A 55,710-nucleotide genomic window follows, 5' to 3' on the forward strand; every position below is an offset into this window, starting at 1 on the left:
CCGGAAGTGGAAGCACCGCGAGGTGTGGAGCTGACCGGTACTAACAGGCCGAGGGCTTGACCACACACCTTCCTGCCAACACAAGACAGGTGTTCACACAAAGCGTCCACTGTGCAGCTCTGAACGCCCGACCCGTGCAGGGTTGTTGTTCACAGTGTTACGGCGGCCATGGCGAGAGGGAAACGCCCGGATCCATTCCGAACCCGGAAGCTAAGCCTCTCAGCGCCGATGGTACTGCCCTGGAGACGGGGTGGGAGAGTAGGACGCCGCCGGACAACTCTTCACAGCAAGGGCCCCCACCACCCGGTGGGGGCCCTTGCTGCATTTCCGGGACATCCCTGAGGCGCCGTGGCATCGCGGGCCCGCACCTGGGGCGTTGTGGCATCGCGGGCCTGCAGGTGTGCCGCACGGCCCCGCTTCCGTCAGGACGGAACCGGGGCCGTGGATGGGACTGCCGTCGTCGGCTGTCAGGGGACGATGCGGCGGAGGCCGGCGAAGGAGAGGGCCGCCGTCGCGGCCGCCAGCGCCACCGGGATGGCGACGGCGAGGGTGAGCACGGACTGGTCGACGAGCCAGGTGCCGACGTCGCCCCACCAGCCCCGCCAGGAGACCAGCACCGCGAGGCCGCCGAAGACCACCATCGCGCCGATCACCAGGCCCCAGATCCCGAACTGGCCCCAGCGCTTCATGACCACGCCGATGGCGACTCCCAGGAAGGCCGCGGCGAGCATGGGGGCGCCCGAGACGAGGACCTGCAGGGCCGTGTTGTCGACGTCCATCTGCCCCGGGGCCCAGAAGTTCAGCCGGACGCCCCACCCGCCCGTGGCGTCCTCGAGCGCGGCGAGGAGCGCCACGGCGACCCCGTACACGAGCGAGGCGACGAGCGCCGCCAGCGCCGTGCCGAGGTAGAAGGCGCGCCGGCTCAGGCTCATCCCCATCGCGAAGGGCATCACCTGGGTCACCGACTGGATGAATACCACCAGGACGGTGATGTAGAGGGACGCCAGGCCACCGGTGATCCCGCCGCCCGGTTGCTCACCGGCGTCGGTCAGGGACCAGACCGCCAGGTTGATGGCGAAGCTCAGCGAGACGACGCCCCAGGGGATGCCGACCGTCAGCAGCGGGTTCATCGAGTGCAGGCGGGCGGCCGCCAGGACGCGGTTCATCGGGTGGCTCCCTCGTAGGGCGTGGACGATCGGGCGGTGCGGGCCGCGGCGGCCGCGGACGGGGTGCCGGCGGCCCGGGTGCTCAGCGCGACGACCAGTTGCTGCAGCGGGGTGGGCTCCGCCGTCAGCCCGGCGACGGACAGGTCGGCCGGGTCGACCGGGCGGTTCAGCCTCACCACGGCGCGCGTGGAGCCGCCCAGGGCGTCCCGGGTGAGCACCTCGTGCTCCCGGGCCAGCGACTCGACCCGCTCGGTGGGCCCGGTGACGGTGAGGGCGGACGCGCGCAGGGTCTCGACGTCGTCGTCGAGCAGGACGCGGCCGCCGTCGAGGAGGACGACGTGCTCGAGCAGCCCGCTGATCTCCTCGATGAGATGGGTGGACAGGACGATCGTCCGGGGCTCCTCGGCGTAGTCGGCGATCAGCCGGTCGTAGAAGAGCTGCCGGGCGACGGCGTCGAGGCCGAGGTAGGGCTCGTCGAAGAAGGTGACCGGCGCCCGGGACGCCAGGCCGATCGTGATCCCGACGGCCGACACCATGCCGCGGGACAGCTTGACCACGGGCCGGCGGGCGGGGAGGTCGAAGTCGGCCACGAGCGAGCGGGCCAGGTCCTCGTCCCAGGTGGGGAAGAGGGTGGCCGCCGCCGACAGCGCGTCGCGCACCCGGAAGTGGTCGGGGTAGCGCTGGCTCTCCTTGACGAAGCAGACCTGCTGCAGGACGGCGTCGTCCTCGAAGGGGTCGGCGCCCAGCACCCGCACCTGGCCGCTGGTGGGCACGCGGTGCCCGGCGAGCAGCTGCATCAGCGTCGTCTTGCCGGCGCCGTTGCGGCCGAGCAGGCCGGTGATGCCGTCGGTGGCGAAGGAGGTGGTCACCGCGTCGAGGGCGATGTGCTCCCGGTACCGCATGGTGACGTCGGTCAGGGTGGCCGCGGCGGTCATCGCTCGTCCTCCCAGCGGTCGATCATGCGGGCCAGCTCGGTGGTGGAGATGCCGAGCTTGTGCGCCTCGGTCATCAGGGGGCGGACGTACTGGTCGGCGAACTCGCTGCGGCGGCGCTTGAGCAGCTGCTCCCGGGCGCCCGTGGCGACGAACATCCCGACTCCTCGTCTCTTGTAGAGGACCCCGTCGGCGACGAGCTGGTTGAGGCCCTTGGCGGCTGTCGCGGGGTTGATGCGGTGGAAGGCGCTGAGCTCGTTGGACGAGGGCGCCTGGCTCTCCTCGGGGAGGGAGCCGTCGACGATCGCGTTCTCGATCTGCGCCGCGACCTGCCGGAAGATCGGCCCGGCGTCCTCGTTCACCCGGACCCCGGCTGTCCCGCCGGCCGGCCCAGGTGCCGGGGTTCATTACTCATGTAGTGAACCGTAGGGGTGGTGGAGCTCCGCCGTCAACACCGGCTACGGTCGCGCCGTGGACGACGCCGCCCTGACGCCCTTCACCGTCGACGTCCCCGCCGAGGAGGTGGACGACCTCCGCCGCCGGCTGCGCGGCACCCGCTGGCCCGACGCGGCGACCGCCGGCGACTGGTCGCAGGGCGTGCCGCTGGACTGGCTGCGCGAGGTCTGCCGGTACTGGGCCGAGGAGTACGACTGGGCCGCCTGCCAGGCCCGGCTGAACGCCGTCCCCCAGGGGACGACGGTGGTCGACGGGCTGGCGGTCCACCTCCTGCACGTGCCCTCGCCGCACCCGGGCGCGCTGCCGCTGGTGCTCACCCACGGCTGGCCGGGGTCGGTGCTGGAGTTCCTCGACCTGATCGGCCCGCTCACCGACCCCGAGGACCCGCGCGACGCCTTCTCCGTCGTCGTCCCCTCGCTGCCCGGCTACGGCTGGAGCGGGCACCCGCAGGCGCCCGGCTGGGGGCCGGCGCGGACCGCGGACGCGTGGGCGGAGGTGATGCGCCGGCTCGGGTACGACCGCTTCGGCGCGCAGGGCGGGGACATCGGGTCGTTCGTGTCGGCGAACCTGGGCGCGCGCCACCCCGACCGGGTGGCCGGCGTGCACCTCAACATGGTGGTGACCGACCCGCCGCCCGGGCAGACGGAGTTCGACGAGCGCGAGCAGCGCGCCCTGGACCGGATGCGCACCTTCCGCACCGACGGGTCGTCCTACAGCCACCAGCACCGCACCCGCCCCCAGACGCTGGGCTACGGGCTCACCGACTCCCCCGCCGGGCAGGCCGCGTGGATCCTCGAGAAGTTCGCCGCCTGGACCGACAACGACGGCGACCCGACCTCGGCGATCGCGCTCGACCGGCTGCTCGACGACGTCTCGGTGTACTGGTTCACCCGCACGGCGACGTCGTCGGCGCGGATGTACTGGGAGATGGCGCGGGCGCCGGAGGAGCGGGCCCCGCGGGTGGACGTGCCGGCCGGCGTCTCGCTGTTCCCGCACGAGATCTCCGTGCCGCCGCGCGCCTGGGTGGAGCGGCAGCTGACCGACCTGCGGCTGTGGCACGAGCACGACAGCGGCGGACACTTCGCGGCCATGGAGCGGCCGGAGCAGCTGCTGGCCGACGTCCGGGAGTTCTTCCGCCCGCTCAGGTAACCGCCGCGACACATCGGGCCGTTAGCGTCCGGGCTCCGCCGACCCCCGGAGGACCCCGCGTGCACCTCTCCCCGCACGAGCAGGAGCGCCTGCTGCTCTCCTACGCCGCCGAGCTGGCACGACGACGGCGGGCGCGGGGGCTGCGGCTCAACCTGCCCGAGGCCACGGCGATCGTCAGCGACCACGTGCTCGAGGGCGCCCGCGACGGCGTCCTGGTCGCGGAGCTCATGCAGTCCGGCCGCACCGTCCTCACCCGCGACGACGTGATGGACGGCGTCCCCGAGCTGCTGGAGGAGGTGCAGGTGGAGGCCACCTTCCCGGACGGGACCAAGCTGGTGACGGTCCACCAGCCGATCCCGTGAGCGGTGGGCCCGTGGTCCCGGGGGAGGTCATCCCCGCCGAGGGGACGATCGAGACGCTGCCGGGCGCCCCGCGGATCGAGCTCGAGGTGACCAACACCGGCGACCGGCCGGTGCAGGTGGGCTCGCACTTCCACTTCGCGCAGACCAACCGCGCCCTGGCCTTCGACCGGGCCGCGGCGGCCGGTCACCGGCTGGACGTCGCCGCCGGCACCGCCGTCCGCTTCGAGCCCGGCATCACCCGCACGGTGACGCTCGTGCCGCTGGCCGGCGCCCGCGTCGTCCCCGGCCTGACCGCAGAGGGAGGGCTCGGCTGATGGTGCAGCTGTCCCGCGAGCGCTACGCCCAGCTCTACGGCCCCACGACGGGCGACCGGATCCGGCTGGCCGACACCGACCTGCTCATCGAGGTCGAGGAGGACCGCTGCGGTGGCCCCGGCCGCGCCGGCGAGGAGGCGGTGTTCGGCGGCGGCAAGGTGATCCGCGAGTCGATGGGCCAGGGCCGTGCCACCCGGGCGGAGGGCGCGCCCGACCTGGTCATCACCGGCGCCGTCGTCCTCGACCACTGGGGCGTCGTCAAGGCCGACGTCGGCATCCGCGACGGCCGGATCGTCGCCCTGGGCAAGGCCGGGAACCCCGACACCATGGACGGCGTCCACCCCGACCTGGTCATCGGTCCCGGCACCGAGGTGATGGCCGGCAACGGCCGGATCCTCACCGCCGGCGGCATCGACTGCCACGTCCACTTCATCTGCCCGCAGATCGTGCCGACTGCACTCGGCTCGGGCGTCACCACGCTCATCGGCGGCGGCACCGGCCCGGCCGAGGGGTCGAAGGCCACCACGATCACCCCGGGCGCCTGGTACCTCGCGCGGATGCTCGAGGCGATGGACCCGTGGCCGGTCAACGTGGCGCTGCTGGGCAAGGGCAACACCGTCTCGCTCGAGTCGATGGAGGAGCAGCTCCGCGCCGGCGCCAGCGGCTTCAAGCTGCACGAGGACTGGGGCTCGACGCCCGCGGCGATCGACGCCTGCCTCACCGTGGCCGGGCGCAACGGCGTCCCGGTGGCCCTGCACTCGGACACGCTGAACGAGGCCGGGTTCGTCGAGGACACGCTCGCCGCGATCGCCGGCCGGTCGATCCACGCGTACCACACCGAGGGCGCCGGGGGCGGGCACGCGCCGGACATCATCACCGTGGCCGGGCACCCGAACGTGCTGCCGTCCTCGACCAACCCGACCCGGCCGCACACCGTGAACACCCTCGACGAGCACCTCGACATGCTCATGGTCTGCCACCACCTGGACTCCTCCGTGCCGGAGGACCTGGCCTTCGCCGAGAGCCGGATCCGGCCGACGACGATCGCCGCCGAGGACCTCCTGCACGACATCGGCGCCATCTCGATGATCGGCTCCGACGCGCAGGCGATGGGCCGGGTGGGCGAGGTCGTCATGCGCACCTGGCAGACGGCGCACGTGATGAAGCGCAAGCGCGGGTCGCTGGCCGGCGACGGCGCCGCGGACAACCTGCGGGCCCGCCGGTACGTCGCGAAGTACACGATCTGCCCCGCGGTGGCGCACGGCATCGACGGCGAGGTGGGCTCGGTGGAGCCCGGCAAGCTCGCCGACCTGGTGCTGTGGGACCCCCGCTTCTTCGGCGTCCGCCCGCACGCGGTGCTCAAGGGCGGCATGGTCGCGTGGGCGCAGATGGGCGACGCCAACGCCTCCATCCCGACGCCGCAGCCGCAGCTCCCGCGGCCGATGTTCGGCGCGTACGGGAAGGTGCCGGCGCTGACCTCGGTGCACTTCGTCGCGCCCGCCGCGCTGGAGGCCGGGCTCGGCGACCGGCTGGCCATCGACCGGCGGCTGACCGCGGTCACCGACACCACCCGGCTGACCAAGGCCGACATGCCGGAGAACACCGCGCTGCCGGAGATCCGCGTCGACCCGGACACCTTCACGGTGACCGTGGACGGCGAGGTGTGGGAGCCCGAGCCGGTGCGCGAACTGCCGATGGCGCAGCGGTACTTCCTGTTCTGATGACGGCGGCGTTGCTCACGCTGGCCGACTCGCGGCTCCCCGCGGGCGGGCACACGCACTCCGGCGGGGTGGAGCAGGCCATCGCGGCCGGCCTGGTGCACGACCCGTCGTCGCTGGCCGGCTTCCTGCTGCGGCGGCTCCAGACTGCCGGCCGGGTCGCCGCGGGCCTGGCGTCGGCCGCCTGCCGCGGGGGAGACCTGGCCGCTCTCGACGCGGAGGCCGACGCGCGGACGCCGTCACCGGCGCTGCGGGCCGCCTCCCGGCAGCAGGGCCGCGGGCTGGTGCGGGTGGGCCGCCGCGCCTGGCCCTCGCCGCTGTGGGACGCGCTGCCCGCCGCGCCGCACCACCCCGTCGCGCTCGGCGTCGCCGCGGCCGCGGGCGGGCTCACGCCCCGGGACGCGGCAGCGGCCGCCGCCTACCTGTCGGTCAGCGGCCCGGCGACCGCGGCCCAGCGGCTGCTCGCCATGGACCCGCTCACCGTCGCCGCCGTCACCGCGCGGCTCGCGCCGGAGATCGACGCCGTCGCCGAGAGGAGCCTTCGTAGCGCAATTGGCTCCCTCCCGGCCGACACCGACCCGCTCCTCGACCTGCTGGCCGAGGTGCACGCCACGAGAGGGGACCGCTTCTTTGCCTCCTGACCACAACCTGGACGACTACGTGGACCCCTACGAGCACGGGCACCGGCACGGCGGGCCCCTGCGCGTCGGGCTCGGCGGGCCGGTCGGCTCCGGGAAGACCGCGCTCGCCGCCGCGCTGTGCCGCACGCTCGGCGCCGAGTACGACCTCGCCGTCGTCACCAACGACATCTACACGACCGAGGACGCCGACTTCCTGCGCCGCAACGCCGTCCTCCCCGACGACCGGATCGAGGCGGTGCAGACCGGCTGCTGCCCGCACACCGCCATCCGCGACGACATCACCGCCAACCTCGACGCCGTCGAGCTGCTCGAGGCCCGCCACCCCGGGCTGGAGCTCGTGCTCGTGGAGTCCGGCGGGGACAACCTGACGGCGAGCTTCAGCTACGGGCTGGTCGACGTGCAGGTGTTCGTCGTCGACGTCGCCGGCGGGGACAAGGTGCCGCGCAAGGGCGGGCCCGGGGTCACCGCGAGCGACCTGCTCGTGGTGAACAAGACCGACCTCGCGCCGCTGGTGGGCGCCGACCTCGACGTCATGCGGCGGGACTCCGCGGTGGTGCGCGGCGACAAGCCCACCCTGCTCGTCTCCCTGCGCGAGGACCCGGCCGCCACCGAGGTGGCCGAGTGGGTGCGGCAGCAGGTGCGGGCGCGCCAGCTGCAGCAGGCGTGAGGACCCGGGTCGAGGTCGTCGCGCGGCGGGGGCCCGGCGGGCGCACCGTGCTGCCGGTGGTCCGCAGCAGCGGGCAGCTGGCGGTGCGCCGGACCGGTCCGTCCGCCGTCCACCTGGTGGCGACGGCGTTCGGCCCGCTCGGCGGCGACGACGCCGAGATCCGGCTGGTGGTCGAGGAGGGCGCCGTGCTGGCGGTGCGCTCGGTGGCCGCCGCCGTCGCGCTGCCCGCCCGCGACGGCGACCGGCCCTCGGCGCAGCACGTCGTCGCCGAGGTGGCCGGGGAGCTCGACCTGCGGATGGAGCCGACCGTGGTCGCCCGCGGCGCGCACCACCGGGCCGGGCTGACGGCGACGCTCACCCCGGGCGCCGTGCTCACCGCCACCGAGCAGGTGCTGCTCGGCCGCACCGGCGAGGAGCCCGGCCGGTGGACCGGCACGACGCGGGTGGTCGTCGACGGGCGGCCGCTGGTGCACACGACCGTCGGCCTGGGACCGGGGGCGCCGGCCTGGCTGCCACCGGTCGCGCCGCGCGCCTACGCCTCCACCGTGCACGTGGGGCAGGCTGCCGGGGTGCTGACCGCCGAGGACGCCGTCCGCCTGCCGCTGGAGAACGGGTGGGTGGCCACCGCGTGGGGCGCCGAGCTGCACACCGTGGTGCGCGCGGTGGAGGCGGTGGCGTGACCCGCGTCGACGGTCTCGTCGTCCGGGCCCGGCGGGTGGTGCTCCCGGGCGGTGAGCGCGCCGCCGCGGTGCACACCGAGGACGGCGTCGTCACCGCGGTCACCGGCTTCCACGACGCCCCGGCCGGCGCGGTCACGCTGGCCGACGACGAGGTGCTGCTGCCCGGCCTGGTCGACAGCCACGTGCACGTCAACGAGCCGGGCCGCACCGAGTGGGAGGGCTTCGCCAGCGCCACCCGGGCCGCGGCCGCCGGCGGCATCACCACGATCGTGGACATGCCGCTGAACTCCGTGCCGGCGACCACCACGCTCGACGCGCTGCGGGTCAAGCGGGAGGTGGCGGCCGGGCAGGTCGCCGTCGACGTGGCGTTCTGGGGCGGCGCGGTGCCCGGCAACCTCGCGCAGCTGCGGCCGATGCACGAGGCCGGCGTCGTCGGGTTCAAGTGCTTCCTGCTCGACTCCGGCGTGCCGGAGTTCCCGCCGCTGGACGACGCCGGCCTGCGCGCCGCGCTGGCCGAGCTGGCGACGTTCGACGGGCTGCTGATCGCGCACGCCGAGGACGAGGCCGTCATCGACGCGGCGCCGGAGCCGGCCGGCGCCAGCTACGCGGCGTTCCTCGCCTCCCGCCCGCCCGCGGCCGAGGAGACGGCGATCGGCCGGCTGGTCGCGGCCACGCGGGACACCGGCGCGCGCAGCCACGTCGTCCACCTGGCCGACGGCGACGCGCTGCCGCTGCTGCGCGCGGCCCGGGCCTCCGGGGTGCGGGTCACCGTGGAGACCTGCCCGCACTACCTCACCTTCGCCGCCGAGGACGTGCCCGACGGCGACACCGCGTACAAGTGCTGCCCGCCGATCCGCGAGGCGGCGCACCGGGAGGCGCTGTGGGGGGCGCTCGCGGCCGGCGACGTGGACCTGGTGGTGAGCGACCACTCGCCGTGCACGCCCGAGCTCAAGCGGCTCGACGTCGGCGACTTCGGGCTGGCGTGGGGCGGCATCGCGGGCCTGCAGGTGACGCTGCCGGCCGTGTGGACCGGCGCCCGGGCCCGCGGCGTCCCGCTTCCGCAGGTGGTCGAGTGGATGGCGGCGGCCCCGGCGCGGCTGGCCGGGCTGCCGGGCAAGGGCGCGATCGCCGTCGGGCGGGACGCCGACCTGGTGGCCTTCGCGCCCGAGGAGCCGTTCACGGTGGGCCGGCTCGAGCACCGCAACCCCGTGACGCCCTACGCCGGGCGGGAGCTCACCGGCGTCGTCCGGCGGACCTGGCTGCGGGGGCGGGAGGCCGACGGCAGCCCCCTCGGCCGGCTGCTGGGCCGAGGGGGCTGGTGACGGGCTGGAACGGCCCGCCTGCAGGGTCCCGCCGCGAGCCGCGAGCGGTGGGGGGCAGGCGGGTCCTTCTACTGCTGCTCGCCCTCCTCGCGGGCGGCCTCGTCCATGATCTTCGGGTCGTCGGTGGACCCGCCGGCGGGGTCGGCGTTGCCCAGCGCGGTCTCGGCGGGCATCTGCCGGATGTGCTCGCGGGCGCGCTCGCGCAGGTCGTCGGTCGGTTCGGACACGGGTCCTCCTCGGGGTCTGCTGGAACGCCGGACCCCTACCCCGCCCGTGACACAGTGACCCCCGCCGACCCCGGAGGAGAGCCGTGAGCGACCCGTTCGACCTGCCCGACCTCGCCGTGCGCACGCAGGGCGGTGCGGTGGTGGCCGCCAACGACGAGTTCTTCGCCGGCAAGGAGAACCTCGTCCTGCCCGGCCCGGCGCGCGCCCGCGACGACTTCGGCGCCCGCGGCAAGGAGTACGACGGCTGGGAGACCCGGCGGCGCCGCGAGCCCGGGCACGACTGGGCGGTCGTGCGGCTCGGCATGCCGGGGGTGGTGCGCGCCGCCGTCGTCGACACGGCGTTCTTCCTCGGCAACTACCCGCCGCGGGCGTCGCTGGAGGGCGCGGCGGTGGAGGGGCACCCGCCGGCGTCCGCGCTGGCCGGCGCCGACTGGGTGCCGCTGCTGCCGCTGTCGGACCTGGCCGGCGGCACCGCGAACCGGTTCGTCGTCGAGCCGGGGCCGCGGGTGACGCACGTGCGGCTGTCGATCCACCCCGACGGCGGCGTCGCCCGGCTGCGGGTGCACGGCGAGGTCGTGCCCGACCCGCGGCTGCTCGACGCCGGCCCGTGCGACCTCGCGGCGCTGGAGAACGGCGGCCGGGTGACCGGGGTGAGCAACGCCTTCTACGGCAGCCCGCACCAGCTCATCGGCCGCGGCGAGGCCCGCTCCATGGGCGAGGGATGGGAGAACGCCCGCCGCCGCGACGACGGCAACGACTGGGTCGACGTCGCGCTGGCCTGCGAGGGCACCGTGACCCTCGCCGAGCTGGACACCTCCTGGTTCCTGGGCAACGCGCCCGGCGCGGCGTCGCTGACCGGCCGGACGGCGGACGGCGCCGAGGTGGAGCTGCTGCCCCGCACGCCGCTGCAGCCCGACACCCGGCACCGCTTCGTGCTCCCCGGCGACGCCGCCGTCACCGGTGTGCGGATGGACGTCTTCCCCGACGGCGGGATGGCCCGGCTGCGGCTGTGGGGCCGCCCGACCGACGCCGGCCGCGCCGCGCTGCAGCAGCGGTGGGAGTCCACGGCGCGCGGGTAGGGGCCGGACGTGGCTTCCTCAGGTCCAGTGATCGCGATCACCGGGTCCACCGACGGCATCGGCCGGGCGGCCGCACGGCAGCTGCTGGGCGACGGGCACACCGTCGTCCTGCACGCCCGCAGCGAGGCCCGGGGCGCGCCGGTCGCCGAGGAGCTGGGCCGGCTCGGCGACGTCCGGCTGGTCACCGGCGACCTGGCCGACCTCGACGAGGTGCGCGCCCTGGCCGACCGGCTCGGCGAGGTGGACGTGCTCGTGCACAACGCCGGCGTGTGGCCCGTCGACGGCGCGGCACCCAGCGCGCAGGGCCACGAGATCGCCTTCGCCGTCAACGCGCTGGCCCCGCACCTGCTCACCGCGCTCGTGCACGAGCGGGTGCGGGAGCGGCTGGTCTTCCTCGGCAGCGGCATGGTCGGCTCGGGCCGCGTCGACCCCGACGACCTCGGCACCCCGCGGGACCCCCGGCACGCCTACGCCGACTCCAAGGCCCTCGACGTCGTCCTGTCGCTCGGCTGGGCCCGCCGCCTGCCGCACCTGCGGGTGGGCGCCGTCGACCCCGGGTGGGTGCGGACCAAGCTGGCGTCCCCGGGCGCGCCGGGCGACGTCGAGGACGGCGGCGCGCGGGTGGCACTGGCCGCGGCCGGCGACTGGCCGGGCGGCTACACCGCCGGGCGCCGGCCGGCGCGGACGCCGGGCGCGCTGGAGGACCCCGGCCTGCAGGACCGGGTGCTGGCCGCGATGGACCGCCTGGCCGGGGTCGTGGGCTGATCCCTCCGCTGCTCAGGCCCCCTGCAGGGGCCCGCCGCGAGCGTGCGAGCGGTGAGGGGCAGGGGGTCCTTCGACGGTGAGGTGCTCCGGGCGGACCGGGACGCGGGTCAGCGGCAGGCCGGTGGCCTGGCGGATCGCCGCCAGCACCGCCGGGCCGGAGGAGATGTTGGGCGCCTCGCCGACGCCGCGCAGCCCGTAGGGGGCGTGCGGGTCGCCGTACTCGAGGATCTCGATCCGCATCGGCGGCATGTCGAGCACCGTGGGGATCAGGTAGTCGGTGAACGACGGGTTCTGCACCCGGCCGTCGCGCACCAGGATCTCCTCCATCACCGCCAGCCCGAGGCCCTGCGCGGTGCCGCCCTGGATCTGCCCGATCACCGCCTGCGGGTTGATCGCCTTGCCCACGTCCTGGGTGCAGGCCATCTCCACGACCTTGACCAGGCCGAGCTCGGTGTCGACGTCGACCACGGCGCGGTGCGCGGAGAACGCGTACTGCACGTGGGCGAAGCCCTGGCCGGTCTCGGGGTCAATCGGCCGGGTGGGCCGGTGCCGCCACTCCAGCGTCTCCTCGACGGCGTCCTCGCCGAGCACCTCGGCGAGCGTCAGCGCGACGCCCTCGCCGTCGGAGACGACCTTGCCGCCGTCGAGCCGCAGGTCGGACACCGCCCGGCCGACAAGGTCCCGGGCGCGGGCGAGCACCTGCTCCCGCACCGCCTCGCAGGCGGCCTTCACCGCGCCGCCGGTCACGTAGGTCTGCCGCGACGCGGAGGTGGACCCGGCCGAGCCGACGGCGGTGTCCTTCGGGGCGACGACGACGCGCTCGACGCCGAGCTCGGTGCGCGCGATCTGCTGCTCGACGGTGACCAGGCCCTGCCCGACCTCGGCCGCCGCGGTGTGCACGGTGGCCACCGCCTCGCCGCCGACGACCTCCAGCCGCACCCGCGCGGTGGAGTGGTCGTCGAAGCCCTCGGAGAAGGCGACGTTCTTGTACGCGACGGCGTACCCGACCCCGCGCCGCACGCCCTCGCCGTGGGTGGTGTTGGAGACGCCGCCGGGCACGTCGCGCAGGTCGACGTCGGCGCCGGTGGCGGGCGCGGGCGGCAGCGGCATCGCCGCCAGCCGGCGCAGCAGCTCGACCACCGGCGCCGCGCTGTCGACCACCTGCCCGTTGGGCGTGACCGAGCCCTCCGCCATGGCGTTGCGGCAGCGCAGCTCGACGGGGTCCATGCCGAGCTCGGCGGCGAGCGCGTCCATCTGCGACTCGTAGGCGAACGCGGTCTGCACCGAGCCGAACCCGCGCATGGCCCCGCACGGCGGGTTGTTGGTGTAGGCGCCGTAGCAGTCGACGTGCACGTTCGGGACGACGTAGGGGCCCAGACCCATCGTGCCGGCGTTGCCGACGACCGCGGGCGTACTGGAGGCGTAGGCGCCGCCGTCGAGGTAGATCGTGGCCCTGACGTAGACGAGGTCGCCGTCGCGGGTGGCGCCGTGCTCGTAGCGCATGGTGGCCGGGTGCCGGTGCACGTGGCCGAAGAAGGACTCCTCGCGGTTGTAGGACATCTTCACCGGCCGGCCGGTGTGCAGCGCCAGCAGGCAGGCGTGCACGTGCATGGAGAGGTCCTCGCGGCCGCCGAACGCCCCGCCGACGCCGGCGAGGGTCAGCCGCACCTTCTCCTCCGGCATGCCCAGCGCCGCGCAGATCTGCCGCTGGTCGACGTGCAGCCACTGGGTGGCGACGTAGAGGTCGACGCCGCCGTCCTCGGCCGGGACCGCGAGCCCGGACTCCGGCCCGAGGAACGCCTGGTCCTGCATGCCGACCTCGTACTCGCCGACCACCACGACGTCGGCCGTTGGGTCGGGGTCGCCCTTGCGGATCTTGAGGTGGCGCACCAGGTTGCCCCGCGGGTGCAGGTGGGCGCTCTCCCGGGACAGCTCGGTGACCTCGGCGGGGGTGTCGTGCACCTGGTTCCAGGTGGGATGCCCGAGCGCGGTGCGCGCGTCGGTGACCGGCTCCCACACCTCGTAGTCGACGACGACGCGCGCGGCGGCCCGCCGGGCGGTGTCGGGGTGGTCGGCGGCCACCAGCGCCACCGGCTCGCCCTGGTAGCGGACGACGTCGAGCGCGAGCACCGGCTGGTCGGCGAGCTCGAGACCGTAGACCTTCTCGCCGGGGACATCGTCGCTGGTGAGGACGGCGTGCACGCCGGGGACGGCGAGCGCGGGGCCGACGTCGATCGAGCGGATGCGGGCGTAGGGGTGCGGGCTGCGCAGCGTGACGCCCCACAGCATGTCGTCCATCCACAGGTCGCTGCCGTAGGCGAACTCGCCGCGGACCTTGAGGACGCCGTCGGGGCGCTGCGCGTCGGCGCCGACCCCGCCGCCGGCGCCGGTCAGGTGCGCGGGGGCGCCGCTCGGGGCGCGGGTGGGGGTGCTCATCGTGCCTCACCTGCCATGCGGTCGGCGGCCAGCCGGACGGCGTCGAGGATCTTCTCGTAGCCGGTGCAGCGACAGAGGTTGCCGGCCAGCGCCTCGCGGATCTCGGCGTCGGCGGGCTTCCGGCCCTCGGCGCGGGTGCGGGCGACCAGGTCGTCGGTGGCCACGAGCAGGCCCGGCGTGCAGAAGCCGCACTGGACGGCGCCGGCCTCGAGGAACGCCTCCTGGACCGGGTGCAGCTCGCCGGCGGGCGCGAGGCCCTCGACGGTGCCGACCTCGCGGCCCTGCGCCTGGCCGGCGGCGACCAGGCAGGCGCAGACCGGGACGTCGTCGAGGTAGACGGTGCACGAGCCGCACTCGCCCTGCTCGCAGGCGTTCTTCGACCCGGGCAGGCCCATCCGCTCGCGCAGGACGTAGAGCAGGCTCTCGCCCTCCCAGACGTCGTCGACCTCGCGGGGCGTGCCGTTGACCGAGCAGCTCAGGCGCACGTCGGGTCTCCCTTCCGGTAGTCGGCCCAGGCCCAGGTGAGGGTGCGGCGGGCCATGACGGACAGGGCGTGCACGCGGTAGGCGGCGGTGCCCCGGACGTCGTCGATGGGGGCGGCGGCCGCGGCGACCAGCTCGCCGAAGCGCCCGGCGGTGGCAGCCGGCAGCTCGCCGCGGGACTCCCACAGCCCGTCGAGCTCGCCGGCGAGGAACTCCTCGGCCTCCGGCGCGCGGCGCGGGGTGGGCGCGGCCGAGCCGATGCCGGTGCCGACGGCGCGGCGGTCGGGGTGCAGCGCCAGGCCGAAGGCGGCCACGGCGATGACCATCGCGTTGCGGGTGCCGATCTTGCTGTACTGCTGCGGCCCGGACGGCGGGCGGATGCGGACGGCGGCGATCAGCTCGTCGTCGGCCAGGGCGGAGCGCTTGACGCCCCGGTAGAACTCGCTCACTGGGATCCGGCGTGTGCCGCGGACCGACGCGACCTCGACCTCGGCGTCCGCGGCCAGCAGCGCGGGGTGCGCGTCGCCGGCGGGCGAGGCGGTGGCCAGGTTGCCGCCGACGGTGCCGCGGTTGCGGATCTGCGGCGAGCCGATCGTGCGGGCGGCCATCGCGAGGCCGGGCAGCCGGCCGCCGAGCTCGGTGATCACCCGGGCGTACGGGACGCCGGCGCCCAGCCGCACCGCGCCGTCGTCGAGGCCCCACTCCTGCAGCTCGGGGACGCGGGTGAGGTCGATCAGGGTCGTCGGGCGCAGGCGGCCGAAGTTGACCGCCACCATGACGTCGGTGCCCCCGGCGATCGGGACGGCGTCGCGGGCGGCGGCCTTCGCCTCCAGCGCCTCCTCCCACGTCGCGGGCTGCAGGAAGTCCATCGTCGCTCCCGGTGGCTCAGGCGCCCCCGGGTTCCCGGGGGACGGCCACGGTAGCCCCGGCTCGTTCCGATCGGGTTGCGCGACGTCACGTGGCGACTCGCCGTGTTCACACGGGCTGGGCAGGATGCCGCGGGTGGAGACGACCGCCGACCTGCTGGTGCGCCCCGCCGACCTGCTGGTGCACGACGCCGACCTGCTGGCCACCGTCGACGACGGCCGGCGCGAGATCCCCGGCGGCTGGGTGGCCGTCACCGGCGGGGTGGTGAGCGGGGTCGGCGGGCCCGGCGACCCGCGGCCGGACGCCGTCCGCACCGTGGACGCGCGCGGCTGCCTGGTGACGCCCGGGCTGGTCAACACCCACCACCACCTGTACCAGAACCTCACCCGCTCGTTCGCCCCCGCGCTGACCGGCGGGCTCTTCGAGTGGCTGGTCACCCTCTACCCGCTGTGGGCGCGGCTGGACGAGGAGGCGGCCTACGTGTCGGCCTACGTCGGGCTCACCGAGCTCGCGCTGGCCGGCTGCACCACCTCCACCGACCACCTCTACGTGCACCCGCGCGGCGCCGGCGACCTGATCGGCGCCGAGGTGCGCGCCGCGCAGGACCTCGGCATGCGGTCGCACTTCACGCGGGGCTCGATGTCGCTGTCGGTGAAGGACGGCGGGCTGCCCCCGGACTCCGTCGTCCAGGACGACGACGAGGTCCTGGCGGAGTCCCAGCGCCTGGTGGAGGCCCACCACGACCGCTCCCCGTCCGCGCTGACCCGCCTCGCGCTCGCGCCGTGCTCGCCGTTCAGCGTGTCGACGGAGCTGATGACGCGGACGGCGGAGCTGGCCGAACGCCTCGACGTCCGGCTGCACACCCACCTCGCCGAGACGCAGGACGAGGACGCGTTCTGCCTGGAGCGCTTCGGCCGCCGCCCGGTGGACTACCTGTCCGACGTCGGCTGGATGACCGACCGGACGTGGCTCGCGCACGTGGTGTGGCCCTCGGCCGACGAGGTGACCCGGCTCGGCGCCGCGCGGGTCGGGGCGGCGCACTGCCCGTCGTCGAACATGGTCCTGGGCAGCGGGCTGTCGCCGGTGGCCGAGCTGCGGGCCGCCGGCGCGCCGGTGGGGCTGGGCGTGGACGGGTCGGCGTCGGCGGACGCCGCGTCGCTGTGGCTGGAGGCCCGCACGGCGATGCTGCAGGGCAAGCTCCGGCACGGCGCCGGGTCGTTCACCGCCCGCGACGCCCTGGAGATCGCCACCCGCGGCGGCGCGGCCTGCCTCGGGCGCACCGGCGAGATCGGGCAGCTGTCGGTGGGCGCGTGCGGCGACCTCGCCGTCTGGCCGCTCACCGGGCCGGCGTTCGCGGGCGCGCTGTCGGACCCGGTGGAGGCGTGGCTGCGCTGCGGCCCGGTGGCCGCGCGGCACACCGTCGTCGGCGGGCGGTTCGTGGTGGACGACGGCGTCCCGGTGCACCCCGGCCTCGGCGAGCAGCTCGCCGTCCACCGCCGGGTGAGCGAGCGCATGCAGGCCGCCGTCTGAGGGCCGATAGCGCTACAAAGGCGCTCAGAGGGCGGCGGCGAGGGCCTCGAGGTCGTCGACGGTGGCGTCCACGTGCGGCGACACCCGCAGCACCGGCCCGGTCATCTCGCCCGGCGCGCGCTCCGGCCCGGCCGCGGTGGTGACGATGCCGTGCTCGGCGAGCAGCCGCGCCCGGGTGGCCGCGACGTCGGCGCCGTCCGGCGGGCGCAGCGTCGTGGTGGAGGTGAGCTCGCCGGCCGGCTCCACCACCGACCAGCCCGCCGCGCCGTCGAGCACCGTCCGCGCCGCCCGCCCCAGCGCCGCCAGCCGCTCGCGCACCCGGTCGGGGCCGGCGGCCAGGTGCTCGCCGACCGCGAGCACCAGTCCGACCCGCCCGGCCACGTGCGCCTCGCCGCTCTCCAGCGCGCGCAGCGGCGGGACGCCCTCCGGCGCCGGCCACACCGGGGTGAGCTGCGCGGCCACCGCCGGGCGCACGCACAGCACCCCGACGCCGCGCGGCCCGGCCAGCCACTTGCGGGAGGTCGAGTAGACGACGTCGGCACCGAGGTCGACGTCGACGTGCCCGAGCGACTGCGCCGCGTCGAGCACCAGCGGCACCCCGTGCGCCCGGCACAGCGCCGCCACCTCGCGCGCCGGCTGGACGACGCCGCGGTGGCTGCCCACGTGCGTGAGGTGCACGAAGCGCGGCGGATCGGTGACCAGCAGCCGCTCGAGCGCGGCGACGTCGACCCGCCCGTCGCCGTCGGACGCCACCGGGACCACCTCGAGCCCGGCCGTCCGCAGCAGCGCCAGGTTCGGCCCGTACTCGCCGGTCGGCGCCGCCACCCGCGTGCCGGCCGGCAGCCGCCAGGCGGCCAGCAGCGTCGTGAGCGCCGCCTGCGCCGACTCGACGAAGACGACGTCGGCCGCCGCCATGCCGGCCAGCCCGCCGATCACGCTGCGGCCCTGCTGCAGCAGGTGCTCCGCGGCCGCCTGCGCCACGTAGCCGCCGAGCTCGGCCTCGTGCCGGGCGTGCTGCGCGACCGCGCCGAGCACCCGCTCGCTCTGCCGGCTGCACGCCGCCGTGTCGAGGTGCCGGCCGGCCATCGGGGGACGGGCGGCGCGCCAGGCGTCGGCGAGGTCGTCGTGCGGCAGCAGCAGGTCGAGCGCGGTCACCCCGCGACGTTAGCGGTCAGGACTCCAGCAGCCCCCGGGCCACCGACTCGCCGGAGTGCGCGGGGTCGCCGTCGAGGGGCTCCACGGAGACGTCGACGACGGGGTACTGACCGATGTCGACGCCCGGCGGCAGCTCGAACTCCTCCGTGCCGGCGCGGACCACCCCGAGCGGGATGAGCCCGGACACCGACTCGGTGAGCAGCCACGCCTCGTAGTAGCCCTCGGCCGGCGCGTCGGCGGCGAGCTCCACCCGCAGCACCCGCGTGCCGTCCTCGCGCTCGACGACCGAGGCGGTGCCGGTGGCGTCGCTGCCGGCCAGCGGGTCGAGCTGCGCGGCCGCGACGGCGACGCCCTCGTCCTCCCGGTCGGACAGCGCCACCGCGCCGGCCCCGACGCCGAGGCCCACGACCAGCGCCGCGGCGGCGGGCAGCAGCATCCGCGAGCGGCGCGGGCGCAGCGGCACCACCGGGGCGAGCGGCGGCTCGGGGGCGGCCGGCCCGGCAGCGGCCGGCCCCGCGGCGGCCGGCCCGGGGACGCGCGCCGGCGCCGGCGGGAGGGGGGCGAGCGGGACCGGTGGCGCGTCGGGCACCGGGCCGGCGGGCGGGGCCGACGCCGCGACGACCTGCGGGCGCGGGGCGCTCGTGACGCCGGTGGCCGCGGCGATAGCCGCCCACAGCGCGGGCGGGGGAGCGACCGGCGCCGTCGGCTCGGCCAGCTCGGGGACGGCGAGCACGTCGACGGCGCGGCGCAGCCGGCCCACCTCGTCGGCGCAGGAGGCGCAGCCGGCGAGGTGCTCGGCGGCGTCGGGGCCCAGCGGCTCGCGCAGCGCCGCCAGGCCCAGGTCCTCAGGCGTGCAGTGCGGCACCGTCCACCTCCAACCGGTTCCGCAGGCGCTCCAGGGTGCGCCGGATGTGGCTCTTGACCGTCCCCAGCGGCAGGCCGGTGCGCTCGGCGATCTGCGCGTGGGTGAGGTCGGCGAAGAACGCAAGCTCGATGATGCCGCGCTGGGGCTGCCCCAGGCGGTCCAGCTCGCCGAGCAGCAGCACGCGGTCGGCGACGGCGGCGTCGACCGGCTGGGGGCCGCCGGCCGGCTGGGCCTGCGCCTCGGCGAGCGCGGCCTCGGCGGCGCGGCGCTGCCGGTCCCGCCTCGCCCAGGTGTCGGCGATCTTGTGGCGGCAGACGCCGGTGAGCCACGCGGGCAGCGGGCCCTGGTCGGGGCGGTAGCCCGCTCGGCCGGTCCAGGCGGAGACGAAGGTCTGCTGGGTGACGTCCTCGGCGTCGGGGCCGGGGCCGAACGCGCGCACCGCCATCCCGTGCACGCGGGCCGCCCAGCGCTCGTAGGCCCAGGCCAGCGCCTGCTCGTCGCCCGCGGCGAAGCGGCGCCCGACCTCGTCGTCGTCGGGCTCCGCCGCGCCCGCGGGCGCCGGCTCGGCCTCGGTGGTCACGTCGCCGACCCTAGGCGACCACCGGCCCGTCCGGGGCTCGAGCAGGCCGGTCACGGCGCCGGCTCCGCCACGACGACGAGGTTGTCGCGGTACCCGCCGACGTCGGGGAGGAACGGTCCGCCGCAGGTGACGAGGGTCAGCCGGGGCGGACCGTCGCGGCGGAACAGGTCGTCGACCGGCAGCGCGCCCTTGTCGAGCAGCTCCCGGCCGAGGACCCGCCAGCGCGTGACGGTCCCGGCGGCGTCGGTGACCAGCACCTCGTCGCCGGGCTCGGCCGCGCGCAGGGCCGCGAGTGCGCCGAGGCCCTGCTCGACGTCGTCGACGTGCCCGGCGACCACCGCCGAGCCCGGCGCGCCCGGTGCCGGCCCGAAGCGGTACCAGCCGGCGCGGTCGACGTCGTCGGGGATGGCCATCTGCCCGTTGGGAGCGGCGCCCACCGGGTCGACCGGGACGTCGAGGCCGCGGGCGGGCACCTCCAGCCGCACCGGCGGCACCACCCGGGCGGCGGGGACCGGCGCGGCGTCACGGGTGGTCACCTGCGGCACGGCCGACGACGGCGGGGGAGCGGGCGCCGGCGTCGGGGGAGGGGTCGCGGCGAGGGCCTGCTGGACGGGTGCGCCCGCCGCCGCCGGGGGCCGGGTCAGCCCCCACGCGGTGGGCACGCCCACGGCGAGGGCCAGGCCCAGGGCCACGCCGGCGGCAGCGGGTCGCACGGCCGTCAGGCCCGCGTCGTGGCGAGCCGGCGGGCGGCCAGTCCGGCGCCGACCAGGCCCAGGGCGGACAGGCCGAGCAGCGGCGTCGGCAGGCCCTCGTCGTCGGCGAGGCCGGCGCTGCCGCCGGGGACGCCGGACGGCGAGGAGTGACCACCGCTGATCGTCTGGACGGCGAGCTCGTAGCCGGCCTCCTCGGAGCCCCACGCGTAGACGATCGTGGTGGCGCCCTCGGCGACCTCGAGGTCGGCCGGGCCGATGGCGACCGTCGAGGTGCCGGCCAGGACGACGTCGGCGCTCACGGTGCCCGCCGGGACCTCGAGCGACGCCTCGTTCGGGTTGCCCAGGTTCGGCACGACCACCTGGCCGCCGGCGCGGACGTCGACGGCGGGGGCGGCGGCGGTGTGCCGGACGGTGACCCGGCCCTGGCCCGCCGGCACCTCGGAGGTGTCGTTGACGAACGGGGTGAGCGCCGGCTGGCCCTCGGCGGTCAGGTGGGCGACCACGGTGGCGTCGGCGCCGGCCGGCACCGCGACGTCGTTCGCCGACAGCAGCGGCGAGCCGGAGCCGTCGGGGGCGTCGGCGGGGAAGAGCGCCAGGTCGTAGGAGCCGGCCGGGAGCGACAGCGGGTCGGTCAGCGTGCCGGGCTGGAAGTCGTCGATGAGCCGCTCGCCGTTGGCGTAGACGTCCACCGGGGTGTCCGGGACGGCGTGCAGCACGGAGACGGTGGCGGTGTCGGCGGCCGAGGCGGGTGCGACGCCGAGCGCCAGCAGTGCGCCGGTACCGGCGACGGTGGCGATGCCGAGGGTGCGGGTGCGGGTCACGGGGTCCTCCGGGGTCCGGGGTTGCTGACACCCCCTCTTCCGGCGTCCTCCCAGGTCCGGATGCAGCCCGCGTCACCCGAGCGGGGAACGGGAGCCGATGGCGCTACGAGGGCCCTCCCGGGACCGACAGCGACACCCCGAAGTCGCCGGCCGGGTCGGTCCACCAGTGCGTCATCGCGAGCCCGGCCGCGGCCAGCTCGGCCTCGACGCCCTCGCGGCGGAACTTCGCCGACACCTCGGTGCGCAGGTCCTCGCCCGCGGCGAACGGCACCTCCAGCCCCAGCGCCGGCACCGCCACCACCTGGTCGGACCGCGCGCGCAGCCGCATCTCGATCCACTCGGCGTCGGGGTCCCACAGCGCCACGTGCTCGAACGCGTCGGGGTCCACCTCGGCGCCCAGCTCCCGCCGGAGCACCGCCAGCACGTTGCGGTTGAACTCGGCGGTCACCCCGGCGGCGTCGTCGTAGGCGCGCACCAGCCGCGCCGGGTCCTTCACCAGGTCGGTGCCGAGGAGGAAGGAGTCGCCCGGCCGCAGCGTGGCGGCGAGGTCGCGCAGGAAGTCCGCGCGGGGGCCGGGCTCGAGGTTGCCGATCGTGGAGCCGAGGAAGGCCACCAGCCGCCGGCCGGTACGGGGCAGGCGGGCCAGGTCGCGGGTGAGGTCGCCGACCAGCGGCTCGACGACGACGCCCGGGTACTCGTCGCGGATCGCCGCGCCGGCCGCCGCCAGCACGGACGGGTCGACGTCGACCGGCACGAACCGGCGCAGCGTCCCGGCTCGCGCGAGCGCCGTGAGCAGCAGCCGCGTCTTCTCCGAGGTGCCGCTGCCGAGCTCCACCAGCACGTCGGCGCCCGACGCCGCCGCGACGTCACCGGCGTGCGCCTCGAGCACCGCCCGCTCGGCGCGGGTGGGGTAGTACTCGGGCAGCCGGGTGATCTCGTCGAACAGCTCGCTGCCGCGGGCGTCGTAGAACCAGCGCGGCGGCAGCGACCTCGGCGTCGAGGTGAGCCCGGCCCGCACGTCGGCGGCGAGCGCGGCGGCGTCGTCGGGGCCCAGGCGGTCCTGCGTGTCGGTCACGGAGCTCCTCTGCTGGGGCGGTCGAGGGAGGTCACGGTGAGGCCGTCGGGGGTCACCGCGACCAGCGAGCGGTCGGGGAGGTCGGTCCACGCGGGGTCGTCGTCCCACGGCTCGCTGGCCAGCGCCGTCCCCTCGTCGGTGACCAGCGCCGACAGCGTGTCGCCCCAGGTGGTGGCCAGCAGCCGGGTGCCGTCGGCGGCGAGCAGGTTCAGCCGGGCGGCGGGGTCGGCGGCGCCCACCTCCCGGACGACGTCCCCGAGCGCCTCGGGCCCGCGGGCGAACACCAGCGCGGCGAGGAGCGCGCTGTCGACGGTGGACTCGGCGTCGCGCACGGCGGGGAGCACCGCCCGGTCGACCCGGCCGTTGTGCGACAGCAGCCACCGGCCGTCGGTGAACGGCGCCGCCGCGCTCTCCTCCAGCGGCATGCCCACGGTCGCCGAGCGGACGGCGGCCACCACGCACGTCGACCGCAGCACCGGCGCCACGGAGGCGAACGACGGGTCGCCCCACAGCGGGCGGGCCGAGCGCCACCGCGCCGGGCCCTCCCGGCCCTCCGCCCAGAAGCCCACGCCCCAGCCGTCGGCGTTGACCGTGCCGTACCGCTGCCGCCGCGGCGCCCACGACTGCACGAGTAGGGACGACGGCGGCTCGAGCACCAGCGACGCGAGCGACCGCGGGCGGCCGAGCCAGGCGAGGTGGCGGCACATCCCTACGCGTCCCAGGCCAGCCGGAAGCCGCTGAACACCTGCCGGCGCACCGGGTGGTCCCAGTTGCGGAAGCTCGGCCGCAGGATCGACGGCTGCACCGACCACGCGCCGCCGCGCAGCACCTTGTAGTCGCCGCCGAAGAAGGGCGCGGAGTAGTCGGCGTAGAGCATCGGGCGGAAGCCGGGCCAGGCGGTGAAGTCCGACGACGTCCACTCCCAGACGTCGCCGACCATCTGCTCGGCGCCGTACGGGGACGCCGACGCCGGGTAGGCGCCGGCGGGCGCGGGCCGCAGCGCGGTGCCGCCGAGGTTCGCCAGCGCCGGCGTCGGGTCGGCGTCACCCCACGGCCAGCGCCGCCGCCGTCCGGTGGCCGGGTCCCAGACGGCGGCCTTCTCCCACTCGGCCTCGGTGGGCAGCCGGGCGCCGGCCCAGGCGGCGTACGCCTCGGCCTCGAAGAACGTCACGTGCTGCACCGGCTCGTCGGGCGGCACCTCCTCCAGCACGCCGAAGCGGGTGCGCACCGTGCCGTCGGGGCTCCAGTTCCGCGGGCCGGTGAGCCCGGCCTCCTGCCGGTGCGCCCAGCCGCGCGCCGACCACCAGCGCGGGGTGTCGTAGCCGCCGTCGGCGACGAACGCGGCGTACTCGGCGTTGGTCACCGGCACCCGCCCGATGCGGAAGGCGGGGACGTCGACGACGTGCGCCGGCCGCTCGTTGTCCAGCGAGAACGGCTCGTCCCCGGCGTCGACGCCGAGCACGAACGGCCCGCCGGGGACGGCCACCGACGTCCCGGCCACGCCCGGCCGGCCCGGCGGCAGCGGGGTGCCGTCGCCGAGCAGCGGCGGGCCGGTGCGCAGGCCCAGGGTCTGCAGCATCGTCTCGGCGTGCTGGGCCTCGTGGCTCACCACCATGGCGACGTCGAACGGGTCGTCGTCCGCACCGGAGCGCTCGAGCCGGTCGAGCACCCGGCCACGCACCTCCCCGACGTAGGCGCGGGCCTCCACCGGCGGCAGCAGCGGCAGCCGGTCGCGCACCGCCCGGGGGTGGGTGAACGCGTCGTAGAGCGCCTCCACGGCGGGCGGCAGCAGGCCCGGCCGGGAGGCGTCGCCGCCGCGCAGCAGCCACAGGTCCTCCTGCTGGCCGACGTGCGCGAGGTCCCACACCAGCGGGCTCATCAGCGGGCTGTGCTGGCGCAGCAGCTCCGGGTCGTCGTGGTCGGTGAGCAGCAGGGTGCGCCGGCGGGCGGCCTCCAGCTCGCGGGCCAGGGCCTCGGGGGTGGCGGCGGTCGGGGCGGTCACGGCAGGTCCTCCGGGCCGACGGTGGGGAGGGAGGCGGTCAGCAGGGCGGCGGCGGGATCCGGAGGCAGCAGGTCGCCGGGGGAGCGGCCGGACCCCGCGAGCGCGGCGAGCGCCTCCACCTCGGGACGCAGCGCCGCGGGGACGGCCGCCAGCGCCGCGGCCAGGCAGGCCACCGCGGCGGTGCGCAGGGCGGGGTCGGCCAGCCCGTCGCGGGCGGCGCGGGTCCAGGCGCCGGCCACCGGCGCGGTCGCGTCGGCGGCGGCGTCGGCGGCCCGCGGGTCGTCGAGCAGGGCCGTGGTGACCGCGGCCAGCGCCGGCCACCACGGCTCGGGGGCGGCGTCGAGGTAGCGGACCTCCAGGTAGCCGCGCGGCCGGACCGGCGGGAACAGCGTGGACAGGTGGTAGTCGAGGTCGGCCGTCGTCGGCCGGCGCCCGCCCAGTGGCGCGGCGCCGGTGACCCAGTCGGCGAACCGCACCCGCGCGCGGACCGGCTCGGCCGCGCCCGTCGCCGGGTCGCGCACGAGCATCACCGGGGCGGCGAGCGCGTAGTCGGCCCACTCGCCGGCCGGGTCGGGACCGCCGAGCAGCGGACCGCAGCGGCGCTGGTCCAGCGCGCCCCACACCCGTTGCCGCGCCGAGCGCCAGCCGGTGGACCGCCCGCCGGCCAGCGGCGAGCACGCCGACAGCGCCACCAGCACCGGACCCACCCGGTGCGCCAGCGACACCCGCGCGCCCCAGCCCTCCCGCGGGCCGGCGTCCAGGTTGACCTGCAGCGACGCGGTCGCCGTCATCATCGCCGCGCCCGCCTCGCCGCAGCCCACCGCGGCGAAGTGCCGCTCCATCGCCCGGTACCGCGGGGCGGGGCTCACGCGCGCGGGCGGGCGCAGCGGGTCGGTGCCCAGCGGCGCGAGCGCCAGCCGGTCCGCGGCCAGCGCCGTGGCGAGCACCGCCCGGTCGGCGCGCAGTGCGGCCACGGCCGCGGCGGCGCCGGGCAGCGGCGGGCCGGACAGCTCCACCTGCCCGCCGGGCTCCAGGGTCACCCGCGACCCGCCCGGCAGCGGCGGCAACCCGGCGACGGCGGCGGTGACGCGCTCCCACGGCACCCGCTGCGCCGGCGCGTCGAGGTCGACCAGGTGCGCCTCGAGCTCCAGGCCGACGGTGCCCACGGGCCCCGGCCGCAGCGCGGCGGCGGTGACGGCCGTGACGGCGGCGTCCAGGTCGAGCTCGGTGCACTCCTCCACGACGGGCGCCACGGCGCCCACCCCCCTCCAGGTCCGGACCGGTCGCCGGGGCGACCGCGGGTCGGTGCGGGGGCGGCCTCCAGTGCGCGGCCGTCCTCGGCTCCCATCCAGTCACGCGACGGCCGCGGTGACAACCCCCTCCGGCGGCCGTCGTCGTGCCGTCTCCCCGCGTTCGTCGCACGATCGCCGGATGGATGTCCCGCGCGACCGCGACGTCGAGGGCCGGGCCCGCAACGCCCGCCCCCGGGACGCGCTCGGCCGGCCGCTCCCCCACGGCGCCGAGGGCGTCGAGCGGGCGCCGGAGGGCGTGCCCCGCACCCCGGACGAGGCGGTCGCGGAGGCCCAGGCGCTGCTCGACGCCGGCCGGCCCTTCCACGCCCACGAGGTGCTGGAGGACGCCTGGAAGGCCGCGCCGGAGGAGGAGCGGCAGCTCTGGCGCGGGCTGGCGCAGCTCGCCGTCGGGCTGACCCACGCCGCCCGGGGCAACGCGCGCGGGGCGGCGACGCTGGTGGAGCGCGGCGCGGGCAACGTCGCCCCGTACGCCGCCGCGCCGCCGCACGGCCTCGACGTCGCCGGGCTCCTCGCCTGGGCGCGCGGGCCGCTCGACCCGGACCGGCCGTTCCGCCTGCGCGCACCTGGCCCGCGCTCCTGAGCCCGGGCAGACTGCGGGCGGCGGGAGGAGGCCCCATGCGCAGCTACGAGGCGGCCACGCGGATCGACGCGGCGCCGGACGAGGTGTGGCGGCACCTGGTCGACGTCGGCAGCTGGCGGGACTGGGACTCCGGTGTCGACCGGGTCGAGGGCCGCGTCGCGCTCGGCGAGCGGCTGACCCTCTACGCCACGATGATCCGCAGCCGCCCGTTCGCGGTCACCGTCACCGAGCTGCGGCCGGGCGAGGCGATGCGCTGGCGCGGCGGGCTGCCGTTCGGGCTGGCGGTCATCGAGCGCACCTACACCCTCGACCGGCAGGACGGCGGTGGCACGGTGCTCACCGTCCGCGAGGACCAGACCGGCCCGCTGGCCTGGGTGACCGAGCGGGCGACGCCGGACCTCAACCCCTCGTTCCGCCAGTTCTGCGCGGGGCTCAAGGCGCGCGCCGAGCGGTCGGCCCAGCGCTCCGGCTGAGGCTCAGCAGAACTCGGCGAGCAGCGCCCGGGCGCGGGCGGCGAACGGCGCGAAGCCGAACAGGTCGCACAGCTCCAGCGCCCGCTCCAGCTCGGCCGCCGCGCCGGGCTCGCCGAGCAGACCGAGCACGCCGCCGCGGTAGAGCGCCGTCGGGCCGAGCACCGTCGTCCCGGCCCACAGCACCACCACCGTGTCGCCGTAGGTGCGCAGCGCCGACAGCACCGTGGCGGCGAGGTCGCGGGCGCGCAGCTCCAGGGCGACGTCGGCGAGCAGCACCGTGCGCACCGGCTCGCGGGCGCCGTGCGCGGGGAAGCCGAGCCACCGCTCGACGGCGGCGCGGGACGCCTCGTGCCGGCCGGCCTGCGCGTGCGCCTGGGCCAGGACCGCCAGCCAGCCCGGGTCCACCGTGGCGGCCAGGTCGACCACCTCCGGCACCAGGCCGGGCATCCGCCGCTCGTGCCAGGCGGCGATGCCCTCGATGGTCTGCCGGGACATGCGGGTGACGTCGGCGGCGGCCGGGGAGGTGGTGGGCGCGTCGGCGACGGCGGCGTCGGCCAGCCGGCGCGCGCCGTCGGCGTCGCCGCGGGCCAGCGCGAGGCCGGCCGACCACCAGGCGTCGAGCTGCAGCAGGTCGCCGTCGCCGCGGCGGGTGGCCAGCTCGGTGAACCGCCGGCTCACCACCGCCGCCTCCCCGGCCTCCGCGGTCTCGGTGAGCGCGCAGCGCAGCAGGTGCAGGGCGGTGGCCTCGGCCGCGGGGTCGCCGGCGGACTCGCGCAGCATCGTCCGGGCCAGCGCGACCCGGCTCGCGGCGTGCGCCGGCGTCCAGTCGGCGACGAACCGGGCCACCCGCGCGCGCGGGCGCGCGGCGGGGGAGTCGCCCGCCGCGGCGAGTGCCCGGTCGGCGAGCTCCCGCCCGCCGGGCTCGCCCGACGAGGACCGCTGCACCGCCAGCGCGGCCAGCACCGCCGAGGCCAGCGCGGGCGGCAGCTCGCCGGCCCGGGCGGCGGCCTCCTCCAGAAGCGCGACGTCGGTGGCGGCCGGCGCGCCCACCGACGCCCAGTAGCCACCCACCCCGCCCCCGGCCGAGGCGACGGCGGCGCGGGCCAGCCGGGCGGGGTCGTCGGCGGCGCGGGCCAGGCCGGCGGCGGTGCGCAGCTCGGCGCCGCTGTCCTCCAGCAGGCCCAGCCGGCGCAGCGCCTCGCCGCGCAGCAGGTGCAGGTCGGCGGCGAGCGCCGGGACGCCGGCCGGCACGTGCGCCAGCCCCCGCGCGGCGAGCGCGACCGCCTCGTCGACGCCGGCCCGGTCCAGCGCCTCGCCGGCCGCGCGCAGGCAGGCCCGGGCCGCGGGCTCGTCCGGCCCTCCGGCGGCGGCCTCGCTGCGGTGCACGGCGATGGCCCCCGCGGAGGTGGCCGCGGCGGGCCCGCTCTCCAGCGCGGCGGCGAGCCGGCCGTGGACGGCGGCGCGCTCGACCGGGCCGAGGTCGGCCAGCAGCACCTCGCGCACCAGGTCGTGCGCCACCCGGACGCGGCCGGGGATGGTCTCCAGCAGCAGGCCGGTGCGCAGGGCCGCCGTCACCCCGGCGGGGTCGCCGGAGCCCAGCGCCGCGCCGAGCAGCGCCAGCGACACCTCGCGGCCGGCGACGGCGGCGGTGGCCAGCACGCGCTGCGCGTCGGCGGGGAGTGCGGCCACCCGCAGCCGGACGACGTCGCGCACGCCCGCGGGGACGGCCGGGCCCGAGGTGGCCGGCAGCGCGGCGAGCTCGGTGACGAAGAACGGGTTGCCGCCGGTGCGCGCGGTGAGCGCGGCGGCGTCCTCGGCGGGGACGCCGCGCAGCTCCCCGACCAGGTCGGCCACCTCGTCGGCGGCCAGGCCGCCCAGGCGCAGCCGGCGGGCACCGGGCAGGCGGGCCGCGGCGCCGAGCACCCGCGACAGCCCCTCGTCGCCGGTGGCCTCCTCGCGGCAGGTGACGGCGAGCAGCACCCGGCTGCCGTGCAGCTGGGAGAGCACGACCTCGAGCACGTGCAGGGAGTCACGGTCGGCCCACTGCAGGTCGTCGAGGACGACGAGCAGCGGCGCGGCGGCCGCGAGCGCGTGCAGCCGGCGGGCGGTGTCGAGGCCGAGCGCGAAGCGGGCGCCGGTGTCGGTGCCGAGCGCCGCCTCCGGCAGGCCGCCGAGCACCTGCTGCCACGGCCAGTACGGCGGTGCCCCGCCGATCTCCGCGCAGCGGCCCCAGCGCACCGCCGCCCCGGCGCGGGCGGCGAAGGCCTCGACCAGCCGGGTCTTGCCGATGCCGGGCTCGCCGGTCACCACGACGGCGGTGCCGCGCCCGGCCGAGGCCGCCGACCACGCGGCGGCCAGGGCGGCCAGCTCGGCGGGCCGGCCGACGAAGCCGTCCGTGGCGGGCACCGGCGGGGCGGGCGCGGGCGGGGGAGGAGGTGCCGCCGCCCCGGGCGCGGGCGCCGACCCCGCGCCGAGCGCGGGGTCGTGGCGCAGCACCGCGGCCTCGAGGTCGCGCAGCTCGGTGGAGGGGTCGAGGCCGAGTTCGTCGGCGATCCGCTCGCGGACGCGGCGCAGCACGTCGAGGGCGTCGGCCTGCCGCCCCGCGCGGTACAGCGCCCGGGCCAGCAGGCCGGCGGTGCGCTCCCGCTGCGGGGACACCGCCACCGCCTCGGTGAGGCCGGGCACCAGCTCCGCGCCGCCGCCGAGGGCCAGCCGCGCCTCGGCCAGCCGCTCGACGGCGACCCGCCGCAGCTCCTCGAGCCGGGCGACCACCGGGACGACGTCGTCGACGTCCGCCACGTCGGCGTACGGGCGGTCCTGCCAGCGGGCGAGCGCCTCGGGCAGCAGCCGGGCGGCCTCCCGGTCGTCGCCGGCGGTGCCGGCGGCCACCAGGTCGGCGAAGGCGTGCGCGTCGACGGCGGCGCGCGGGAGGACCAGCGCGTACCCGTCGCCGCGGGTGACCAGGACGGCGGCGTCGCGGGCGCCGCGGCCGGGGTCGACCAGCCGGCGCAGGCGGCTGACGTGGCCCTGCAGGGTCGTCGTCCCGGTGGCCGGCGGGGCGCCGCGCCACAGCCGGTCGGCCAGCGCCGGCGCCGGGACGGCCCGGCCCTCGGCGGCCGCGAGCAGCGCCAGGACCTCGGCGGGCCGGCGCCCGCCGAGGTCCAGCTCGCTCCCGTCCCGGGTCAGCCGGGTCGGCCCGAGGACGTCCAGCCGCAGCTCCACGGCGCAGGAGGGTAGGTGCTCGGGCCCGGTCCCCGCGGTCAGCCGGCGACCGTGCCGCCGCCGGGCGCCCGCCGCAGCGGGGCGACCCGCCACCAGGCGAGCGCGGCCAGCAGCAGGGTGACCGCGCCCATGACGCCGGTCTCCGTGGAGAACCACTCGGTGGGCCCGCTGTCGGCCGTGAGCGGCGCGAGCACGTGGTAGAGCAGCGCGTTGAGCACCGCGTGCGCCAGCACGCCCGGCCAGATGCCCCAGCGCAGCTGCATGCCCGCCAGGACGGCGCCGAGCGAGGTGGTGCCCAGCGTGAGGCAGGCCAGCGCGAAGACCACCGGGACGCCCGCCGGCGCGCCGCCGACGAAGAGCACCAGCGGCCAGTGGAACAGCGACCACGCCAGCCCGCCGACCAGCACGACGGTGCGCGGACCGGCCACCTGCGCCAGCCGCTGCACCAGCAGGCCGCGCCAGCCGACGTCCTCGGCGAGGGCGAGCGCCACGTAGGGCAGCACCAGCACGGTCAGGCCGAGCGGCAGCATCGGCCCGACGGCGTCGGAGGCGAAGCCGGCCAGGCCGGTGACCCACAGCAGGACGCCGGCCGCCAGCGTGGGCAGCAGCGCCCACAGCCACGCGGTGCCGAGGCTGCGCAGCGACGTCCGGCGGAAGCCCCAGTCCGGCCGGCGCAGCGTCCCGACGGTGACCAGCCGGGCCACGACGGCGGCCAGCAGCGGGATCAGCGCCTGGCCGAACAGCAGCGCCTGGACCAGCGGCGGTGCCTCGTCGACACGGGTGACGTCGGCGCCGGCTGCCGCGGCGACCGACGTGGTGACGGTGAGCAGGGCGGCGACGACGCTGAGGAAGACGCCGATCTCCCGCCACGGGGACGGGCGGGCGGCGGATGCCGGTGCGGCGGCCGCCGCGGGGGTGGACAGCGAGGAGGTCATGGCGGTCACGCTCGGCGCCCGCCCTGGTCGACCGCTGGTCACCGGCTGGCGTGGCGCCGACCAGCGGCCCACCAGTGCGCGGGAGCACCGTGCGGCCATGGAGCCGATCGACGCCGTCCTCCCCGGCGCGCAGGTGCTGACCCTCCCGGCGGGCACCCCGGCGCACCGCTACCTCGCCCGCCGCGCCGACCTGGTGCTCGTCGTCCTCGACGGGGCGCCCGCGCTCGCCGTCGGGGCGGCCCCACCGCAGGCCCGCCCGGCCGGCTCGGTCGTCGTCTGCCCGCGGGGGGTGACCTGGTCGGTCGCCGGCGGCCCGGCGCCCGCCCGGCTGGCCGCCGTCGGCTTCCCGTCCGGGCCGGAGCGGACGCTGGCCGCGCTCGTGGGCCCGCCGCCCCTGGACGGCGCCGCCCTCGTGGCCGCCGCGGCCGACGGCGGCCTGGAGGTGGTGCTGGAGCCGCTCGGCCGGACGCCGTGACCACTGTGACCGGAACCACGTCCGGCCCGGACCGCGGTGCCACGATGGACCCGTGAGCACCGACACGGACACCGCTCCCTCCACCGCCACCGGCGACAGCGCTCCCGGTGAGCCGGCCGCCGCGCCCCGAGGGCCGGTCACCTCGGCGTCCTACTCGATCACCGTCCGGCTGACCGCCGACGGCGACCCCGCGTCCATCGGCCGGATCGCCACCGCGGTGGGCACGGCCGGCGGCGCGGTGACCGCGATCGACGTCGTCGACTCGCGCTCCGACGGGCTCACCGTCGACGTCACCTGCTCGGCCGCGGACGCCGCGCACTCCGAGGAGATGGTCGAGGCGCTGCGCGCCGTCCCCGGCGTGGCCGTGCGCAAGGTCAGCGACCGCACCTTCCTGCTGCACCTCGGCGGCAAGCTCGAGGTGGCCTCCCGGGTGCCGCTCAAGACCCGCGACGACCTGTCGATGGCCTACACGCCCGGCGTCGCACGGGTGTGCCTGGCGCTGGCCGAGCACCCCGAGGACGTGCGCCGGCTGACCATCAAGGGCAACACCGTCGCCGTCGTCACCGACGGCTCGGCCGTCCTCGGCCTCGGCGACCTCGGGCCCGGTGCGGCCCTGCCGGTGATGGAGGGCAAGGCGGCGCTGTTCAAGCGGTTCGCCGACATCGACGCCTGGCCGATCTGCCTGGACACCCAGGACGTCGACGAGATCGTGCGCACCGTGGAGCTCATCGCGCCCGGCTTCGGCGGGATCAACCTCGAGGACATCGCCGCGCCGCGCTGCTTCGAGATCGAGGCCCGGCTGCGCGAGCGGCTCGACGTCCCCGTCTTCCACGACGACCAGCACGGGACGGCGATCGTCGCGCTGGCGGCGCTGCGCAACGCCCTGCGCGTGGTGGACAAGCAGCTGCCCGACGTGCGGATCGTCGTCGCCGGGGCGGGCGCGGCCGGGACGGCGATCGTGCACCTGCTGCTGGAGGCCGGCGCCGGGCAGGTGCTCGTGTGGGACCGCGAGGGGATCCTCTCGCCCGACGACGACCGGCTGTCCCCGGCCAAGCTCGCGCTGGCGCAGCGGACCAACCCCGCGCGCACCCGCGGCGACCTGCCCGCCGCGCTCGTCGGCGCCGACGTCTTCATCGGGGTGAGCGCCGGCAACGTGCTGCCGGTCGAGGCGCTGGCCGGGATGGCCGAGCGCGCGGTGGTCTTCCCGATGGCCAACCCGACGCCGGAGGTCGACCCGGTGCGGGCGCGCCAGTACGCCGCCGTCGTCGCCTCGGGCCGGTCGGACCTGCCCAACCAGATCAACAACGTGCTGGCCTTCCCCGGGGTGTTCCGCGGCCTGCTCGACGCCCGCGCCACCGAGATCAGCACCGGCATGCTGCTGGCCGCGGCCCAGGCGCTGTCGGAGCTGGTGCGCGACGACCAGCTCAACGCCAACTACGTCATCCCGAGCGTCTTCGACCCGGCGGTCACGCCCGCGGTCGCCGCCGCCGTGGCCGACCAGGCGCGCGCCGAGCCGGGCGCGACCGCCCCCGTCACCGACCGGATGAGCACCCTGGGCGGCTGAGCCCGGGGGGCGGCGGAGTCGCCGGTCCCGACGAGTGGGGGCCGGAGGCTCCCGAGGGGACCCCGTCCCCCCCACCCCCGCCGGGTGCCGCCCGGTACGCCGCGACCGCGCAGGTGCCGAGCAGGAGCAGCCAGCCCCACAGCGGCAGCAGTCGCAGCAGCGTGTCGGGCAGCTCGGCGAGGTCCTCGAGGTGCCAGGCGTCCGGGGTGGCGAAGAGGTACACCCCCGCCCAGGCCGGCCAGGTCCGCACCAGGCTGCCCGGCAGCGCCACGGTGACCAGGAGCGGCAGCAGGTAGATGCCGTAGTTGGCCCACGTGAAGGACGACGCCAGCATCGTGCCGAGCATGAGCAGCGGTACGACCTCCAGCGCGGCCGTCGGACGCAGCCGCCGGCGCCACGCCACCCAGCAGGCGAGCACGAAGACGGCCAGCCGGAGGCCCACCGCGAGCCAGGGCGGCAGGTCCAGTTCGAGGGCGGCACCGTGGATCGACCGGTTGTAGGGGGCCAGTTCCTCGCGGTTGCCCCCCGCCAGCAGCGGCAGGACACCGGTGAAGAAGACCCCACGGTCGGGAACGGTCAGCAGTCCGAGACCGGTGAGCACCACGCCGCTGACACCGGCGGCGACGAGGGCGCGCGGCCGCCGGAGGACGACGAGGGCTAGCAGGACCGGTGCCAGGGTCGGCTTGACCGCGCACACCGCGCCGAGCAGCACCCCGGCCGGCAGGTCACGTCCCCGGAGCAGCAGGGCGATGACCGCCGCCTCGGCGAGCAGGAGGACGGTGTCGACGTTGCCCTGGCCCAGGAGCCCGACCAGCGGCCGGCTGTGGGCGAGGACCACGAGTGCCCCGGGGAGGACGGGGGAGCCGGCCCGCACGCCCACCAGGCGCAGCAGCAGGACCGTCGCGGCCACCGCGCAGGCCGCGCCCCCCACCACCACGACGACGACCGCGGAGCGGAAGGGCAGCAGGCCCAGCGGCGCCAGCAGCCAGCCGGCGAGCGGTGGGTAGATGAACTCCAGGTCCGTGTCGTAGAGCGGCCCGCCCGCGGCCAGGCTCGCTCCGCCGCGCCAGAGGATGGCGAGGTCGTGGGCGGGTCCCGTCGCCGAGCGGACGACGACGTGGAGCAGCGAGCCGACCGCCAGGGGCCACAGCACCGCCCGGAGCGGTCCTGTCCATGCCGCCGGCTCGCGCGGGCCGGGGGAGGGCGTCCGCGACCGCGGGGGAGGTGCCGGACGGGTGTGGGTGGGCAGCACGTGATCAGCTCTCCGCTGGGGGGCCGGACCCGGGCGGGCGCGGCTCCTCGGACTACCCGTCCGCCACCGGAGTCACCCGGTCGTGGACGGCGGCCGGTGCGGGGGACGTGGATCATGGCCGGGTGCCCGAGTTGCCCGAGGTGGAGGCGCTGGCGGCGTTCCTCCGCGAGAACGCCGTCGGCCGGGTGGTCGCGCGCACCGACCTGACCGGCCTGCAGGCGCTCAAGACCTTCGACCCGCCGCTGTCGGCCCTGGCCGGCCTCGAGGTCACCGGCGCCTCCCGGCACGGCAAGTTCCTCGACCTCGAGGTCTCCGGCCTGCACCTCGTCGTCCACCTGGCCCGCGCCGGGTGGCTGCACTGGCGCACCGGCCTGCCCGCCGCCCCGCCGAAGCCGGGCAAGGGGCCGCTCGCGGTGCGCGTGCACCTGGATGACGGCAACGGGTTCGACCTCACCGAGCAGGGCACCCGCAAGGGCCTCGCCGTCCACGTCGTCCGGTCGCCGGCCGAGGTGCCGGGCATCGAGCGGCTGGGCCCCGACGCGCTCGAGGTCGACCGCGACACCTTCGCCCGGCTGATGGCCGGCCGCTCCGGCCAGGTCAAGGGCGCGCTCACCGACCAGACGCTGCTGTCGGGCATCGGCAACGCCTACTCCGACGAGATCCTGCACGTCGCCCGCCTGTCGCCGTTCAAGATGGCCGACAGGCTGAGCGACGACGAGGTGCTGCGCCTGCACGACGCCGTCCGGGCCGTGCTGTCGGACGCGCTGCAGCGCCAGGTCGGGCAGAGGGCGGCCACGCTCAAGGGCGAGAAGCGCTCGGGCCTGCAGGTGCACGCGCGCACCGGGCTGCCCTGCCCCGTCTGCGGGGACACCGTCCGCGAGGTCAGCTTCGCCGACACCTCGCTGCAGTACTGCCCGACCTGCCAGACCGGCGGCAAGCCGCTGGCCGACCGCCGGATGAGCAAGCTGCTGCGCTGAGAGCGGTCCCAGTCCCCGGAGGGGGTCCGCCGGCGCCCCGGGGGTGGTACGACGGACCCGTGGCAGAGCGGCCGCCTCCCGTGGTGACCCTGGAGCACGTCGCGCGCGCGGCGGGGGTCTCGCGCGCCACGGTGTCCCGCGCGGTGACCGGTTCGGGACCCGTGTCGGCCGACGCCCTGCGCCGGGTCCGCGCCGCCGCCGAGGCGCTGGGCTACGCGGCCGACCCGGTCGCCCGGGCGCTGGCCCGCGGCACGGGCACGCGGGTCGTCGTCGCCATGACCGGCACCTCCGACGCGGTGCTCGCCTGTGCCTACACCGGCCGGGTGCTCACGACCGCCGCCCGGCTGTGCGCCCCCGAGGGGCTGGGCGTGGCGCTGCGCCGGCTGCCGCTGCACGCGCCCGCGGCCGAGCTCGACGCGCTCGCGCGCGACCGCACGGTCGGCGGCGTCGTCCTGGTCAACACCACCACCGAGCTGCTGGCCGCGGTGCCCCGGCAGCTGCGCGGCCGGGTCGTGTCGATCGGGGTGGGCAGTGCCGACGTGCCGTCGGTCGACGTGGACGCCGCCGCGGCGGCCGCCGCCTCCGTCGCACACCTCGTGCGGTCGGGGCGCCGCCGGATCGCGATGGTCACCGGCCCGGAGTGGCTCCCGTGCACCCGGCGGCCGGTCGCGGCCTTCCGCGCCGCCGTCGCCGCGGCCGGGCTGCCGGTGCGCACGGTCCCCGGCGGCTTCGACGCCGCGTCCGGCGAGGCCGGTGCGGAGGAGGTGCTCGCCCGCTGGCCCGACACCGACGCCGTCCTGGGCAGCTGCGACGACGTGGCCCTCGGCGTGCTCGCCGTCCTGCGCCGGCACGGCCGGCAGGTGCCCGGCGACGTCGCCGTCGCCGGGTTCGACGACGCCCCGCTGGCGGAGGTCACCGACCTGACGACGGCGACTCACCCCGTGGAGCGGATCGCCGACGCGGCGGTGCGGGCGGCGCTGACCGGCGCCGCGGCCGACGGGACGGTGTTCTTCCCGTCCGAGCTGGTGCTGCGCCGCAGCGCCTGACCGTCAGCCGGCGAGCAGCGACGTCAGGCGCGACAGCAGCCGGGTGAGCACCGCGCTGCCGACCCCGGCGTCGTCGTCGGCGGGCCGGTCCTCCCCCGCCGCGCCGACGGCGCTCCACCAGTCCTCCAGCGGCGGCGGGGCGAGCACGTCGACCCGCTGGCCCGGGCGCGGCACCAGCACCGGCACGTCGGGGCCGACGGCGGCCAGCAGCCGCTGCACCGGCTCGGCCCAGCGGTGGAAGGCCAGGTTGAAGGTGGCCCAGTGCACCGGGAGCAGGGCGCGGCCGCCGAGGTCGCCGTGCGCGCGCACCGCCTGCTCGGGGTCCATGTGGATGTGCGCCCACGCGTCGTTGTAGGCGCCGATCGGCAGCAGCGTGAGGTCGAAGGGGCCCAGCCGCGCGCCGATGCCGGCGAAGGCGGGCGTGTAGCCGGTGTCGCCGCCGAAGAACACGCGGTGCCGCGGGCCGGCGACCACCCAGGACGACCACAGCGTGGTGTCGCGGGTGAGGTAGCGGCCGGAGAAGTGCCGCGCCTCGGTGCAGGTGATCGTCAGGTCGCCGACCGTCGTCGCGCCGTCCCAGTCCAGCTCGACGACGCGGTCCTCCGGCACGCCCCAGTGCCGCAGGTGCACGCCCACGCCCAGCGGGACGACGAACGGCGCGTCCTGCTGCTCGACCAGCGCCCGCACCGTGGGCAGGTCGAGGTGGTCGTAGTGGTCGTGCGAGATGAGCACGGCGTCGACGCGGGGGAGGGTCTCCACCGGCGCCGGCGGCTCGTGCAGCCGGGTGGGGCCGAACACCGGCGACGGCGAGACGCGGTGGCCCCACACCGGGTCGACCAGCACGCGGGCGCCGTCGACCTCCAGCAGCGCGCTGGAGTGCCCGAACCAGGTGACGGCGAGCTCGCCCGCCTCGGCCGGGATCGCCGGGCGGGCCAGCGGCACGGGCCGGGCGGGCAGGCCGACGTGCCGGTCGTCGTGCCACTGCCGGAGCAGGCCGCGGCGGGCGTTCGGCGGCGGCAGCGCCGGCGTGGGCAGCGTGTTGTGGAACCGGCCGCCCGACCACTGCGGCGACCCGGCCACCGTCGGGCGGATCTCGCGGCGCCCGGCGCCGATCGCCGTCGGCAGGCCCCACGCGGCGCGGGCCAGGAAGCCGGCGGGCAGGGCGAGGGCGGCGGTCAGGGCGATGCGACGGGCTCGGCGCGGGGACGGCACGCCTCCCAGCATCCCAGCCGTCCCGGCGTGCCGGCCGCCGATGCCGGGGTCATGCTCACCACGTGGCGACCGATGCCGGCCGGCGCGGACCCGCCCCGGACGACGAGGGCGGCGACCCGGCGTGCTGGCTCGAGCGGGTGTGCCCGGCGTGCGGCCGGCTCGCCGACGAGGACCCGCCGACCCGCTGCCCCGCGTGCGGCGAGGAGCTCGCCGCCGACTGACGCCCGTCCCGGCTCCGGCTCGTCCTGGCTCACCGCAGCGCGTCCTGGCTCGCGGTCGGCGGTGAGCCAGGACGCGGCACGATCAGGCCGCCTGATCGTGCGCCCGGCCTCGCGCCGCGGTGCCCGACCTCGCGCCGCGGTGCCCGACCTCGCGCTGCGGGGCGAGGCCGGGCACCACGCGGCGAGGTCAGCGGCCGGCGGCGAGGTCGGCGAGCGCGCGGCGCAGCGCCACCCCGGCGGCGTCGGCGCGCACGTGCAGCTCCTCGCGCAGGTCCAGCGGCAGGCCGGGACTCTCCAGCTGCGCCTGCAGGTCGAGGTCCTCGGCGAGCGCCCGCGCCTCGGCGGCCACCGCGGCCGCGACGTCGTCGGGACCGGGTAGCGGCGCCCCGGGCGGCGAGGCGAGCAGCACACAGGCGTGGACGCGGGTGGAGTCGGCGTCCTCGGGCTGCAGGAGGACCAGCAGCGTGCGGGACGCGCCGTCGTCGAGGTCGGTCCGCTGCCGGAGCTGGAACGGGGCGCGGAACACCGAGGTGACCCGCTGCCCGCCGCCCGTCCGCTCGGCGGTGAACCCGCCCGGCTCCGGGGTGACGGTGCCGCCGGTGACCTCCGGCTCGCCGCCGTCCGCGTGCACGAACGGCAGGTGGGCGACGTCGAGGAGCGCGTCGGCCAGCGTCGCGGCCGGGCCGGCCGACCGGGCCGGCGGCAGCCAGCCGCCGACGAACCGCCGGTCGCCGTCCTCGGGGACCGCCAGGTCGGCGCCGCGCGGCTCGGCCGGGGCCAGCCAGACGACGCCGAGCCACTCCCGCACGCCCCACGCCGGCGGGTCGGCGGTCACGCCGGCGGCGGAGCGCGACAGCGTCCACGTGCGCCCGAGCAGCCGCACCTGCAGCCAGCCGCCGGCGCGCAGCTCCCGCGAGAGGGCGACCGGGTGCCAGGCGTGCTCGAGGGCGGGGTGCAGGTTGCCGAGCACCGGCCCGGACGGCGGCGCGGGGGCGGGCGCGGGCTCCGGGACGGGCGGAGCCGGCGGCGCCGGCGGCAGGCCGACGGCGGTGCGCTCGGGCGCCAGCCACACCCAGCCGTGCCGCTCCTCGACCGCCCACGGGACCGACAGGTCCGCGCGCGGAGGAGCGGTGCCGTCGGGGCCCAGCGACGGGACGTCGACGCAGCGGCCGTCGCCGTCGAACCGCCAGCCGTGGTACGGGCACTGCAGCCGGCCCTCCACCACGGTGGCCGCCGCCAGCGGCACCAGCCGGTGCGGGCAGCGGGCGGGGAAGGCGCTCACCTCCGCCCCCGGCCGGAGCCGGACGACGACCCAGGACCGGCCGCCGGCGCCCACCGGCACCGGCGTCGTCCCCACCTCGGCGGCGCGCGCCACCGGGAACCAGCCCGTCGACCGTGCGGTCGACGGCATCCGCGTCGCGGTCATGACCCATTGCAGCGCCGGCGCGCTACCGCGGCGTGACGCCGGGGAGAAGGTCAGGTCACGGCCCGGCCTCGAAAGTTTCGGTGGTGAGCACCGCAACCTCTCGACCCCTAAGGTGAGCGCGGTCACACGACCAGTGGCGTTCCGGATCGACGAGGGAGCAACCCGTGACAGAACCCGCCGAACGGCGGTTGCTGACGCCGGAGGAGTACCGGCAGGCGCAGGACTCGCCGGAGTTCACCGAGCTGCGCAGGCGCTTCCGGCGCTTCGCCTTCCCGATGACCGTGGCCTTCCTGGCCTGGTACCTGCTCTACGTCCTGCTCTCGACCTACGCGCCGGACTTCATGTCCACGCAGGTCTTCGGCAACGTGAACCTCGGCATCCTGCTGGGGCTGGGGCAGTTCGTCTCCACGTTCGTGATCACCCACCTCTACGTGGCGCACGCGAACCGGAAGACCGACCCCATCGCCGACGAGATGCGCGAGCGGCTCGAGAGCCACCAGTACGCCGGCAGCGGCCGGACGGGCACCGACATCAGCAAGGGCGGTGCCACCCGTGCCTGACGCCACCGTGCTCGCGGCGGACGCCACCATCGGCAGCCCCGCCGTCAACATCTCGATCTTCGGCGCGTTCGTCCTGGTCACCCTGGTGATCACGTTCCGCGCCAGCCGCAACAACAAGAGCGCGGCCGACTACTACGCCGCCGGCCGCAACATCAGCGGCACGCAGAACGGCCTGGCCATCGCCGGCGACTACCTGTCGGCCGCGTCGTTCCTGGGCATCGCCGGGGCCATCGCCGTCTACGGCTACGACGGCTTCCTCTACTCGATCGGCTTCCTCGTCGCCTGGCTCGTCGCGCTGCTGCTCGTCGCCGAGCTCATGCGCAACACCGCGCGGTACACGATGGCCGACGTCCTGGCCTTCCGGATGCGCCAGGGCCCGGTGCGCACCGCGGCGGCGATCTCCACGCTCGCGGTGTCGCTGTTCTACCTGCTGGCCCAGATGGCCGGCGCGGGCGGCCTGGTCACCCTGCTGCTCGGGGTCACCGGCGAGGCGGCGCAGGCGCTCGTCGTCGTCCTGGTCGGCGCGCTGATGATCATCTACGTGCTGGTCGGGGGCATGCGCGGCACCACCTACGTGCAGATCATCAAGGCCACGCTGCTCATCGCCGGCGCGCTGGTCATGACCCTGTGGGTGCTGACCGAGTTCGGCTTCAACCTGTCCTCGCTGCTCGGGGACGCGCAGTCGGTGGCGGTCGAGGGCCGCGACGTGCTCGCGCCCGGTGCGCAGTACGGCGCCACCGGCACCTCGAAGCTCGACTTCGTGTCGCTGGGCCTCGCCCTGGTGCTCGGCACGGCCGGCCTGCCGCACGTGCTCATGCGCTTCTACACCGTGCCGACGGCGAAGGACGCCCGTCGCTCGGTGGTCTGGGCGATCTGGCTGATCGGCGTCTTCTACCTGTTCAGCCTCGTGATCGGCTACGGCGCCGGTGCCCTGGTCGGGCCGGAGCGCATCCTGGGCGCCCCGGGTGCGGTCAACTCCGCCGCGCCGCTCCTGGCCTTCGAGCTGGGCGGGACGATCCTGCTCGGGATCATCGCCGGCGTCGCCTTCGCGACGATCCTCGCGGTGGTCGCCGGCCTGACGATCACCGCCTCGGCCTCCTTCGCCCACGACGTCTACGCGTCGGTGATCAAGAAGGGCAAGGTGTCGCCGAACGGGGAGGTGCGGGTCGCCCGCATCACCGCGATCGTCATCGGTGCGATCTCCATCGGCCTGGGCATCCTGGCGCTGCAGGCGGGCCTGAACATCGCGTTCCTGGTCGCGCTCGCGTTCGCCGTCGCCGCCTCGGCGAACCTCCCGACGATCCTCTACACGCTGTTCTGGAAGCGGTTCACCACCCAGGGCGCGCTGTGGTCGATGTACGGCGGCCTCATCGCCTGCATCGTGCTGATCGTCTTCTCGCCGGTCGTGTCCGGTGCGCCGGTCAACCCGGCCACCGGGCTGTCCCCGTCGCTGTTCCAGGACGTGGACTTCCACTGGTTCCCGCTGAACAACCCGGGCATCGTGTCGATCCCGCTGTCGTTCTTCCTCGGCTGGCTCGGCTCGATCCTGTCCAAGGAGAAGCCGGACCTGGACAAGAACGCCGAGCTCGAGGTCCGGTCGCTCACCGGGATCGGTGCGGAGAAGGCCGTCCAGCACTAGGAGGAGGGCCCGCGCGGGCCCTCCTCAGCACCAGCCGAGGCGCGCGTCCCCACCCGGGGGCGCGCGCCTCGCGCGTCGGGTGGGCTCAGGCAGCGCGGACGGCGGGGACGGCGTCGGGCAGCGCCGCCGTCACGTCGGGCAGCGCGGCGTCGACCGCCGCCACGGCGGAGCCGGTCGAGCGGGCGGCACGGCGCGAGCGGCGCACCGCGAAGCGGGTGCCGAGAGCGGCGGCGACGACGAGGCCGGCCAGGGCCTCGCGGACCGAGCCGGTGGCGGCGGCGGCCACGGCGACGGCGAGCGCCGCGGCGTAGACCGCCGTCAGCAGGACGGCGGGGGAGGGCAGGTGCACGGGGGACCTCCGGGGACTGCCGGTCGTGCGGGGGCTGCGCCCGCCGGGCCGGCGGCCGGGCTGCGGGACAGCCCGGCCACCGGCACGGCGACGGCGCGGGGGATGCGAGGTCAGGGCCTCACTTGAGCAGGTCCTTGGCCTTCTGCAGCATCGTGTGGGCCTCGGTCTGCGGGGTGCTGTAGAGCCGCGGGTCGCCCGGGGGCAGCGTCGGGGCGTCGGCGGTGGCCTCGATGGCGGCGGCGCGGAACTCGCCCTTGCCGTCGATCGACGGGCCCGAGGCCCAGCGGCCGTTGGCGGCCTCCGGGCCGTCGGAGGCCTGGATGAAGGTGAAGCCCAGGTCGCCGACCTCGTCGGAGAGCGGGAAGGCCTCGGGCACCGGCAGCCCCTCGAGGCCGTCCTCCTTCAGCTGCTCCACGGCGGCCAGCCACTGCTGCTGGTGCATGTGGTCGCGGGTGATGAGGAACTTGAGCATGTCCTTGACGCCCGGGTCGTCGGTCATGTTGTAGAGCCGGGCCACCTGCAGCCGGCCCTGCATCTCGGCGGTGGCGTTGTAGTAGAAGTCCGCCATCAGGTTGCCCGAGGCGGTCACGTACGCGCCGGTCCACGGGTTGCCCATGCTGTCCATGTAGGAGGCGCCCTGGCCGTTGACGATGAGGTGCTGCGGGTTGTGCTGCCCGTAGCCGGCGGCGGCCTCCTTGGTGCGGTCGGCCGAGTCGGGCTTGAGCGGCACGTGGTCGAGCAGCCGGTCGATCATCGTCACGATCATCTCGACGTGCGCCAGCTCCTCCGTCCCGATGGAGAGCAGCATGTCCTTGTACTTGCCGGGCAGGCGGCAGTTCCAGCCCTGCAGCAGGTACTGCGTGGCGACGGTCATCTCGCCCCACTGACCGCCGAGGACCTCCTGCATCTTGCGCGCGAAGTCCGGGTCCGGGCCGTCGGGCTTGGCCTCGTACTGCAGGGCGTGGGTGTGCGTGAACACGGGCTCTCCTCGTGGCGTCGTCGCGTCGCCGCCGCTGCGGTGACACCCGGGATCTGCCCGCGCCGGGTGGCCCGCCCGTGCCGTCCGCTGGCCCGCCCGTGCCAACCTGACGGACCCGTTCCGTGGAGGGCCGATAGCGCTACGAGGGCCCTCACCGCTCCGGGGAGGAGCCCAGGGCGCGACGATGGCGGATCCCCTACCGGTCGGGGAGGTCCACCCGGAGCGTCAGGCCCGCGTCGGTCACCGCCCAGACGACGGTGCCGCCGAGGTCGCGCGTGTGCCGCTGCACCGACCACAGCCCGAGCCCCGTGAGGTCCACCGGCGGGACGTCGCGGCGCAGGTACTGCACGACCCGGTGCGGGTGCGCGACGTCCTGGGTCAACGACAGGCGCACCACGCCCCCGCGGCTGGTGACCGCCAGCACCACCGGGGCGCCGTCGCCGTGCCGGTGGGCGTTCTCCAGCAGGTTGGTGAGGATCCGCTGCACCCGTGCGTCGGCCACCCGCACGTCGGCGGCGCGGTCCTGCAGGGCGAGGGACAGCTGCCCGGCCGGCAGGCCGGAGGCGGCCACGGCGGCACGGACGACGTCGCCGAGCAGGCGGCCGCCGGTCCGCCGGGTGGCCCCGCCGGTGGCGTCGGCGGTGCGCAGCATCGACGACAGGTGCGCGGTCTGCGCGCGGGCGAGGTCCAGCAGCTCCGCGCGGTCCCCGGCCGTGCGGTCGAGGGTGCCCAGCAGCGCCTCCAGGGAGGCCAGCGGGCTGCGCATGTCGTGGCACATGGCGCGCAGCAGCGCCGTCTCCGGGGTGGGCGGTGGCTCCTGCTCCGGTGGCCTGCGGCGGGCGACGCGCACGACGTGGTCGCGCACCACCCGGGCGAGGTCGGGGATCAGGCCGCTGGGCCGCTGCGTGCGCGGTGTGTCGGGTGCGAGGGTCACGGGCACCTCCGGGGTGCGTGCGGCCGGGGCGGCCGCGGAGGACGGGAGGGTCGTGGGGTCGACCGACGCCGGGGCTGGGCGCCTGGGGCAGACGGGCGGGCACGTGGACGTGGTGGTCGTCGACGACCACCCGCTGTTCAGCAGGGGTCTGGCGTTGCTGCTGCCGGGGGTGAGCGAGGGCCGGGTGCGCGTCGTGGCCACCACCGACGACGCCTCGGCGGCCGCGGCGATGGTCAGCCGCCACCACGCCGACGTCGCCGTCGTGGACCTGCACATGCCGCCGCCGGGCGGGGTGCGGGCGATCGCGGCGATCCGCCGCGCCGACCCGATGGTGCGGGTGGTGGCGCTGTCCGGGCTCGCCGAGGCCGACGCCGCCCTGGAGGCGCTGCGCGCGGGCGCGGCCGGCTTCCTGCCGAAGACCGCCGACCCCGAGCACCTGGTCCGCCCGCTGCTGGCGGTGCTCGACGGCTGGTCGGTGGTCCCGGAGGCGCTGCTGCGCCAGCTGCTCGACGACGCCGCCCCGACCGGGGAGCAGACCGTCGCCGACCGGCTCACCAGTGACGAGCGCCGGCTGTGGCGCCTGGTCGCCGACGGCACGAGCACCGTCGACATCGCCACGACGCTGCACGTCTCGGAGCGCACCGCCAAGCGGCTGGTCGCCTCCCTGCTGCGCAGCCTGGGCGTCGCCACCCGCGTGGAGGCGGCGGCGCTCGCCGGCCGCGTGGGCCTCCGCAAGGGGACCGACGGGCCGGGCTGAGCAGGGGCCGGCTGCGCGGGGTGCATCGCGCCCCCGCTACCCGGGCGCGTGATCGACACGCCCGCGTTCCGCAAGGTGGCCCCGACGGGCCACCGCCCCGCCGGGTCAGCCGGCGGGAGGCGGCGCGGCGTCGCCCGCCGCGGCGGCCCACGGACCCGACGCCGCCACCGTGAACGCCGCGACGTCGGCGGCGGCCATGTCCACGGCCGCGTAGCCGCCGGTCCCGGCGCCCACGCACGCGGTGACCGTGGCCAGCCCCGCCCGGCGCTGGAAGACCGTCTGCCGGACCGTCCAGCCGACGACGGCGCGGCGCTGCAGCACCGCCTGCTCGCGCACCAGCAGGCCGCTGCGCACGCTGAACGATCGCGGGCCGGTCGCGTGCCCGAGCGCGGCGTAGCGCCCGAGACCCAGCGGTACGCCGAGCACGGTCAGCGCGACGCCCACGGCCAGCAGGCCCCAGAAGCCGGTGCCGGTGTACAGCCAGGCCCCGCCGGCGGTGACGACGAGGCCGGCGAGCACCGCGCGGGACACCGCGCGCCGGCGTGCGGCCGGCGGGTGCGGCCGGAGCGGGCCGGGGTCGTCGACCAGCACGCCGAGCAGCCGCAGCGCCTCCGGCCGCGGGCCGAGCGGGAACAGCTGCCCCCGCCGGTTGGCCGCGCCCAGGCCGGTGACCAGCGCGTTGACCCGGGCGGCGCGCACCAGCCGCATGCCCAGGCCCTCGGCCAGGGTGCCGCCGCGGATGCGGTCGACCTCTAGCTCGGTGTGCCGGCGGGTGAGCAGCCCGCGCACGGCCACCAGCGAGCCGCCGCGGCGCACGAGCCGGAAGCCCCAGTTCACGACCGCCGCCCCCAGCACCGCCCCGGCGGCGAGCAGCGCCAGCGCGAGGGCCACGCCGACGGCCACCACGGTGCCGGTCAGCTCCGGGCCGTCGAGGTCGGGCCGCAGGCCGCGCGGGAGCTCCTGCAGCAGCCGCGACAGCGCCCCGACGGCCGCCAGCGGCACCGCCAGGTAGCTCGCGACCAGCGGCGCGTACAGCAGCCAGCGCGGGTCGAAGCGGGCGAGTTCCTCCTCGGGCGGCTCCTCGAACGGCGCCCCGGGGTCGGCGCCCGGGAGCACCGGCCGGGCCGACCGGCGGTGGGTGAGCACGGAGACGCGCAGCCGGTCGCCCTCGGCCCGCGGCACGCCGTCGACCACGACCTCCTCGTCGCCGTCGGTGCCCACCCCGGCCGCGGCGTCGATGCGCACCCGGACCAGGCCGAACAGCCGGTGCAGCGCCGGCGCCTCCACCTCCACGCCGCGGATGCGGTCGTTGGGGACGGTGCGCACCGAGCGGGCGAGCAGGCCGCGGGTGACCACCACCGCGGCGGGGGTGTCGGCGTAGGTGGTGCGCCACCAGGTGAGGCCCGCGAACAGCAGCGACAGCGCCGTCACCGCCACCACGAGCGCGACGACGACGCCGGGCCCGTCGATGCCCACCGCGGCGACCACCGGGATCGCCGCGGGCACGACCTGCCGGGCCTGCTTGAAGGTGACCGTGTGCAGCAGCACCACCAGCGGCGAGGTGCGGCGCGCGGCGGGCGGGGGCGCGGGCGGCGCGGCCGCCGGCGGGGCGGGCACCGGCCAGGGTCCTGTCACGTGGCCTCGTCCCGCACCTGCTCGGCCCGCCGGGCCAGGTCCTCGGCGACCCGCTCGGCCACGGCCAACTCCAGGTGCGGCACGCGGACGGTGCCCTGCGACGAGGCGGTCAGCACCGCGACGCTGGCCAGCCCGTAGAGCTGCTGCAGCACGCCGCGGGTGACGTCGACGGTCTGGATCCGGGCGATCGGCACCAGCGTCCAGGTGCGGGTCAGCCAGCCGGTGAGGGTGTGCACCGTCTCCGCGGTGACCTCCCAGCGGTGCACCCGGTACCGGATCCACGGCCGCACGCCGATGGCCACGACGGCGTAGACGCCGACCAGCACCGGCAGCAGCCAGCGCAGCACCGGCACCGGGCCGCCCACCGAGGCGGGCACCACGAGCACGGCGACGGTCACGATCGCGCCGTAGACGAGCGTGCCGACGATCCCCTCGGTCACCCAGAGCCAGATCGCCGAACGGGACAGCGACCAGGCCGGCTCGGACACCGGGGGCGCGGGGGCGGCGGACATCACGGCCCATCCTCCCAGTCCCGCGCGGGGGCGGCCCGCGCGTCCGGGCTGGGAGGATGGGTGCCGTGATGCCGCAGCAGGTCCCGACCGTGCCCGCCGACGAGGTGCCCTCCGACGCCGTCCTCCTCGACGTCCGCGAGGACGACGAGTGGGTCACCGGCCACGCCGAGGGAGCCACCCACATCCCGATGGGCGAGGTGCCCGCCCGCCTCGACGACGTCCCCGAGGGCGACCCGCTCTACGTCGTCTGCCGCAGCGGCGGCCGTTCGGCGCGGGTGGCCGCCTGGCTCAACCAGAACGGCTACGACGCGGTGAACGTCGGCGGCGGGATGGGCGCGTGGGAGGCGGCGGGCCGGCCCCTGGTGAGCGAGACCGGCCAGCCGCCCTTCGTGCGCTAGCTCTTCGGGGCGTACTCCGCGAAGCGGCTGCGCAGGTCCTTCTTCGAGAACTTGCCGACGCTGGTCTTGGGCACCTCGTCGATGAACTCGACGGCGTCGGGCATCCACCACTTGGCCACCAGCGGCTTGAGGTGGTCGAGGATCTCCTGCTCGGTCGCCTCCTCGCCCGGCTTGAGGACGACGCAGGCCAGCGGCCGCTCGTCCCACTTCGGGTGCGGGATGCCGACGACCGCGGCCTCCTTCACCTTCGGGTGGCTCATGATCGCGTTCTCGAGGTCGACCGAGCTGATCCACTCGCCGCCGGACTTGATGAGGTCCTTCGTGCGGTCGGCGATGCGGATCGAGCCGAAGGAGTCCATCGCCGCGACGTCGCCGGTGCGCATCCAGCCGTCCTCGGTGGTGAGCACCACGCCGGCGTCGGGGTTGTAGTAGTCCTGCGCGCACCACGGGCCGCGGACCTGCAGCTCGCCGGTGGCCTTGTCGTCCCAGGGCTGCGGCTCGAGCGTCTCGGCGTCGACGATCCGCGCCTCGACGCCGAGGAACGGGATGCCGGCGCGGGCGCGCTGGGCGGCCTTGCCCTCGTCGTCGAGCTGGTCGAAGCGCGGCGGCAGGATGCCCGAGGAGGCGACCGGGTGGGTCTCGGTCATGCCCCACGCCTGCAGGATCGGCAGGCCGACCTGCTCGCGGTAGGCCTCCGACAGCGCCTTGGGCACCGCCGAGCCGCCGCAGCCGATGTCGCGGAGCTTGTGCGGCTTGCCGGCCAGGTGCGGCAGCACGCCCTGCCAGATGGTCGGGACGCCGGCGGTGAAGGTGACGCCCTCCTCGACGATGAGCTTCGCCAGCGCCTCGGGCTGCATCATCGGGCCGGGCATGACCAGCGAGGCGCCGGCGGCCGGGGCGGCCTGGGCGATGCCCCAGGCGTTGGCGTGGAACATCGGCACGACCGGCATGGCGACGTCGCGGATGCTCAGCCCGAAGGCGTTGGGCATGAGCACGCCCATGGTGTGCAGGAACGTCGAGCGGTGGCTGTAGACGACGCCCTTGGGGTTGCCGGTGGTGCCCGACGTGTAGCACATCGAGGCGGCGCTGTTCTCGTCCGTGACGTGGAACTCGACCGGTGAGGCCTCGGCCAGCAGCGTCTCGTAGTCGGACACGCGCGGGTCGTCCGGGATCTCGTTGTCGCCGCCGTCGTCCATGACGACGACGTGCTTGACCGTCTCCATCGTGTCCACCAGCGGCCAGAACAGCGGCAGCACCGAGCGGTCGACGAAGACGACCTCGTCCTCGGCGTGGTTGGCGATGTAGGTGAGCTGCTCGGGGAACAGCCGGATGTTGAGCGTGTGCAGGACGCGGCCGGTCGAGGGCGCGGCGAAGTACAGCTCGAGGTGGCGCTGGCTGTTCCAGCCGAAGGTGCCCACCCGGCCGTCGGCGCTGATGCCCAGCGTGTCGAGGACGCCGCCCAGTCGCCGAGTGCGCTCGGCCCACTCGGCGTAGGTCACCTTCGTGACGCCGGTGGGGCTGTTGGTCGCGATCGTCCCGTCGCCGTAGTGCTGCTCGACGTGCCGGAAGATCGCGTCGATGGTGAGGGGGAAGTCCTGCATGAGCCCGCGCATGGCGGCATCGTGCCAGTGACGGCGCTCACGATCTACCGCGGAGTACGCCGTTCCAGCTCGCGCAGGACGTCGGCGGCGACCCAGCGGGCGCCGCGGCCCCCGGAGCGCAGCCCCCCGGCGGTCGCCACGGCACGTCCGTGCAGGCCAGGACTCCGCTTGCCCATCTGGCGCAGCGCCCAGCTGGCGCCCTTGCGGACCACGGGGCGGTCGTCGTCGGCGTGCTCGGCGACGGCCCGCAGGAACGGCTCGAACCGCTCGTCGGGGGACGTGCGGTCGGCCACCGCCAGGCCGGCCATGACGGCGAACCCGGCGCGCTTGACGAACGGCTCCGTCCGGGCGGCCCACGCGAGCGCGCGGTCCCGTGCGAACGGGGTGTGCCGGACCAGGTTCTGGCAGACCTGGTCGCACAGGTCCCACGCGTCGAACCCGGCGGCCCACGCGTCGAGCTGCGCGACGTCGACCGCGGCCGGGTCCTCGACCATGCTCGCCAGGATCCGGGCCTCGTGGACGCCGGTGTCCCACAGCGCCGCGGCCAGCGCGTGGTCGCGGCCCAGCTCACGCGCCAGCGCCCGGAGCTCGGCGACCGTCACGCCGAGGGTCTGCGCGCCGCCGACGCCGGTGCGGGTCATGCCGGCCAGCCGCGCCGGGTCGGCCAGCTCCCCGAGCCGGCCGAGCACCGCCGCGGCGTCGGTCACCGGGTGAGGACGACGGGCAGCTCGGCCAGGCCGCGGATGACGAACTCCGGGCGGCGCCGCGCCGGGCGGGCCAGCTGCAGGTCGGAGGTCCGCGACAGCAGCGCGCCGAAGGAGGCCTGCAGCTCCACGCGGGCCAGCGGCGCCCCGATGCAGAAGTGCACGCCGGCGCCGAAGGAGATGTGCGGGTTGTCGGTGCGGCCGACGTCGAGGACGTCCGGGTCGGCGAAGACGGCGGGGTCGCGGTTGGCCGCACCCAGCAGCGCGGCGACCTTCGCGCCCGCCGGGACGGTCACCCCGCCCACCTCGACGTCCTCGGTGGCGGTGCGCTCGAACAGCTGCAGCGGCGAGTCGAAGCGCATGAGCTCCTCGATCGCGGTGGGCAGCAGCGCCGGGTCCGCCCGCAGCCGCTCGAGCTGGTCGCGGTGCTCCAGCAGGGCCAGCAGGCCGTTGCCGCTGACGTTGACGGTGGCCTCGTGGCCGGCGTTGAGCAGCAGGATGCAGGTGGTGACCAGCTCGTCCTCGGTCAGCCGGTCGCCGTCGGAGTCGCGGACGGTGACCAGGTGGGTGAGCAGGTCCTCGCCCGGGGCGCGGCGCCGCTCGGCGGCCAGCTCCCGCAGGTAGGCGACGAACTCCGCGGCGGCCCGCTCGGCGGCGTCCTCCACGGCGTCGCTGCGGCCGTACTCGTACATCTTCACGATCGCGTTGGACCAGGGCCGCAGCAGCGGCCGGTCGGCGGCCGGGACGCCGAGCAGCTCGGCGATGACGGCGACCGGCAGCTCCTCGGCCATCCCGGAGAGGACGTCGACCTCCGCGGTGCCGCCGGAGCGCTCGGCCAGCCCGTCGACCAGGGAGTCGGCCAGCTCCTGCACCCAGGGCCGCAGCCGCTCGACGTGCCCGCGGGCGAACGCCGCGCTGACCAGCCGCCGCAGCCGGGTGTGCTCGGGCGGCTCCATCTCCAGGATGGCGTTGCGGTGGATCAGGTTGAACTGCCCGAACCGCTCCTCCGGCGTGCGGTCGCGCCAGATCCGGCCCAGCCGCCGGTCGCGCAGCACGGCGTTGCTCTCGGCGTGGGTGAAGGCCAGCCAGAGGCCCAGGCCCTCGTGCCACTGCACCGGCGCGGCGGCGCGGGCGGCGGCGAAGGCCGGGTAGGGATCGGCGACCACGGCTGCGTCGGTCAGGTCGAGGGGGACGGCCGGCGAGGTCACGGCGGGGAGCCTAGGCGGCGGAGGGACGTGTCCCGGCCCACCTACGCTGGGCCGCATGGCCCGTTCCGCGACCCGCCGCCGTCCCGCGCCCGCGCCCGCCGCCGGTGAGATCAACCCCAAGGCCCCCTGCCCCTGCGGGTCCGGCCGCCGCTACAAGCACTGCCACGGCTCGGGCTACGCGCCGCCGGTGACCCGCCCGTTCGAGGGCCTGCCCGGCGAGCCGGACTGGGTGGCGCTGCGCGAGCTGGTGCCCGCCGCCACCGCCCCGCTGACCACCACCGATGGCCGCGCCGTCACCCTCGCCAGCGTCCTGCCCGGCGGCGCGCCGGCCCTGGTGCGCAGCAACGGCGAGATCCTGCTCGGCGTCCAGCTCACCGCCTCCTCCGACGACGTGAGCCGCGACCTCGGCACGGCGCTGGCCGCGGCGCTGGAGGCCCCGGCGGGCGCGCCGGTCGACCCGGGCCCGATCGGCGCCGCGGGCTCCGCCGGCCCCCGGCTGCAGGAGCTGCTGGACCTGGAGGCGCCGCTCGAGGTGACCGTCCACGAGGACTTCGGCTTCTGGCTGGAGGGCACCGACGCCGGCGCCGCCGCCATGGCCGGCCTGCAGCAGGCGAACGAGGCGGTGCTGCCCACCGTCCGGCTCGACGGGCTGGGTGCCGCGTACTGGGTGCGGCCCGGCAGCGAGCGGTCGCACCTCCGCTGGGTGCGGCCCGAGGCCGAGGAGCCGCTGCTCGACGCGCTGGCCCGCCTGTCCGCGGCCGACGAGCTGGTGCTCGGCGAGGGCACCCGCTACGCGGGCGCCTTCCGCGCCCACGGGCTGGTCGTGCCCGTGTGGGACCTGCCCGCCGACACCCCGGCCGAGGAGTGGAACGGGCCGGCCGAGGAGTTCGCCGGGAGGTTGGAGCAGGCGCTGGCAGCCTCCGGCCCGCTGTCGGCCGACGAGCGCCGCGCCCGCGCCGGCCTGCTCTCCCGCCAGGTCACCCTGCGCTGACCCCGGGGAGGTCGTGCTCTGCCCCGCCGGACGGGGCAGAGCACGACCCGACCCGGGACCCCCTGCACCTGCTCCGGGCCGGGTCGTGCGCTGAGTCCGCCCTGGACCCAGAGCACGACCGCGCTCGGGAGGACACGTGCCCCGGGCGGAGGAGCCCCGCTCAGAGCGAGCGGATCAGGTGCCGGAAGAAGACCGCGCCCCGGTGCAGCGCCGCGACGCTGATCCGCTCGTCGGCCGCGTGCAGCGCGTCGAGCTCGCCGCGGGAGAGGTCGAACGGCATGAACCGGTACACCGCGTCGCTGATCTGCGCGAAGTGCCGCGCGTCGCTGGCCTGCACCATCAGGTACGGCGCGACGACGGCCTCCGGGTACACCGCCCGCACCGCCGCGCCCAGCGCCGCGTAGGCCTCGGTGTCGGTGCGCGACACCGGCGACGGGTCGTTGCCGCCGGTCACCCGCACCTCCACCGACGGGTCGGCGATCACCCGCTGCAGCCGGTCGACCGTCGACTGCACCGTCTCGCCCAGCGCGATCCGGATGTCCAGGTGCGCCCGCGCCCGGGTGGCCAGCACGTTCTGGGCGCTGCTGCCCTCGAGCTCGGTGACGGCGACCGTCGTGCGCACCAGCGCGTTGGCCTCCCGGCTGGCCCGCGCCAGCGCCGTCGCCAGCACCGGCCGCAGCGCGCGGGCGTTCGCGAACAGCGCCCGGTACGCGCCCGGGGCGTGCCGGCCGGCGGCATCGACCATGCCGAGCACCACGTCGTGCAGCCGCGCCGGGAACGGGGACGCGTCCAGCCGCACGACGGCCCGTGCCAGCCGCGCCGGCGCCCCGCCCGGGGTGGGGGAGGAGGCGTGCCCGCCGGGGTCGGTGGCCACGAGGTCGACGCCGAGCAGGCCCTTCTCCGCCAGCCCCACGACGGCGATCGGCCCGGGGACGCCGGGGAAGACCCCGCTCACCACGGCGCCGCCCTCGTCGACCACCGCCCAGGGCGTGATCCCGCGGTCGCGGAACGCCTGGACCGCGAGCTGCGCCCCGACGCCGGCGACCTCCTCGTCGTCGCCGGAGAAGACGTAGACGTCGCGGGCCGGGGTGTGCCCGGCGGCGGCCAGCGACTCCACCGCCTCGAGCACGGCCACCAGTGAGCCCTTGTCGTCGATGGCCCCGCGCCCGTGCACCCAGCCGTCCTCGACCAGGCCGGAGAACGGGTCGCGGCTCCACGCCTGCCCGGTCACCGGGACGACGTCGTGGTGCGCCATGAGCACCAGCGGCGGCCGGTCCGTGCCGCTGCGCCAGCGGTAGAGCAGCGCCCCGTGCCCGAGGACCTCCCGCTCCAGCACCCGGTGGGTGTGCGGGTACAGCTCGGCGAGGCGCTCGCGGAACCGGGCGAAGGCGCCGGCGTCGACGAGGCCGCGGTCGCGCGCGGAGACGGTGGGGATGCGGATGAGCTCGCCGAGGCGGGCGGCCGCGGCGCCGGCGTCCAGGCCGGAGGCGTCGGCGGGCGGGACGGCGGCCGGCGAGGGCCGGAAGCGCGCAACCCGGCGGGCGAGCGCCGCACCCCCGGCGGCCGTCCCCGCAGCCACCGCCCCGGCCAGCAGCGGGGTGGTCCTCACGCGACCTCCCGCACGCCGGCCACCTCGGGCCGGTCGGAGAACGCCAGCGCCGGCACGAACACCAGCGACAGCGCGGCCAGCCACGCGGTGACCCCGCAGACCACCCACACGGTCACGTAGCCCGACAGCGACCCGGCGGTGCCCTGCGCACCCGAGGCCAGCGCGACGGCGAAGGCGGCCGACGCGAAGCTCCCGCCGAGCACCTTCGTCGTGTTGGTCAGCCCGGTGGCCACGCCGGTGCGCCCGGCCGGCGCCGCCGCGGCCGCCGCGGCGGGCAGGGCCGCCACCAGCGCGCCGGAGCCCAGACCCGCGACCACCATCGCCCCGAGCACCTGCGGCAGCGTGTCGTGCAGCGGCACGAGCAGCAGGTAGCCCAGGCCGGTGAGCGTGGCGGCGCCGATGAGCGTGACCCGCGGCGTGGTGGCCGCCGAGACCCGGGAGAACTGGCTCGCCCCCACGAGCATCGACACCACGTAGCCGCCGATGACGATCGACACCTCGCTGGTCGACAGGCCCAGGCCGTAGCCGTACACCTCCGGGTCGGTGCGGGCGAAGGTCGACAGCGGCCCCTGCGCGCCGAGCACGCTGACGCCGAAGAGCCCGGCGGTGAGCTGCACCGGCCACATGCTCGGCGAACGCAGCACCCGGAAGTCGACCAGCGGGTCGGTGCGGCGCAGCTCGTGGCGCACGAACGGCACCACCAGCAGCACGCCGAGAGCGGTCACCAGCCACGGCCACAGCTCGCCGGCACCGTTCACCCGCACGAACGTGAGCCCGCCGGTGATCACCAGCAGCACCACGCTGAGCAGCGCGACGCCCGTGACGTCGACCTCGCCGGCCCGGCGGTCGGTGCTCTCGGGCACCCGCAGCGCCACCACGGCGACGACGCCCGCGACCAGCAGCCCCGGGACCAGCAGCACCAGCCAGAACCGCCCGGCCAGCGCGCCGCCGAGCTGCCCGCCGCCGAGCGCGCCCACGATCGCCCCGGCCTGCAGCGCGGCGACGATCAGGCCGGTCGCCCGCCGGGTGCGGGCGGCGGCGTCGGCCTGCCCGCGCGAGCGGGAGTGGATGAGCGCCACCTGCAGCGGCAGCCACGCGGCGTAGACGCCCTGCACCGCCCAGGCGGCGAGGAAGACGCCGAAGTCCTGCGCCACGGCGAGCACGCCGGTGGCCGCGGTGACGAGGGCCGCCGACAGCAGCAGCATCCGGCGGTGGCCGTACAGGTCGCCGAGCTTGGCCAGCACCGGCACCGCGATCGCCGACAGCATGAGCTGCGCGGCCTCGAGCCAGTTCACGTCGGCGTCGTGGACGTCGAGGTGACGGGCGACGTCGGTCAGCAGCGGGACGTAGTAGCCCTGCAGCACGCCGCTGGTGAACTCGACGAAGACGAGCCAGCCGACCAGCCCGCCCCCGAGCCCGGCGATGCGGCCGGTGCGCCGCGCGGTGTCGGTCCTGGTCATGAGCCGGCCACGCCCTGCCTCCCGTCCGGACCGCCCGGGGCGGGCGTCCGGTACCGCACCGTACGGACCGGCGGGCTCCTACGGGAGGGGGCGCACGGGATCGCGCCACACCGGGCAGGACATGCAGCGCGGGCCGCCCCGGCCGCTGCCCAGCTCCGACCCCGCGATCCGCACCACCTCGATGCCGGCCGCCTCCAGCGCGGCGTTGGTGACCGTGTTGCGCTCGTAGGCCACGGCCAGCCGCGGCGCGAGCGCCAGGGTGTTGTTGCCGTCGTCCCACTGCTCCCGCTCGGCGGTGACCGGGTCGAGGCCGGTGTCGATCACCCGCAGCCGGTCGATGCCCATGGCCTCCGCCGCGGCGACGACGAACGGCCGCGGTCCGCGCACCACGAGGTCGGTGGTGTCGTCGTCGTCCGGCGTCTCCTCCGCGGTGACCGTCCAGGCCACCAGCGAGTCGGCGACGGCGGGGTACATGACCATCGCGTCGACGTCGACCATCGTGGCGATGGTGTCCAGGTGCATCGTCGCGCGCTCCTGGGCGATCGGGACGACGAGCACGGTGTGCGCCAGGCCGCGGGCGAACACCCGGCGGGCCAGCCGCTCGGCGCCGCCCGGCGTCGTCCGCTCGCCCACGCCGACGGCGAGCACGCCCGGGGCGAGCAGCAGCACGTCGCCGCCCTCGAGGTGCTCCAGCGAGGCGTCGTAGAGCTGTCCGGTGCCGGCGAAGCGCGGGTGGTGGGTGGCGATGGCCCGGGTGATCGAGCTCTCCCGGTGCCGCGCGGGCATCGCCAGCGAGGTGATGGCCACCTGGTCGCCCACCCACACCGACGAGTCGCGGGTGAACAGCAGGTTGGGCAGCGGCGGGACGACGAAGTCCGCGCGGTCCATGAGCTCGTAGGCCAGGCCGCGGCCGCCGCGCAGCTCGTCGTGGGCGAGGCCGGCCATCAGCGTGGCGGCGAGGTCGTCGGGCGCGAGGCCGGCGAGGTGGGCGGTGGTGGCCCGCTTCAGGGTGGCGCCCAGGCGTGGGTCGTCGACGGCGGCCGCGACCAGCTCCTCGCGCGCGGCGGGCACCTCCAGCACCTCCGCCAGCAGGCGACCCAGGTAGAGCACCTCGACGCCGCGGCCGGTGAGCGCCGCGGCGAAGGCGTCGTGCTCCTCCTGCGCGCGGGCCACCCACGGCACGCCGTCGAAGAGCAGCTGGTCGTTGTTGCGCGGGGTCAGCCGGCGCAGCTCGGCGCCCGGCCGGTGCAGGACGACGGTGCGCAGCGGGCCCACCTCGCTGGTCGCGCCGAGGGACGGGGAGGCTCCGGAGGTCACGGGGGGAGAGGCTGGCACAGTGGCCGGGCGGTCGCAGCACACCGTCGTCCCCGACCGCTCCGAGGAGGCACCGCGTGGACCTGTTCGACCTCACCGGGAAGGTCGCCGTCGTCACCGGCGGCACCCGCGGCATCGGCCTGATGATGGCCCGCGGCTTGCTGCAGGCGGGAGCGTCGGTCTACGTCAGCTCCCGCAAGCCCGACGCCGGGGAGCAGGCGGTGGCCGAGCTGTCGCCGTTCGGCCGGGTGGAGTCGATCCCCGCCGACATCAGCACCGAGGCCGAGTGCGTCCGGCTGGCCGAGGAGGTCGGCCGCCGCGAGGAGCGGGTGCACGTGCTGGTCAACAACGCCGGCGCCA

At 76.8% G+C, this 55,710-nt stretch carries 56 protein-coding genes and 1 rRNA gene (1 of these 57 only partly in view); 25 read left to right on the forward strand and 32 right to left on the reverse strand.

Annotated elements, in window-relative coordinates; translation table 11 throughout:
- The first annotated feature begins 158 nt into the window (after nucleotides 1-158).
- Nucleotides 159-275 (forward strand): 5S ribosomal RNA (gene rrf, locus ACI79X_RS16855).
- 192 nt (nucleotides 276-467) lie between these two features.
- Here rrf and ACI79X_RS16860 read toward each other — a convergent pair.
- The 3 genes from ACI79X_RS16860 to ACI79X_RS16870 are packed head-to-tail and all read right to left on the reverse strand — an operon-like array spanning nucleotide 468 to nucleotide 2,460.
- Nucleotides 468-1,166, reverse strand: a complete 699-nt coding sequence (locus tag ACI79X_RS16860) for a hypothetical protein (protein WP_457026569.1) — start codon at nucleotides 1,164-1,166, stop codon at nucleotides 468-470.
- On the reverse strand, nucleotides 1,163-2,101 hold the full coding sequence (locus ACI79X_RS16865) for an ABC transporter ATP-binding protein (RefSeq protein ID WP_457026570.1): 939 nt from the start codon (nucleotides 2,099-2,101) through the stop codon (nucleotides 1,163-1,165). Before ACI79X_RS16865 ends, ACI79X_RS16860 begins: the two co-directional genes overlap by 4 nt.
- Nucleotides 2,098-2,460, reverse strand: a complete 363-nt coding sequence (locus ACI79X_RS16870) for a GntR family transcriptional regulator (protein ID WP_457026571.1) — start codon at nucleotides 2,458-2,460, stop codon at nucleotides 2,098-2,100. The genes ACI79X_RS16865 and ACI79X_RS16870 overlap by 4 nt, the downstream gene beginning before the upstream one ends.
- 109 nt (nucleotides 2,461-2,569) lie before the next feature.
- On the opposite strand from ACI79X_RS16870, the gene ACI79X_RS16875 reads away from it, so the two are divergent.
- Genes ACI79X_RS16875 through allB form a run of 8 tightly spaced genes read left to right on the forward strand, consistent with a single transcriptional unit; the run spans nucleotide 2,570 to nucleotide 9,407 of the window.
- Nucleotides 2,570-3,703, forward strand: a complete 1,134-nt coding sequence (locus tag ACI79X_RS16875) for an epoxide hydrolase family protein (protein WP_457026572.1) — start codon at nucleotides 2,570-2,572, stop codon at nucleotides 3,701-3,703.
- A 59-nt stretch (nucleotides 3,704-3,762) separates the two neighbouring features.
- Nucleotides 3,763-4,065, forward strand: coding sequence for an urease subunit gamma (locus ACI79X_RS16880; RefSeq protein ID WP_457026573.1), 303 nt, complete (start codon nucleotides 3,763-3,765; stop codon nucleotides 4,063-4,065).
- Nucleotides 4,062-4,379 carry an urease subunit beta gene (locus tag ACI79X_RS16885; RefSeq protein ID WP_457026574.1) on the forward strand — a complete coding sequence of 106 codons (318 nt, stop codon included), beginning with the start codon at nucleotides 4,062-4,064 and terminating at the stop codon, nucleotides 4,377-4,379. The genes ACI79X_RS16880 and ACI79X_RS16885 overlap by 4 nt, the downstream gene beginning before the upstream one ends.
- Nucleotides 4,379-6,100 carry an urease subunit alpha gene (locus ACI79X_RS16890; RefSeq protein ID WP_457026575.1) on the forward strand — a complete coding sequence of 574 codons (1,722 nt, stop codon included), beginning with the start codon at nucleotides 4,379-4,381 and terminating at the stop codon, nucleotides 6,098-6,100. Before ACI79X_RS16885 ends, ACI79X_RS16890 begins: the two co-directional genes overlap by 1 nt.
- Nucleotides 6,100-6,738 (forward strand): urease accessory protein UreF, encoded by a 639-nt coding sequence (locus ACI79X_RS16895; RefSeq protein WP_457026576.1) that lies wholly within the window; start codon nucleotides 6,100-6,102, stop codon nucleotides 6,736-6,738. The genes ACI79X_RS16890 and ACI79X_RS16895 overlap by 1 nt, the downstream gene beginning before the upstream one ends.
- Nucleotides 6,728-7,405 (forward strand): urease accessory protein UreG, encoded by a 678-nt coding sequence (gene ureG / locus ACI79X_RS16900; protein ID WP_457026577.1) that lies wholly within the window; start codon nucleotides 6,728-6,730, stop codon nucleotides 7,403-7,405. The genes ACI79X_RS16895 and ureG overlap by 11 nt, the downstream gene beginning before the upstream one ends.
- On the forward strand, nucleotides 7,402-8,085 hold the full coding sequence (locus tag ACI79X_RS16905) for an urease accessory protein UreD (RefSeq protein ID WP_457026578.1): 684 nt from the start codon (nucleotides 7,402-7,404) through the stop codon (nucleotides 8,083-8,085). The genes ureG and ACI79X_RS16905 overlap by 4 nt, the downstream gene beginning before the upstream one ends.
- Complete coding sequence (gene allB / locus ACI79X_RS16910) at nucleotides 8,082-9,407, forward strand: allantoinase AllB (RefSeq protein ID WP_457026579.1); 1,326 nt, start codon at nucleotides 8,082-8,084, stop codon at nucleotides 9,405-9,407. Before ACI79X_RS16905 ends, allB begins: the two co-directional genes overlap by 4 nt.
- A gap of 68 nt (nucleotides 9,408-9,475) precedes the next feature.
- Here the strand turns inward: allB and ACI79X_RS16915 are convergent, their stop codons facing one another.
- Entirely contained in the window at nucleotides 9,476-9,634 is a 159-nt protein-coding gene (locus tag ACI79X_RS16915; protein ID WP_457026580.1) for a hypothetical protein, read from the reverse strand.
- An 83-nt stretch (nucleotides 9,635-9,717) separates the two neighbouring features.
- Here ACI79X_RS16915 and alc point away from each other — a divergent pair, with 83 nt between their 5' ends.
- Together alc and ACI79X_RS16925 are read left to right on the forward strand one after the other, a co-directional pair.
- Nucleotides 9,718-10,713: an allantoicase gene (gene alc / locus ACI79X_RS16920; RefSeq protein ID WP_457026581.1), complete on the forward strand. Its 996-nt coding sequence runs from the start codon at nucleotides 9,718-9,720 to the stop codon at nucleotides 10,711-10,713.
- A 27-nt stretch (nucleotides 10,714-10,740) separates the two neighbouring features.
- Nucleotides 10,741-11,478 (forward strand): SDR family NAD(P)-dependent oxidoreductase, encoded by a 738-nt coding sequence (locus tag ACI79X_RS16925; RefSeq protein WP_457026582.1) that lies wholly within the window; start codon nucleotides 10,741-10,743, stop codon nucleotides 11,476-11,478.
- Nucleotides 11,479-11,490: 12 nt separating this feature from the next.
- On the opposite strand, the gene pucD is transcribed toward ACI79X_RS16925, so the two are convergent.
- From pucD to ACI79X_RS16940, 3 genes are read right to left on the reverse strand one after another with little or no spacing between them, the layout of a single operon-like run.
- Nucleotides 11,491-13,914 (reverse strand): xanthine dehydrogenase subunit D, encoded by a 2,424-nt coding sequence (gene pucD, locus ACI79X_RS16930; protein ID WP_457026583.1) that lies wholly within the window; start codon nucleotides 13,912-13,914, stop codon nucleotides 11,491-11,493.
- On the reverse strand, nucleotides 13,911-14,399 hold the full coding sequence (locus tag ACI79X_RS16935; RefSeq protein WP_457026584.1) for a (2Fe-2S)-binding protein: 489 nt from the start codon (nucleotides 14,397-14,399) through the stop codon (nucleotides 13,911-13,913). Before ACI79X_RS16935 ends, pucD begins: the two co-directional genes overlap by 4 nt.
- A complete protein-coding gene (locus ACI79X_RS16940; RefSeq protein WP_457026585.1) occupies nucleotides 14,390-15,265 on the reverse strand; it encodes an FAD binding domain-containing protein in 876 nt (291 codons plus the stop codon). Before ACI79X_RS16940 ends, ACI79X_RS16935 begins: the two co-directional genes overlap by 10 nt.
- Before the next feature lie 133 nt (nucleotides 15,266-15,398).
- On the opposite strand from ACI79X_RS16940, the gene ACI79X_RS16945 reads away from it, so the two are divergent.
- Entirely contained in the window at nucleotides 15,399-16,793 is a 1,395-nt protein-coding gene (locus tag ACI79X_RS16945) for an 8-oxoguanine deaminase (RefSeq protein WP_457026586.1), read from the forward strand.
- Nucleotides 16,794-16,817: 24 nt separating this feature from the next.
- On the opposite strand, the gene egtE is transcribed toward ACI79X_RS16945, so the two are convergent.
- The 9 genes from egtE to egtA all read right to left on the reverse strand — a co-directional run bounded on the left by egtE (nucleotide 16,818) and on the right by egtA (nucleotide 25,257).
- On the reverse strand, nucleotides 16,818-17,948 hold the full coding sequence (egtE, locus tag ACI79X_RS16950) for an ergothioneine biosynthesis PLP-dependent enzyme EgtE (RefSeq protein WP_457026587.1): 1,131 nt from the start codon (nucleotides 17,946-17,948) through the stop codon (nucleotides 16,818-16,820).
- Nucleotides 17,949-17,964: 16 nt separating this feature from the next.
- Nucleotides 17,965-18,813: an anti-sigma factor gene (locus ACI79X_RS16955; RefSeq protein ID WP_457026588.1), complete on the reverse strand. Its 849-nt coding sequence runs from the start codon at nucleotides 18,811-18,813 to the stop codon at nucleotides 17,965-17,967.
- A complete protein-coding gene (locus tag ACI79X_RS16960; RefSeq protein ID WP_457026589.1) occupies nucleotides 18,794-19,393 on the reverse strand; it encodes an RNA polymerase sigma factor in 600 nt (199 codons plus the stop codon). Before ACI79X_RS16960 ends, ACI79X_RS16955 begins: the two co-directional genes overlap by 20 nt.
- Nucleotides 19,394-19,443: 50 nt before the next feature.
- The gene (locus ACI79X_RS16965; RefSeq protein ID WP_457026590.1) at nucleotides 19,444-20,106 is read right to left on the reverse strand and encodes a class F sortase; all 663 of its coding nucleotides are present in this window, start codon (nucleotides 20,104-20,106) and stop codon (nucleotides 19,444-19,446) included.
- A gap of 5 nt (nucleotides 20,107-20,111) precedes the next feature.
- Nucleotides 20,112-20,927: a DUF4397 domain-containing protein gene (locus tag ACI79X_RS16970; RefSeq protein ID WP_457026591.1), complete on the reverse strand. Its 816-nt coding sequence runs from the start codon at nucleotides 20,925-20,927 to the stop codon at nucleotides 20,112-20,114.
- A gap of 103 nt (nucleotides 20,928-21,030) precedes the next feature.
- Nucleotides 21,031-22,002, reverse strand: coding sequence for an L-histidine N(alpha)-methyltransferase (egtD, locus tag ACI79X_RS16975; protein ID WP_457026592.1), 972 nt, complete (start codon nucleotides 22,000-22,002; stop codon nucleotides 21,031-21,033).
- On the reverse strand, nucleotides 21,999-22,709 hold the full coding sequence (egtC, locus tag ACI79X_RS16980; protein ID WP_457026593.1) for an ergothioneine biosynthesis protein EgtC: 711 nt from the start codon (nucleotides 22,707-22,709) through the stop codon (nucleotides 21,999-22,001). Before egtC ends, egtD begins: the two co-directional genes overlap by 4 nt.
- A 2-nt stretch (nucleotides 22,710-22,711) precedes the next feature.
- Nucleotides 22,712-24,004, reverse strand: coding sequence for an ergothioneine biosynthesis protein EgtB (gene egtB, locus ACI79X_RS16985; protein ID WP_457026594.1), 1,293 nt, complete (start codon nucleotides 24,002-24,004; stop codon nucleotides 22,712-22,714).
- Nucleotides 24,001-25,257 (reverse strand): ergothioneine biosynthesis glutamate--cysteine ligase EgtA, encoded by a 1,257-nt coding sequence (gene egtA / locus ACI79X_RS16990; protein WP_457026595.1) that lies wholly within the window; start codon nucleotides 25,255-25,257, stop codon nucleotides 24,001-24,003. The genes egtB and egtA overlap by 4 nt, the downstream gene beginning before the upstream one ends.
- Before the next feature lie 178 nt (nucleotides 25,258-25,435).
- Here egtA and ACI79X_RS16995 point away from each other — a divergent pair, with 178 nt between their 5' ends.
- Together ACI79X_RS16995 and ACI79X_RS17000 are read left to right on the forward strand one after the other, a co-directional pair.
- Entirely contained in the window at nucleotides 25,436-25,897 is a 462-nt protein-coding gene (locus tag ACI79X_RS16995) for a DUF309 domain-containing protein (RefSeq protein WP_457026596.1), read from the forward strand.
- 35 nt (nucleotides 25,898-25,932) lie between these two features.
- A complete protein-coding gene (locus ACI79X_RS17000; RefSeq protein ID WP_457026597.1) occupies nucleotides 25,933-26,370 on the forward strand; it encodes an SRPBCC domain-containing protein in 438 nt (145 codons plus the stop codon).
- Between the two features lie 3 nt (nucleotides 26,371-26,373).
- Here the strand turns inward: ACI79X_RS17000 and ACI79X_RS17005 are convergent, their stop codons facing one another.
- Entirely contained in the window at nucleotides 26,374-29,592 is a 3,219-nt protein-coding gene (locus ACI79X_RS17005; RefSeq protein WP_457026598.1) for a BTAD domain-containing putative transcriptional regulator, read from the reverse strand.
- A gap of 38 nt (nucleotides 29,593-29,630) precedes the next feature.
- A complete protein-coding gene (locus ACI79X_RS17010) occupies nucleotides 29,631-30,527 on the reverse strand; it encodes a CPBP family glutamic-type intramembrane protease (RefSeq protein WP_457026599.1) in 897 nt (298 codons plus the stop codon).
- Here ACI79X_RS17010 and ACI79X_RS17015 point away from each other — a divergent pair.
- Entirely contained in the window at nucleotides 30,526-31,002 is a 477-nt protein-coding gene (locus ACI79X_RS17015) for a hypothetical protein (RefSeq protein WP_457026600.1), read from the forward strand. The two genes, ACI79X_RS17010 and ACI79X_RS17015, sit on opposite strands and share 2 nt — an antisense overlap.
- Before the next feature lie 52 nt (nucleotides 31,003-31,054).
- Entirely contained in the window at nucleotides 31,055-32,566 is a 1,512-nt protein-coding gene (locus ACI79X_RS17020) for a malic enzyme-like NAD(P)-binding protein (RefSeq protein WP_457026601.1), read from the forward strand.
- Here the strand turns inward: ACI79X_RS17020 and ACI79X_RS17025 are convergent.
- Nucleotides 32,535-33,719 (reverse strand): glycosyltransferase family 87 protein, encoded by a 1,185-nt coding sequence (locus tag ACI79X_RS17025; protein ID WP_457026602.1) that lies wholly within the window; start codon nucleotides 33,717-33,719, stop codon nucleotides 32,535-32,537. The genes ACI79X_RS17020 and ACI79X_RS17025 overlap by 32 nt on opposite strands.
- Nucleotides 33,720-33,940: 221 nt before the next feature.
- Here ACI79X_RS17025 and ACI79X_RS17030 point away from each other — a divergent pair, with 221 nt between their 5' ends.
- Entirely contained in the window at nucleotides 33,941-34,795 is an 855-nt protein-coding gene (locus tag ACI79X_RS17030) for an Fpg/Nei family DNA glycosylase (RefSeq protein WP_457026603.1), read from the forward strand.
- A gap of 59 nt (nucleotides 34,796-34,854) precedes the next feature.
- Nucleotides 34,855-35,841, forward strand: a complete 987-nt coding sequence (locus ACI79X_RS17035) for a LacI family DNA-binding transcriptional regulator (RefSeq protein WP_457026604.1) — start codon at nucleotides 34,855-34,857, stop codon at nucleotides 35,839-35,841.
- A gap of 3 nt (nucleotides 35,842-35,844) precedes the next feature.
- On the opposite strand, the gene ACI79X_RS17040 is transcribed toward ACI79X_RS17035, so the two are convergent.
- Nucleotides 35,845-37,053: an MBL fold metallo-hydrolase gene (locus ACI79X_RS17040; protein ID WP_457026605.1), complete on the reverse strand. Its 1,209-nt coding sequence runs from the start codon at nucleotides 37,051-37,053 to the stop codon at nucleotides 35,845-35,847.
- A gap of 62 nt (nucleotides 37,054-37,115) precedes the next feature.
- Between ACI79X_RS17040 and ACI79X_RS17045 the strand changes: the two genes are divergently transcribed.
- Nucleotides 37,116-37,274, forward strand: coding sequence for a hypothetical protein (locus ACI79X_RS17045; protein ID WP_457026606.1), 159 nt, complete (start codon nucleotides 37,116-37,118; stop codon nucleotides 37,272-37,274).
- A gap of 187 nt (nucleotides 37,275-37,461) precedes the next feature.
- On the opposite strand, the gene ACI79X_RS17050 is transcribed toward ACI79X_RS17045, so the two are convergent.
- Complete coding sequence (locus tag ACI79X_RS17050; protein WP_457026607.1) at nucleotides 37,462-38,700, reverse strand: Rieske 2Fe-2S domain-containing protein; 1,239 nt, start codon at nucleotides 38,698-38,700, stop codon at nucleotides 37,462-37,464.
- A 164-nt stretch (nucleotides 38,701-38,864) separates the two neighbouring features.
- Between ACI79X_RS17050 and ACI79X_RS17055 the strand changes: the two genes are divergently transcribed.
- Nucleotides 38,865-39,260, forward strand: coding sequence for a DUF485 domain-containing protein (locus ACI79X_RS17055; RefSeq protein WP_457026608.1), 396 nt, complete (start codon nucleotides 38,865-38,867; stop codon nucleotides 39,258-39,260).
- Nucleotides 39,253-40,899, forward strand: coding sequence for a solute symporter family protein (locus tag ACI79X_RS17060; RefSeq protein WP_457026609.1), 1,647 nt, complete (start codon nucleotides 39,253-39,255; stop codon nucleotides 40,897-40,899). Before ACI79X_RS17055 ends, ACI79X_RS17060 begins: the two co-directional genes overlap by 8 nt.
- 85 nt (nucleotides 40,900-40,984) lie before the next feature.
- Here the strand turns inward: ACI79X_RS17060 and ACI79X_RS17065 are convergent, their stop codons facing one another.
- From ACI79X_RS17065 to ACI79X_RS17075, 3 genes are all read right to left on the reverse strand, one after another.
- Entirely contained in the window at nucleotides 40,985-41,248 is a 264-nt protein-coding gene (locus tag ACI79X_RS17065; protein WP_457026610.1) for a hypothetical protein, read from the reverse strand.
- Nucleotides 41,249-41,366: 118 nt separating this feature from the next.
- Nucleotides 41,367-42,227, reverse strand: coding sequence for a manganese catalase family protein (locus ACI79X_RS17070; protein ID WP_457026611.1), 861 nt, complete (start codon nucleotides 42,225-42,227; stop codon nucleotides 41,367-41,369).
- Nucleotides 42,228-42,423: 196 nt separating this feature from the next.
- Nucleotides 42,424-43,161 (reverse strand): sensor histidine kinase, encoded by a 738-nt coding sequence (locus tag ACI79X_RS17075; RefSeq protein ID WP_457026612.1) that lies wholly within the window; start codon nucleotides 43,159-43,161, stop codon nucleotides 42,424-42,426.
- Between the two features lie 103 nt (nucleotides 43,162-43,264).
- Here ACI79X_RS17075 and ACI79X_RS17080 point away from each other — a divergent pair, with 103 nt between their 5' ends.
- Nucleotides 43,265-43,918, forward strand: a complete 654-nt coding sequence (locus ACI79X_RS17080; protein ID WP_457026613.1) for a response regulator — start codon at nucleotides 43,265-43,267, stop codon at nucleotides 43,916-43,918.
- Between the two features lie 105 nt (nucleotides 43,919-44,023).
- Here the strand turns inward: ACI79X_RS17080 and ACI79X_RS17085 are convergent, their stop codons facing one another.
- Both ACI79X_RS17085 and ACI79X_RS17090 read right to left on the reverse strand, forming a co-directional pair.
- Nucleotides 44,024-45,553: a PH domain-containing protein gene (locus tag ACI79X_RS17085; protein ID WP_457026614.1), complete on the reverse strand. Its 1,530-nt coding sequence runs from the start codon at nucleotides 45,551-45,553 to the stop codon at nucleotides 44,024-44,026.
- Nucleotides 45,550-46,065 carry a PH domain-containing protein gene (locus ACI79X_RS17090; protein WP_457026615.1) on the reverse strand — a complete coding sequence of 172 codons (516 nt, stop codon included), beginning with the start codon at nucleotides 46,063-46,065 and terminating at the stop codon, nucleotides 45,550-45,552. The genes ACI79X_RS17085 and ACI79X_RS17090 overlap by 4 nt, the downstream gene beginning before the upstream one ends.
- A 68-nt stretch (nucleotides 46,066-46,133) precedes the next feature.
- Between ACI79X_RS17090 and ACI79X_RS17095 the strand changes: the two genes are divergently transcribed.
- A complete protein-coding gene (locus ACI79X_RS17095; RefSeq protein ID WP_457026649.1) occupies nucleotides 46,134-46,463 on the forward strand; it encodes a rhodanese-like domain-containing protein in 330 nt (109 codons plus the stop codon).
- On the opposite strand, the gene ACI79X_RS17100 is transcribed toward ACI79X_RS17095, so the two are convergent.
- Genes ACI79X_RS17100 through ACI79X_RS17110 form a run of 3 tightly spaced genes read right to left on the reverse strand, consistent with a single transcriptional unit; the run spans nucleotide 46,460 to nucleotide 49,976 of the window.
- Entirely contained in the window at nucleotides 46,460-48,076 is a 1,617-nt protein-coding gene (locus ACI79X_RS17100) for a long-chain fatty acid--CoA ligase (RefSeq protein WP_457026616.1), read from the reverse strand. The two genes, ACI79X_RS17095 and ACI79X_RS17100, sit on opposite strands and share 4 nt — an antisense overlap.
- A 32-nt stretch (nucleotides 48,077-48,108) precedes the next feature.
- Nucleotides 48,109-48,771, reverse strand: a complete 663-nt coding sequence (locus tag ACI79X_RS17105) for a DNA alkylation repair protein (protein WP_457026617.1) — start codon at nucleotides 48,769-48,771, stop codon at nucleotides 48,109-48,111.
- Nucleotides 48,768-49,976, reverse strand: a complete 1,209-nt coding sequence (locus ACI79X_RS17110) for a cytochrome P450 (RefSeq protein ID WP_457026618.1) — start codon at nucleotides 49,974-49,976, stop codon at nucleotides 48,768-48,770. Before ACI79X_RS17110 ends, ACI79X_RS17105 begins: the two co-directional genes overlap by 4 nt.
- Nucleotides 49,977-50,031: 55 nt before the next feature.
- Between ACI79X_RS17110 and ACI79X_RS17115 the strand changes: the two genes are divergently transcribed.
- A complete protein-coding gene (locus tag ACI79X_RS17115) occupies nucleotides 50,032-50,967 on the forward strand; it encodes a DUF5926 family protein (protein ID WP_457026619.1) in 936 nt (311 codons plus the stop codon).
- A gap of 160 nt (nucleotides 50,968-51,127) precedes the next feature.
- On the opposite strand, the gene ACI79X_RS17120 is transcribed toward ACI79X_RS17115, so the two are convergent.
- From ACI79X_RS17120 to ACI79X_RS17130, 3 genes are all read right to left on the reverse strand, one after another.
- Nucleotides 51,128-52,576: a M20/M25/M40 family metallo-hydrolase gene (locus ACI79X_RS17120; protein ID WP_457026620.1), complete on the reverse strand. Its 1,449-nt coding sequence runs from the start codon at nucleotides 52,574-52,576 to the stop codon at nucleotides 51,128-51,130.
- Complete coding sequence (locus ACI79X_RS17125) at nucleotides 52,573-54,036, reverse strand: MFS transporter (protein ID WP_457026621.1); 1,464 nt, start codon at nucleotides 54,034-54,036, stop codon at nucleotides 52,573-52,575. The genes ACI79X_RS17120 and ACI79X_RS17125 overlap by 4 nt, the downstream gene beginning before the upstream one ends.
- A 78-nt stretch (nucleotides 54,037-54,114) precedes the next feature.
- Nucleotides 54,115-55,353, reverse strand: a complete 1,239-nt coding sequence (locus ACI79X_RS17130; RefSeq protein ID WP_457026622.1) for an arginine deiminase — start codon at nucleotides 55,351-55,353, stop codon at nucleotides 54,115-54,117.
- Nucleotides 55,354-55,427: 74 nt separating this feature from the next.
- Here ACI79X_RS17130 and ACI79X_RS17135 point away from each other — a divergent pair, with 74 nt between their 5' ends.
- Nucleotides 55,428-55,710, forward strand: the beginning of a protein-coding gene (locus tag ACI79X_RS17135; RefSeq protein WP_457026623.1) for an SDR family oxidoreductase. The gene runs 485 nt beyond the window's last position; the window shows 283 of its 768 coding nt (coding positions 1-283); its start codon is at nucleotides 55,428-55,430; the stop codon falls past the right edge of the window.

The sequence above is a fragment of the Geodermatophilus sp. SYSU D01119 genome (genome assembly GCF_054049975.1).

Bases quoted from the DNA above. Each gene is read 5' to 3' on its own strand.
- ACI79X_RS17000 (WP_457026597.1), top strand. From the start codon at position 25,933: ATGCGCAGCTACGAGGCGGCCACGCGGATCGACGCGGCGCCGGACGAG.
- pucD (WP_457026583.1), bottom strand. From the start codon at position 13,914: ATGAGCACCCCCACCCGCGCCCCGAGCGGCGCCCCCGCGCACCTGACC.
- ACI79X_RS16860 (WP_457026569.1), bottom strand. From the start codon at position 1,166: ATGAACCGCGTCCTGGCGGCCGCCCGCCTGCACTCGATGAACCCGCTG.
- ACI79X_RS16940 (WP_457026585.1), bottom strand. From the start codon at position 15,265: ATGGACTTCCTGCAGCCCGCGACGTGGGAGGAGGCGCTGGAGGCGAAG.
- ACI79X_RS16995 (WP_457026596.1), top strand. From the start codon at position 25,436: ATGGATGTCCCGCGCGACCGCGACGTCGAGGGCCGGGCCCGCAACGCC.
- egtC (WP_457026593.1), bottom strand. From the start codon at position 22,709: ATGTGCCGCCACCTCGCCTGGCTCGGCCGCCCGCGGTCGCTCGCGTCG.
- ACI79X_RS16895 (WP_457026576.1), top strand. From the start codon at position 6,100: ATGACGGCGGCGTTGCTCACGCTGGCCGACTCGCGGCTCCCCGCGGGC.
- ACI79X_RS16865 (WP_457026570.1), bottom strand. From the start codon at position 2,101: ATGACCGCCGCGGCCACCCTGACCGACGTCACCATGCGGTACCGGGAG.
- ACI79X_RS17125 (WP_457026621.1), bottom strand. From the start codon at position 54,036: ATGACCAGGACCGACACCGCGCGGCGCACCGGCCGCATCGCCGGGCTC.
- ACI79X_RS16890 (WP_457026575.1), top strand. From the start codon at position 4,379: ATGGTGCAGCTGTCCCGCGAGCGCTACGCCCAGCTCTACGGCCCCACG.
- ACI79X_RS17095 (WP_457026649.1), top strand. From the start codon at position 46,134: ATGCCGCAGCAGGTCCCGACCGTGCCCGCCGACGAGGTGCCCTCCGAC.
- ACI79X_RS17015 (WP_457026600.1), top strand. From the start codon at position 30,526: ATGGCGGTCACGCTCGGCGCCCGCCCTGGTCGACCGCTGGTCACCGGC.
- ACI79X_RS17115 (WP_457026619.1), top strand. From the start codon at position 50,032: ATGGCCCGTTCCGCGACCCGCCGCCGTCCCGCGCCCGCGCCCGCCGCC.
- ACI79X_RS17090 (WP_457026615.1), bottom strand. From the start codon at position 46,065: ATGTCCGCCGCCCCCGCGCCCCCGGTGTCCGAGCCGGCCTGGTCGCTG.
- ACI79X_RS17010 (WP_457026599.1), bottom strand. From the start codon at position 30,527: ATGACCTCCTCGCTGTCCACCCCCGCGGCGGCCGCCGCACCGGCATCC.
- ACI79X_RS17050 (WP_457026607.1), bottom strand. From the start codon at position 38,700: ATGACCGCGACGCGGATGCCGTCGACCGCACGGTCGACGGGCTGGTTC.
- ACI79X_RS17100 (WP_457026616.1), bottom strand. From the start codon at position 48,076: ATGCGCGGGCTCATGCAGGACTTCCCCCTCACCATCGACGCGATCTTC.